The organism is Flavobacterium sp. DG2-3 (assembly GCF_030730925.1).
In the GTDB taxonomy this organism is placed as follows: Bacteria; Bacteroidota; Bacteroidia; order Flavobacteriales; family Flavobacteriaceae; genus Flavobacterium.
In genome coordinates this window covers 1-57,671 of sequence record NZ_JAVAMB010000024.1, presented here as the reverse complement: position 1 = coordinate 57,671, position 57,671 = coordinate 1, and the positions used below count along the sequence as shown (strand labels likewise).

Below are 57,671 nucleotides of genomic sequence, written 5' to 3'. Positions count from 1 at the left end.
TTGCAAGTGTATCGCATTCTCCGTTTCCATAATCTATAGTTGCTGTAGCGCCATTTTTAGTTATAGAAACAATTCCTTTAACTGCAAAAGATTTTCTGCAGGCTGCATTAAACTCTAAAGGAGTAGTAATTTCTGCCGAAAAAGTATCTCCGTTAGGAAAAGTTGTAGAACCGCTTCCGGTAACTACAAATACATTATCCTCCCAATCAAACCAAGTGTCATAACCAGAAGTCATTTCTTTTATCAAAGTTCCTTTTCTAGTATACACTTTTCCATCATCAAAAGTAATGGTTAAATCTATAGAAGCTGTAGAAACTGGGTGTGGTGTTACCAATAGGCTAGTTTCTTTAATAGTTCTTACGATGCTTTTACTTCCCTGAAGTTTTTTGCCATTATGATAAAACCCTTCAAAAGTGTAGCTGATCGTTTGTGTAGAAGAAGTAAAATCATTAGAAAAAGAAACAACCATTTTTCCTTTTACTGTATTTCCATTGTTAAGAGTACAGCCTTCAGCGCCAAAATCTACTGTTTTTGTCCAAGTATTATTGGTTAAAACGGTTGTAATTGTGGCACAGCTCGGAAGATAATTTTTTATTGGTCCGCTTGGTTTTGCATTCACATTAAGCTGAGAACTAAATTGGTCTTCAGCAATATTAGTAACATCCTCAACAGAGGCATCGATTTTAGAATTGGTTATAATTTCTTCGTTGGTAATCGCTGCGGCTGTTCCGTCATTTGTTTTTTCATCAGAATTACAGCTGATAAAAAAAGACATTGTAATACAAGTGCTAATTAATAAAAATTTTGTTTTCATAAATAAATAGTTTTTTGTTCTTCTTTTAGTTAATGAATTCAAATCAGTATTAGTTAGATCTATTTTTGGTGTTTTTTTTCAGGTTAGTGCATAAATTATTTAAATCCTAACCTAAAATACACAACGTATTTTTATTTAAAATAGTATATTTGGAGTCTAAATGAATATCACGTCTCAAATAAAGCAGCCTATTTTTAACGAGATGGAACTTTTCGAAAAAAAGTTTCATGAGTCGATGTCCTCTAAGGTTGCCTTACTAAACAGAATCACTTATTATATCGTAAACCGTAAGGGGAAACAAATGCGTCCGATGTTTGTTTTTCTTACTGCAAAAATGGTTTCTGGCGGTACGGTAAATGAAAGAACGTACCGTGGAGCTTCGGTTATCGAATTAATTCATACCGCAACTTTAGTACACGACGATGTGGTTGACGACAGTAATCGCCGCCGCGGATTTTTCTCTATCAATGCGCTTTGGAAAAATAAAATTGCCGTTCTGGTTGGAGATTATTTATTATCTAAAGGTTTGTTGCTTTCTATCGATAATGGCGATTTTGATTTATTGAGAATTATTTCTGTTGCCGTTCGCGAAATGAGCGAAGGAGAATTGCTTCAAATCGAAAAAGCAAGAAGATTGGATATTACCGAGGATGTGTATTACGAAATCATCCGTAAAAAAACTGCAACACTTATTGCTGCTTGTTGTGCGCTTGGCGCGAAAGCCGTAATCGAAGACGATATTCAGGTAGAAAACATGCGTAAATTCGGCGAACTGATCGGAATGGCTTTTCAAATAAAAGACGATTTATTCGACTACAGCGAAGAAGCAATCGGAAAACCAACCGGAATAGATATTAAAGAGCAAAAAATGACTTTGCCTTTAATTCATGTTTTAAATACTTGTACTCCGCAAGAAAAAAAGTGGCTGATAAACTCCATCAAAAACCACAACAAAGACAAAAAACGCGTAAAAGAAGTGATTGCCTTTGTAAAAAACAATAATGGTTTGGCTTACGCCGAAAATAAAATGGTCGAATTCCAGCAGGAAGCACTTTCTTTGCTTCAAAACTTCGAAGATTCAGAATACAAAGATGCTTTGACTTTGATGGTGAACTACGTTATTGAAAGAAAAAAATAGTCTCTTTAAATTAGATAATTAGAAAATTTGTCAATTAGATAATTGTTTTACTTTGTTGTAAATCAGTTGTCTATTTTTTATTTTGTTGGGATTTGGAATTTTTTTATTGAAATTTTTTTACAGTTGGTGCAACCATTTCAAATTGACAATCGTCTATGCTAATAGAAGTCTGTTTCTAAAACCAAAACCGAACCGCTTATTAATGAAAATTATTTCTTTACATCAAGAAGAAGCTAAAATCATAAAGCTTGCTGTCGAAAACAACCGTCAGGCGCAGCAGCAGATTTATGTCAAGTTTTCTTCAAAAATGTTAAGCGTGTGCCTTCAATATATAAAAGACATTCAGCTAGCAGAAGATGTAATGATTACGGCTTTCATGAAAGTGTTTACGAATTTAAAAAACTTCGAGCACAAAGGCAGTTTTGAAGGTTGGATTCGCCGAATTATGGTTAACGAATGCATTTCGTATTTACGAGTTCAGAAAAAAGTAAAATTTGCCGAAGATGAGTTTTTTGTAGAAGAAAGCTTTAACGAAATCGACAGCCAGTTTACTGTAGAACAAATTCAGTATTTAATTGATGCTTTGCCGGATGGGTATAAAATGGTTTTCAATTTATATGCTATAGAAGGGTACAAACATAATGAAATTGCCAAGATGTTAGGAATAAATGAAGGAACGTCAAAATCGCAATTATCGCACGCTAGAAAAATGCTCCAAACACAAATTACTATTTTAAAAAAACAAGATAATGGAACCGAATAATTTTGAAAAGGATTTCCGTGACAAACTAAACGAGCGCAAGATTGAACCAAGCAGCAAAGCCTGGGATCGATTGGATGCGATGCTGACCGTGGCTGAAGAGAAGGAGCCAATTAAACTTCATTCGAAAAAATCAAAAAGAAAATGGCTGTATATCGCGGCCAGCTTCATCGGATTTTTATTGGTTGGGACACTGTTTTTCAATCAGAATAAAAATGCAGTTAAAACGCCAGAAACGGTAGTTGTGGAAAAAGAAAACGAAACTGAAACTCAAAAAGAATCGGTAACAGAGCCTATTTTAAATACTATTGATTCAGCGAAAACGGAAACAGCAATTGCTGAAAAAACTTCGGAAGAAAGAGCAAACAAAAATGAAAAAAATAATTCCGAAGCTTCGGGACAAATTTCAGATAAAAACAATCAAAATGAATCAAATCAAATAGCGGAGTCTTCAATCATCATCAAAAACAATCAAGAAAAACAATCAACGACCAATCAAGCTTTAATTGCAGAAACTTCAAAAAATGAAAACGTAGATCAACTATTAGAAACGGCAGAAAATAAAATTCTGGCAGAAAATGCGTCTAAATCAAAATCTAAAGTAAAAATCAATTCTAACGATCTATTGGATCAGGTAGATGGGGAATTGGAGCTTTCTTTTAGAGAAAAACTGATTACCAAAATAAATAGAAGTTATCACACGGTTAAAGTTGCGGTAGAAAATCGAAACGTTAAAAAATAAGTATAATCATCAATCAATTAATTAAATCAATCAAAAAAGTAATCATGAAAAATTTTACCATTTATTTATTTCTCTTAGTTTTCCTATTTGTTACTAAAATGGTCGGACAAGAAACTTTTGAGAACAAAGCAAAAGAGATCGCAATTGCAATCGAGAAAATTACAAAAGAAGAAAAAGCAGAACTTAAAAAAGAAGTTGACGATGTTAACACACAATTAGTTGAAGGAACTATTTCTAAAGAAGAAGCAGACAAAAGAAAAAAAGAATTTGCAGAAAAGAGAGCGCGTAATATCGAAAACAGAGTTGCCGTTGAACAAGAAAAATTACAGGAACTTGTTCAGGAAAAAGTGGACGGGAAGTTAAATTATGAGAAAGCAAAAGGCGGAACAATATTAGTAATTGGCGGAAACAATGACTCCATCAGAGCGAATCAAACAGAAATAAAAATTCCTGCAATGAAAGTATACGACGGTCGGGATGATAAAATTAAAAGGGAATCTAAAAGAACAACTTCTCAATTTGTATTTGCAATGGGGTTGAATAGTACTATGGTAGACGGTAAACTTCAAGATTCGAATTACGACTTTATTGGGTCACATTTTTACGAATGGGGTTTGACATTTAATTCTAGAATTTTAAACGACAATAATTTATTGCATGCCAAATACGGTCTTTCATTAATGTATAATAATCTTCGTCCGACAGATAATCGCAGTTTTGTGGTAAACGGCCAACAAACAGATTTAGTTACCAATCCGATACATTTAAAAGAATCTCGTTTTAGAAATGTGTATTTAGTGGCTCCCGTACATTTAGAATTTGATTTTTCGAAAGATGGAAATCATGACGGGAAAACCTATTTTAGAACACACAAAGGATTTAGAATGGGGTTTGGAGGATATGCTGGAATCAATGTAAAATCGAAACAGATTTTAAAATTTGAAGACAATGACTATAAAACAACACAAAAAACAAAAGGCGATTATAATGTCAATAATTTTATTTATGGACTAAGTTCTTATGTGGGCTACAAAGAAATAAGCTTGTATTTGAAATATGATTTAAATCCAATATTTAAAAATAATACTGTTGATGAGAATAATATTTCTTTGGGTATTCGCTTCGATTTCAATTAAGAAAATTAAGTTTAGTTAGTAAAGAGCATCTCTATTTGGAGGTGCTTTTTTTGTTTGAAAATCATTTAAAATTCCACTAAGATTTACGTATTTTTGCTAGCTATCCACTTAAAAAAATAATTTAAATTTTGATTTCACAAAGCACCATAGATTCTGTTTTTGAAACTGCTCGAGTAGAGGAGGTTATCGGCGATTTTGTGAATTTGAAACGCGCAGGAAGTAACTTTAAAGGATTGAGTCCGTTTTCAGATGAGCGTTCGCCTTCGTTCATGGTATCGCCCGCAAAAGGAATTTGGAAAGACTTTAGTACAGGAAAAGGAGGAAATTCTGTTAAGTTTTTAATGGAACATTCGCAGTTTACCTATCCCGAAGCTATTCGATATTTAGCAAAAAAATATAATATCGAAATCGAAGAAACCGAACAAACGGAAGCGGAAAAAGCAAATACAGATCTTCGTGAAAGTATGTATCTGGTTTCGGAGTTTGCTTCTAAATATTTTCATGATGTCTTATTGAATTCTGAAGAAGGAAAAGCCATTGGTTTATCGTATTTTAAAGAAAGAGGTTTTACTAACGAAACCATTAAAAAGTTTAATTTAGGATATTCTCCAGAAACCTGGGATGCTTTGACAAAAGAAGCTTTAGGGAAAGGCTATAAATTAGAATTTCTAGAAAGTACCGGTTTAACAATTCCGAGAGAAGATCGTCCATTTGACCGATTTAAAGGACGCGTAATGTTCCCGATTCAAAGTATGTCGGGACGTGTTTTAGGTTTTGGAGGACGAATTTTAACCAATGATAAAAAAGCGGCAAAATACCTGAATTCGCCAGAAAGTGATATTTACCATAAAAGTAAAGTTCTTTACGGAATTTATCACGCTAAGCAATCCATTGCCAAACAAAACAATTGTTATTTGGTAGAAGGTTATACCGATGTAATTCAGTTTAATCAGGCTGGAATTGAAAATGTCGTAGCTTCTTCTGGAACCGCTTTAACGCCAGATCAAATTCGTCTGATTAATCGTCTGACGCGAAATATTACGGTGCTTTTTGATGGAGATGCGGCAGGTTTGCGAGCAGCAATTCGAGGAATCGATTTGATTCTAGAAGAAGGAATGAACGTTCGTGTATGTTCTTTCCCTCAGGGAGAAGATCCAGACAGTTTTGCCCGTGCCAATTCACACGACGAGTTAGTTGCTTATCTAGAAAACAACAGTAAAGATTTTATACAGTTTAAAGCTTCGATCTTAATGGATGAAGCCAAAAACGATCCGATAAAAAAAGCCGATCTGATTCGCGATATGGTTACGAGTATTTCTAAAATTCCAGATCGTATTCAGCGTGAGGTATACATTCAGGAATGTGCTCGAATTATGGATATTTCGGAGCAGGTTCTAACGAGTACTTTGGCGCAGCTAATTCAGAAAGATATCGCTGACGCGAATAAAAAGCAGAAACAGGAACAAAAACCTTTTGAAGTAGTTAGAAATCAGCCACAAGGGGGCACATTTTCAGGAGGAGATCCAGAAGATCCAAGAACAGGACCGCCAGATGATTATCCAGGCGATCCAGGATATTATACGCAAGAACAGGCTCAAAAAGTAGATATTTTATACAATTTTGAAAAGAAAGTCATTGAAATTTTACTATTGTACGGAAGTGTGGTAGAAAGTTTTGAAGATGTTTACTTGAAAGCCGATGAAGAAGGAAATGTAAAAGAAGTTTCGGAAAGAAGAGAATATAAAGTATTTCAAAAAATATATTTAAGTCTGCAGGAAGATGAAATAGAATTGTCGAATACCTTGTTTCAAAATATTTACAATAACATTATTGATTTCTATAATCAGAATGAAACTTTTAGTCTTGATAAATATTTAATGCATCTAGAGCCCGATTTTGCTCAGGAAGTAACCAATATTTTAATGGAAGACGAAAGATTAACCATTCACAATTGGGAAGGGCAGAATATTTTTCCAAAACAGAAAAGCGAAACGATCGAGCAGAATGTTTCTGAGACCATATTTGCTATGAGATGGTATTTGGTGTCTGGAATTATTGCAGAATTAAAGAATTCGCTTTTAACAAATCCGCAGGAAGACAATTCAGAAGTTTTGGGTATGGTGATCGATTATTCTAAATTACTGAATAACTTTTCAAAAAAATTAGGACGAGTAGTTGTTCCTTATCATAGTTAAAAAGAAAAAACTCTATCTATTTTGATTTATCAAATTAGATAGAGTTTTATAATTTTTTTCGATTCTCTTAAAAGGTTAAGATTTTCGACTTGTGATTAAATAATTTCTAAAGTCTTAGCTTTGTTTACTAAGTCAACTAAATTAGTAACATTCAATTTAGTCAATAATCTTAGTTTGTAAGTACTGATCGTTTTTTCGTTCAGATTTAAGATTTTAGAGATTTCGTTGTTTTTCTTACCATCACTTAAATAACGTAAAACCTCGATCTCACGGTTAGAAAGTTTTCTGTACAGACGCTCACTTTTGCTTTGTTTAGCAATAAGTGCCATGTTTTTACGTACTGTTTCGTTGATGATAATTTTTCCTTCGTGTACTTTAATAATAGAATGACCTAATGTTTCAAGTTTTTCTGTTTTGTGCACATACCCAGAAACTCCTGCCTTAATTGCATTTGGAGCATACATTTGCTCAGCAAGATCACTGAAAATAACAATTTTTGTTTTTGGGAAATTTTTCAAGATAGATTTAATCTCAAAGATACTTGAAAGTCCTTCTAACTCTAAATCTAAGATTAGAATATCGATTTCCTTCGTTTGAAGGATATCTCTAACCATTGAAAAATTGCCTACGTTGGCAACAATTGAAATTTGATCGTGGTCTTTGAAATAAGACTTAACGCCAAAGTGCGTCACAGGATGATTGTCTGCTAGACATACTTTAATCATAATTTTTACCTTTTTTAGAATTGTTCATGTTTTTGGAACGGTAAAATTAATAAATAAATTCTGTAATAACTCGCAGAGAATGTTAAAATGTATTATTTTAACGTTTTTGGGATCAAACAAACCGGAATTGGATCCATTTTATGCTTGTTGCTGGTGTTTAATCGTTTATAAATTTCAAAGACAGATTTTTCTCTCCCTTCGAAGTCAGATGCCGTCTTTCCTGACTCCGCGGCTAACATGGCCCATTCTAGTTCGTCATAACTTGCCCCTAATTGGTCTTCATCGGTACGATTGTCTCCAAATAATCCATCTGTAGGGGCAGCTGTTAAAATTGACTGCGGAATCTGTAAAAATTCTCCTAAAGCATATACATCAGATTTCATTAAATCAGCAATTGGACTTAAATCGACTCCGCCGTCTCCATATTTAGTGTAAAAACCTACACCAAAATCTTCTACTTTATTTCCAGTTCCGGCAACAAGCAAACCATGAATTCCTGCTAAATAATATAAAGAAGTCATTCTAATGCGGGCACGAGTATTAGCCAAAGCTAAATTTACTTTTGCTGCATCTTCAGTTGAAGGTACGGCACTTTTAAAAGATTCAAAAGTCTCTGTCAGATCAGTCTTAACATCAGAAACATTTGGGAAACGTTTTTTAAGTTGCTCAATATGTTCTCTTCCTCTAGAAACTTGGCTTTCTGCCTGATGAATTGGCATTTCTACACATAAAACTTTCAGTCCTGTTTGTGCGCATAAAGTTGAAGTTACTGCAGAATCTACACCTCCTGAGATTCCAATTACAAAACCGTTTACTTTTGCATTAGTAGCGTAATTTTTTAACCACTCTACAATGTGCGTATTTACTTTTTCTGTCTGAATTGTGCTTTTTTTAGCCATAATAGTTTAAGTTTTAAGATGCAGGGATGTATATTTGCAGAATTATTTTGAGTATGCAACTGCTTAAAATTCTGATAACACAAATCTAATTAAAATAAAATGAAAATTTATCGCTTTGCAGTGGTTCTATGCCTGTTTTTTTTGTCTTGTAATCAAAAGAGTAAGGTTGAAAAAGAAGTAGAAGAAATCCCTGTTGATATTAAAGTAGAACGATTTGATAAAGTGTTTTTTGAAACTAAACCGCAAGATCTGGCAAAAGTAAAAAAACAATATCCTTTTTTCTTTCCTGGTAACGACGATAATGTCTGGATTCAGAAAATGAATGATCCGATCTGGAGAGAAGTTTATGAAGAAGTTCAGAAAAAATATAGTAATTTCGAGCCTGTTCGCAAAGAGTTTAATGAACTTTTTCAGCATATAAAGTATTATTTTCCTAAAACTAAAATCCCGAAGGTAATTACCGTTATTGGAGAAATGGACTATAATGCAAAATCGATTTATGCTGACAGTCTTGTTGTGGTTGCTTTGGAATTGTATTTAGGAAAAGAGCATAAGTTTTATGAATTTCCAAATTATTTGAAAGAGAATTTTGAAGAAAGACAAATTATGCCCGATGTGGTTTCTAGTTTTTCTTATCGAAATATTCAGAATTCTATAGACAAGAGTTTAGTGTCTCAAATGATTTTTGAAGGGAAACAGCTTTATGCAAAAGATTTACTGCTTCCTGAATATACAGATGCTGAAAAAATGGGATATACGCCTGAGCAGATAAAATGGTGTCAAGAAAACGAAGCATACATGTGGCGTTATTTTATAGAAAATGAAATGCTCTACAGTGATGATCCGAAATTGAATGCGCGATTTATAGCTCCGGCACCTTTTTCCAAATTCTTTTTAGAAATAGATAACGATTCTCCAGGGCGAGTGGGAGCTTGGATTGGCTGGCAAATGGTACGTTCTTACATGAAAAATAATAGTGATGTTTCTTTGGCCGAATTATTTAAGTTACAGCCAAAAGAAATCTTCGAAAAATCAAAATATAAACCTAAGAAATAATGGCAAATATAAACTCAGAGATTAGATTTAATATAGAATTGGACGAAAACCGCGTTCCAGAAAAACTGACATGGAGTGCACAAGATGGTGGAGTTCAAGCCGAAGAGGCAAAAGCAATAATGTTGTCAATTTGGGACAGTAAAGCAAAAGAAACGATGCGTATTGATTTGTGGACCAAAGATATGCCGGTAGACGAAATGAAGATTTTCTTTCACCAGACTTTAGTGGCAATGTCAGATACTTTCAAACGTGCGACAGACGACGAAAAAATGTCTGATACCATGAAAGATTTTTGTGATTACTTCGCAGAAAAACTAGAACTTACGAAATAAACATAGGCTTAAATTTCAATACAAAAATTCCAAATTCCAATTAATATTGGGTTTGGGATTTTTTATTTTGTAAATTGTCTGAGCAAATCCAATTATATGCTGTTTCCTTTTCTAGTAAGTCTTATCGGATTGTTTTTTTTTACTGGTAAACAGTATTTTATTTTGCAAGACGCGAAAAAACAAAAACGCACATTATTATATACTAATAGTATATTTGATTGGTTTGTTTGTCAATGAATTGCTTTGTAACATTATTGGGTTTTATGCTCCAGGCTCTAATTTTTTTCTTTCGCATTATTACTTCATTTTTCAATTTATTATTTTAAGCATCTTTTTTCGAGGCTTATTTTCAAATGCTATTTTAAAGAAAGCAATTCTTTTTTTACTGATATTGGTTTTGATTCTGTTAGCAATTCAGTATTCTAGAACGCCGGAACTTTATTGGCAATTTAACTTATTTGAAATTGGCGTAACTTCGGCTTTATTGGTTTTATATGCTTTAATTTACTTGACACAAAATTTTGAGAACGTTAAATCCAATTACATGTATTTCTCTAACGGATTGATTATCTATTTAGTCAGCAGTTCGACTATTTTTTTAAGTGGTAATTCCGATTCCGTTATTTTTACAGAACCATTTTTACTGGACTTTTGGTTTTTTAACTCTTTATTTTATATCCTATATCAGTTTTTGATATTTAGAGAATGGAAAATTTTAAATAAGAAGTTTCGATAAAACAAAAATTCCAAACTCCATTTGATATTGGAATTTGGAATTTAAATTTTGGAATTTGAATTATTTTAATTCACAGATCTTTTTTCTAGATCTTTAAGAATACGTTTTAAAGCACCAATCATTAAAGCGTTCGAATTTTTGTACAACGTTACATTATCTAAAAGTTTATCCGATTTTTCGGTTTCCCACATTGACTGTTTATTTGCTTTATTGGTTATGCCGACAACATTTTGCGAATAAATGATCTGCTGTAAATTCAAATCATAAATCTCTAAAATGACCGAGGCTTCATTTTTCCCTGAAGAATAGTCGTCTTCATAAAGTTCGATAGAGCCTAAATCACTTTTGCTTTTATGTGTTGAAATATTAATGAAAAAGTCAAAACCAGTGCCTTCTTTTAGTTCTTTCAGCTTTACACTATTCGGATTTAAGTTGATTTTTCTTGGAACAAGTAATCCATTAACATCCTGTATATAAAATACTCGATCTCCTAACTTTTTTCTAAAGAATTTTAAAGTCTCGTCGGTTAATTTTTGTTTGGAGTTTTTGGGGCAGTCTAATTCATTTAGCAGCCATCTTCCAGAAGAGAAATCAACTCCGGTGCGTTGTCCGGTCATTAACATATAATGGGAAGACTGACAAGAGAAGAAAAGGAACAGAAAGGAAATGTAAAGAATAAAACGAATGGATTTAAAATTGTTCATTGATTGTTTTTGGTTTGCGCCAAATATAACATAAAAATATATTCCTTAAGATTTTTCTGTAAAATAAAAAATTCTAATCGGTATGATTGGAGTTTTTATATTCTAGAAAAAAGATTTACGGTTTTAATTTGACCCCATCGGGGGTCGTACCGCATCAGGAAATATTTTTGCTATAAACATTTGAATCCTTCGGATTCTGATTTATCAATTGTTAAAGCATAAAAAATCCCAAACTCCATTTTAAAATTGGAATTTGGGATTTTCAATATCGTATATTTTAATTTTAAAATTCTGAGTTGTTTTTAAAAACTTCCTGATTTACTTCGTCAATATAAGAAAGCAATTCTTCTTTTCCAATTGATTCTGTAGATGAGGTTACAAAATACTGTGGCATTTCGGCCCAATTGTTGGCAAACATTTGTTTTTTGTAAGCCGCAATATGCGAATCTATTTTTCCTTTGCTGATTTTATCTGCTTTTGTGAAAATTATGCAGAACGGAATTTCGCTTTCGCCCATATAAGACATAAACTCGATGTCTATATTTTGCGCTTCGTGGCGAATATCAATCAAAACAAAAGCGCAAACCAATTGTTCTCTTGTTTCAAAATAATCGGTAATAAATTGCTGAAAAACAGATTTTGTTTTCTTTGAAACTTTAGCATAACCGTAACCAGGTAAATCGACCAAAAACCAGTTGTTATTAATCTTAAAATGATTAATTAACTGTGTTTTTCCCGGTTTTCCAGAAGTTTTTGCTAAGTTTTTATTATTGGTAAGCATGTTAATCAACGATGACTTACCTACGTTTGATCTTCCAATAAAAGCATATTCTGGCAAAAAGTCCTTCGGACATTTTGATGCGTCAGAATTGCTGACAATAAATTCGGCGGTATTAATTTTCATATTCCTTCGCGTTTTAAAACCTCCTAAAAAAATAATTTTTGATGGCTATAATTTCTTTTCAGTAAGCCATTTTTCAAGAACTTCGTTAAATTCCTGAGGGTGTTCCATCATTGCTGCGTGTCCGCATTTGTCAATCCAGTACAAATCAGAATTCGGCAATAATTTATGAAATTCTTCTGCCACATTTGGAGGTGTTACAGAATCATTTTTACCCCAAATAATACAAGTGTCAACAGTCATTTTTGGCAAATCTTTAGCCATATTATGACGAATTGCGCTCTTTGCAATAGTTAGGGTTTTAATTAATTTGATGCGGTCGTTAGCAGTAGCGTACACTTCATCAATCAATTCTGGGGTTGCAATTTTTGGGTCATAAAATACATCTTCAGCTTTCTTTTTAATGTATTCATAATCTCCTCTTCTTGGGTAACTGTCTCCCATTGCGCTTTCGTAAAGACCAGAACTTCCAGTAATTACAAGGCCTGCAACTTTTTCAGGATACAGTTTTGTGTGATATAAAGCAATATGTCCTCCTAGAGAATTTCCTAGAAGAATAACTTTGTCAAACCCTTTAAAAGTGATAAAATCTTTTACGTATTTCGCAAAACTTTTTACGTTCGTTTTTAAAATGCTTTGGGTGTATATTGGCAAATCTGGGATAACAACTTTATATCCTTTTGTTGGGAAATATTGTGCTACACCATCAAAGTTACTTAGACCTCCCATTAAACCATGCAGAATAACGATCGGAGTTCCTTCTCCAGCTTCAAAATAGCTGTATTTGCCTTCTTTTTTATAGTGTTTGTCCATCTAATCTAATGCCAATTTCAATTTCGACAAATATAGGGTTAATTACACAAAAATGAATTTTTGACGCCATTTTTTAACTAGATAATTTGAGTAGAATATGTAAAACATTAAAAATCAGTAATTAAACGTGTTTTTGCTAAAATCTTCAAATGTTAAGAAAAGTGCATAATAATCAATTTTTTAAGAAAATTAGCCCATTATTTTTTCGAATGAATAACAGAATTAAAAATCTGTTAATTAATAGTTAAGGTATTGATTGAATGGGAATTATAGAAAGTGGTAGCAAAGTGGTTAAACTTATTAACAAAGTGGTATAAAGTGGTAAAATGTGGTAAAATTTTTTATATTTTTGCTGTATAACATGTTAACTAGTTTTTTTGAACACAATTGTTGGAACATATGAATGTAAAGTCGATGCTAAAGGAAGGCTAATGATGCCTGCACCTTTAAAAAAGCAATTGACGGCTTCTCTTCAAGACGGATTCGTTTTGAAGCGTTCTGTTTTTCAGCCGTGTTTAGAGTTGTATCCGATGGTAGAGTGGGATGCGATGATGAAAAAAATCAACAAGCTTAATCGCTTTGTAAAAAAGAACAACGATTTCATTAGAAGGTTTACTGCTGGTGTTAAAGTGGTTGAGGTTGATGCATTGGGGAGATTGCTTGTTCCAAAAGATTTGGTAACGTTTGCAAGTATTTCTAAAGATGTGGTTTTTTCATCTGCGGTTAATATTGTGGAGATTTGGGATAAAGATTTATACGAAAAATCAATAAGTGGCGAAGATATGGATTTTGCAGATTTAGCCGAAGAAGTAATGGGAAATATTAATGACGACGAAGATGGAATATCATAATCCGGTTTTGCTTCATCCAACAGTTGATGGTTTAGATATTAAACCAGACGGAGTGTATGTAGATGTTACGTTTGGAGGCGGTGGTCATTCAAAAGAGATTTTAAGAAGATTAGGGCCAAACGGAAGGCTGTTTGCATTTGACCAAGACGAAGATGCGCTTGCCAATGCATTGCCAGACGAAAGGTTTACCTTGATTAATGAAAACTTTAGATTCATAAAAAGATTTCTACGTTTTCACGGAGTAAAACAAGTTGACGGGATTTTAGCTGATTTAGGAGTTTCATCACATCAGTTTGATGTTCCAGAAAGAGGTTTCTCAACAAGATTTGATGCCGAGTTAGATATGCGGATGAGTCAAAAAAATGATTTAAATGCTTATCGGGTGGTTAACGAATATGAAGAACAGGATTTGCGTCGTGTTTTTTTTGATTATGGGGAGTTGAAGAACGCACCAGTTTTGGCAAGAACAATTGTGGAAGCGAGAAAAGATTATCCGATCAAAACTACAGACGAATTAAAAGAAGTTCTGAAAAAGTATTTACCAGAGAAAGTTCGAAACAAAATTCTGGCTCAGATTTATCAGGCAATCAGGATCGAGGTAAATCAGGAAATGGACGTTCTAAAAGAATTTATTGAGCAGTCTTTAGAAATTTTAAAACCAGGCGGAAGGTTTTCGGTAATCTCGTATCATTCCTTAGAAGATCGATTGGTAAAAAGATTCATTAAAAATGGAATGTTTGAAGGAGAGCCAGAAAGAGATTTTTACGGAAACTTTTCAGTCCCATTTAAAACTATCGGAAAACTGATTGTTCCAGACGACGAAGAAATTAAAATTAATAATAGAGCTAGAAGTGCCAAATTAAGAATTGCTGAAAAGATATAATATATATAGGTAGAAAATGAAAGGTGGAGTATTTAGCATATTAAAAGCAAGATTTCTGATTCATGAAGATGCAGTAAAAAACTGGAGATTCATTGTTTTTATAATTCTACTGGCTATTTTGATGATTGCCAATACACAGCGATACGAGCAGAAGGTTTTTGAAATTGCAAAATTAAATAATGAAGTAAAAGAATTGAGATCGGAATTTGTAGATCGACGTTCAGAATTGATGAAATTAAAAATGGAGTCAACTATTTCGGATAAAATGTTAGAAAAACAAATTTTTCCGTCGACAGTTCCTCCAGTAAAAATAGAAGTTAAAAAAGAAGAAGAAAAAAGTTTCTTTAAAAGAATATGGCAGTAGACGATAAACATATATCCTACAGAATTTACCTCGTAGCAGTTTTCATCTTTGTGATGGCAATTGCTATTGTCGTTAAATTAACCAATATTCAGTGGGTTGATGGAGATTATTACAGAAAACTGGCTAAACAGCGTACAGTAAGAAACTTTGTAATTCCTGCCAACAAAGGAAATATTTATTCTGCTGACGGAAGTTTATTGGCAACATCGATCCCGAATTATGAAATTCGTTTTGATGCAAAAGCGCCAAAAACAGAAACGTTTGAGAAATATGTAAAACAATTGTCAGATTCTCTTGATACTGTTTTAGATAAACCAAGCGGTTATTTTCAGAAAGAATTGCGAAAAGCGCGTGAGAATAAAAATCGTTATTATTTGATTGCCCGTAATTTAAGTTATACTGAATATGTGAAAATTAAAGGTTTTCCATTATTCAATTTAGGCGCTTTCAAAGGCGGAATTATTGTAGAACAGGAAACGGTTAGAAAACACCCAATCGGAAAAATTGCAGAAAGAACAATTGGTTACGACCGTATTGATCCTGCAACTGGAATAGAAGTAGGAAAAGGAATTGAATGGGCTTTTAAAAGTTACTTGAACGGAAAAGACGGTAAAATTTTAAAGCAAAAAATAGCAAAAGGCCAGTGGAAACCTATTCGTGATGTTAACGAAGTAGATCCAATTGACGGTTACGATGTGATTTCCACTATAGATGTTTTCATTCAAGATATCGCTCATCATGCTTTATTGAAGCAGCTAGAAGATTATGAGGCAGATCACGGTTGTGTGGTAGTAATGGAAACAGAAACGGGGCATGTAAAAGCAATTTCAAATTTAGGAAGAGCAGAGGATGGATCGTATTATGAAACTACTAATTACGCAATTGCGGAATCTCACGAACCGGGTTCGACTTTTAAATTAGTTGATTTAGTTGCGATTTTAGAAGATAAAGTAGCCGATACAAGTACCGTTTACGATAGCCATAATGGTGTAGTTAAATATTATGGAAGATCGGTGCGTGATTCGCATCATGGTGGTTACGGAAAAGTTTCACTAGCACGCGGATTCGAACTTTCGTCAAACACAGTAATGGTTCAGGCGGTTTATGATAATTACAAAAGTAATCCGTCAAAGTTTGTAAATCATATCAGAAGAATTGGTTTGGATAAACCGTTGGGATTGCATTTTAAAGGAGAAGGTAGACCGATTGTTCCGCATCCAGGAGATAAAATCTGGTCAGGAATTTCGCTTCCGTGGATGGCTTTTGGATATTCGGTTTCGGTTACGCCAATGCAGACTTTAGCTTTTTATAATTCAATCGCGAATAATGGTGTAATGGTAAGGCCGCAATTTGTTTCGGAGATTAAAGAGTGGAATAAGACCATAAAGAAGTTTGATACAGAAGTTATAAATCCAAGAGTTTGTTCGCCTGAAACGCTTAAAAAAGTAAAAGCAGTTTTAGCAAACGTGGTAAAAAAAGGAACGGCTTCTAAGTTGTATTCGAAAGATTTCTCGATGGCGGGAAAAACAGGAACAGCGATGGTTAATTATGGTAAAGCAGGAAGAGAAGGGATGTATTATGCTTCTTCTTTTGCAGGATATTTTCCAGCAGATCACCCCAAATATTCTTGTATTGTAGTGGTTCATAAGCCAAATACATCTAAGAATAATTATTACGGAGCAGACGTTGCAGGACCAGTTTTTAAAAGAATTGCGCAAAAGATTTTTACAGATGCGCCTTCGACAAATAAAATAAAAAAATTAGATACTAGAATTCCGAAGCAGGATGCTAGTTATGATAAATACACTGCAGAAGCAAATAAAAAAATCAATCAGATTCCGAATTTAAAAGGAATGCCCGGGATGGACGCAATTGCTTTACTCGAAAATTTAGGTTTGAAAGTAAAAGTAAATGGAATGGGGAAAGTCAAAAATCAATCGATTCAGGCTGGAACCAGTATTAGCAGAAACACAACAATTGTATTAGAATTATCGTGAAAGTATTAAAAGACATATTATATAAAGTAGCTATTGAGTCTGTAAAAGGTTCGACAGATGTTGCTATTCAGAAAATTGAATTTGATTCACGTAAAGTAGAAGCAAATGATGTTTTTGTAGCAATTCGCGGTTCGCTTTCAGATGGGCATGATTATATCGAAAAAGCAGTTCAGCTTGGAGCAAAAGCGATAATTTGTGATACGCTTCCGGCAAATACTGCAACTGATCTAACTTATATTCAGGTAAAAGACACCAATACGGCTTTAGCTTTTATGGCAGCTAATTATTTTGAAGATCCGTCTTCAAAACTAAAATTAGTTGGTGTAACAGGTACAAATGGTAAAACTACAATTGCTTCTTTGTTATTTCAGCTTTTTCAAAAAGCAGGTTTTAAAGTTGGTTTATTATCAACTGTAAAAATCGTAGTTGACGAAACAGAATATCCTGCAACGCATACAACGCCAGATTCTTTGACAATTAATCATTATTTAAATGAAATGGTCGAAGCTGGAGTTACACATTGTTTTATGGAAGTAAGTTCTCATGGTATTCACCAGAAACGTACAGAGGCTTTGCATTTTGTAGGCGGAATTTTTACGAATCTTTCTCACGATCATTTAGATTACCATCCAACATTTGCTGAATACAGAGATGTGAAAAAATCATTTTTTGATTCACTTCCAAAATCAGCTTTTGTTTTAACAAATATTGACGATAAGAATGGAGCTGTTATGCTTCAAAATACAGTTGCTAAAAAGTTGACTTACGCTTTAAAATCATACGCTGATTATAGAGCGCAGATTTTAGAAAGCCAATTGTCTGGTTTATTGTTAAAAGTAAATGACAATGAAGTTTGGGTAAAACTCATTGGTACTTTCAACGCATACAATGTTTTAGCGATTTATGGAACGGCAGTAGAGCTCGGAATTGATAGTCTTGAAGCGTTGCGTTTACTGTCTGATTTAGAAAGTGTTTCGGGTCGTTTTCAATATATTGTGTCCAACGAAAAGATTACCGCAGTAGTAGATTATGCACACACGCCAGATGCATTGGAAAATGTTTTGAAAACGATAAATGACATTCGCACCAAAAATGAACAGTTAATTACTGTTGTGGGCTGTGGAGGAAATCGCGATAAAACAAAACGTCCGATAATGGCAAAGATAGCTTCAGATTTAAGTGATAAAGCAGTTTTGACTTCAGATAATCCAAGAAACGAAGATCCAGAAGTTATTTTGGACGAAATGGAGCAAGGAGTTGGGCCTCAGAATTATAAAAAAATGTTGCGAATTACAGATAGAAAACAGGCAATTAAAACAGCTTGTCAGCTGGCTCAGCCTAACGATATCATCCTAATTGCAGGAAAAGGACACGAAACGTATCAGGAAGTAAATGGTGTTCGCCATCATTTTGATGATATGGAAACCGTAAAAGAGATTTTAGAGCAACTGAATAAATAATAAAAAGGAAATTCCAAAATTTAAAATCCAACTCACATTGGAATTTGGAATTTAAAATTTGGAATTTAAAAAAAAACAGAAAAATATGCTGTACTACTTATTCGAATATTTTGATAAAACATTGGACATTCCTGGAACAGGAGTTTTCCAGTACATCACATTTAGGTCAGCTTTGGCATTTATGCTTTCGTTGCTTTTGTCTACTATCTATGGTAAAAGAGTAATTAACTTTTTACGCCGTCAGCAAGTTGGAGAAACAGTGCGTGAGCTAGGTCTTGCGGGTCAGAACGAGAAAGCGGGTACGCCAACAATGGGTGGGCTTATCATCATTTTTGCGACTCTTTTGCCTGTTTTATTATTTGCTAGACTGCACAACATCTACATTGTTTTGCTGATTGTAACGACCTTATGGATGGGAACAATTGGTTTTGTTGACGATTATATCAAAATATTCAAAAAAGATAAGCAAGGTTTAAAAGGAATTTTTAAAGTTATTGGTCAAGTTGGTCTTGGAATCATCGTTGGTGCAGTGCTTTATTTTAATCCTGCAGTTACAGTAAGAACTGATACTGGTCGTGCAGATATTTTTAAGACCGCTACAAATTCAACAGTGATTATGCCCGCAGGTGTTGAAGAAAAATCTACGGCAACAACAATTCCTTTCGTAAAAAACAACGAATTTGATTATGCTGAAGTATTGTCTTTTATGGGCGATGGATATGAGAAATGGGCGTGGTTAATATTTATTCCAGTTGTAATTTTCATTATTACAGCAGTGTCAAATGGAGCGAATCTAACAGACGGAATTGATGGTCTCGCAGCCGGAACCTCTGCGATATCCGTCCTCGCGCTCGGAATATTTACGTTCGTTTCTGGTAATATCATTTTTTCGAACTATCTGAATATTATGTATATCCCAAATTCGGGAGAAATGACGGTCTTTATTTCTGCTTTTGTTGGAGCGCTTATCGGATTTCTTTGGTACAATTCTTATCCCGCATCGGTTTTTATGGGAGATACTGGAAGTTTGACTATTGGTGGAATTATCGCAGTATTGGCAATTGCAGTTCGTAAAGAAATATTAATTGTTTTGTTCTGCGGAATTTTCTTAGCAGAAAGTGCTTCAGTAATTATTCAGGTAACTTATTTTAAATATACGAAGAAGCGTTTTGGCGAAGGCCGAAGGATTTTCCTGATGTCGCCTTTGCATCATCATTATCAGAAAAAGGGATATCACGAAAGTAAAATCGTAACCCGTTTCTGGATTGTTGCCGTAATGTTAGCGATTTTATCAATCATAACCTTAAAATTAAGATAGAGCTCAATTAAAAATTAGAAATTAAAAATTAAAAATTTTTAAGAATGAAGGAGAATATTATTCAGGATAAATCATTTCAATTTGCAGTTAGAATTGTGAATTTATACAAATATTTATCTGAGAATAAAAAGGAGTTTGTGTTGAGTAAACAGGTTTTGAGATCTGGAACTTCAATTGGAGCAAATATCGAAGAATCAATTGGAGGGCGATCAGATAAAGAGTTCTTATTTAAGCTTGAGATTTCTTATAAACAAGCAAGAGAAACTATTTATTGGTTGAAATTATTAAAAGCTACAGATTATATTTCTGTAAGTGAATTTGAAAGTATACATATTGAAGCAGAAGAAATCTGTAAAATATTGGCGAAAATTATAATAACCTTAAAAGGGAAAGTCAATTAAGGTCTAATGTTAGATTTTTAATTTTTAATTCTCAATTTTTAATTGTGTAAAGTATGAGGTTAGTAGTTTTAGGAGGAGGAGAAAGCGGTGTAGGAACTGCGATCCTCGGAAAGAAACAAGGATATGAAGTTTTTGTTTCTGATTTCGGAAAAATAAAAGAGAGTTACAAAGAAGTTCTTATCATTAATAAAATTGCTTGGGAAGAAGAACAGCATACAGAAGATTTGATTCTGAATGCAGATGTGGTAATGAAGAGCCCAGGAATTCCAGAAAAGTCTCCGATAGTAAAAAAGTTGATTGCGGCGGGAGTAAAAGTGATTTCGGAAATTGAATTTGCGATTCCTTATACAGATGCAATGACGATTGGGATTACGGGAAGCAACGGTAAAACTACTACCACAATGCTGACACATCATTTGCTGAAATATGCAGGGTTGAATGTCGGATTGGGAGGGAATATCGGAAAGAGTTTCGCCTGGCAGGTAGCAGAAAATAAGTATGATGCCTACGTTTTGGAGTTGAGCAGTTTTCAATTGGACGGAATTATAAATTACAGGCCAGATATTGCAATTATAACCAATATAAGTCCGGACCATTTAGATCGATATGAATATAAATATGAAAATTATATCAATTCGAAGTTCCGAATAACAATGAACCAGACTGAAAGTGACTATCTCATTTACGATGCAGATGATGAAGCAAGTACAGAATGGTTAAAAAAGAACAAAACAAAAGCGAAATTAATTCCTTTTTCATTGACGAAAAAATTTGATGAAGGGGCTTCTATAAATAACAACAAAATGGAAATAAAGATCAACCAAGAAGAGTTTACAATGGATACAGAACACATTGCGTTAGAAGGAAAACATAATATGAAAAATGCAATGGCAGCAAGCTCTGTTGCGAAATTGATGCAAATTAGAAATGCAACAATCCGCGAAAGTTTATCTAATTTCCAAGGTGTTGAGCACCGTTTAGAAAAAGTATTAAAAATACAAAACGTTCAATATATCAACGATTCGAAAGCAACAAATGTAAACGCTACTTTCTTTGCTTTAGACAGTATGAATGTTCCAACCGTTTGGATTGTAGGAGGTGTAGACAAAGGAAATGATTACAACGAATTGATGTCATTAGTTCGCGAAAAAGTAAAAGCAATTATTTGTCTTGGTGTTGATAACCGTAAAATTATTGATGCTTTCGGAAACGTTGTGGATATTATGGTTGAAGTGAATAATATGAACGATGCAGTAAAAACTGCTCAAAGATTAACAGAAAAAGGTGATGCTGTTTTATTGTCTCCAGCTTGCGCAAGTTTCGATTTATTCGAAAACTACGAAGACAGAGGAAAACAATTCAAACAAGCGGTGCATAATTTATAATTTTAGATTTTAGAGTTCAGATTTTAGATTATTTCTAAGCTTTGAACTCAAAATAAGTTCTTTTGGGTATGACGACGAATGAAATGAAGATGAGAACTAAGAAGTTTTCTTTGATGATAATTGATTTAGCTGAAAAGCTGCCGAATACAAATGTAATCAGATCAATTACAAGTCAAATAGTAAGAAGCGGAACATCAGTCGGAGCAAATTATCGGGCAGTATGCAGAGCGAGAAGTGATAAAGAATTTGTTGCTAAAATGAATATAGTTTTGGAAGAAGCTGACGAAACTTTATTCTGGATTGAAATTATAAAAGAAAAAATGTGGCTTGCCAAAGAAGAATTGGAAATCGCTTTGAAAGAAGCAAACGAATTAACAGCAATTTTTGTAAGCAGTCTAAAGACAGTAAATAACAGAATCAATAAATAAAAAAATCAAAACCGAAGGTTTAAAATAATCTAAAATCTAAAATCAGAAATCTAAAATATGAAAGAACTAGTAAACAAATTAAAAGGAGATAGAGTAATATGGTCATTCGTGGCTTTATTGGCTTTGTTTTCGTTTATGCCTGTTTTTAGTGCGAGTAGTAATTTGGCTTATATCGGGCATGGTACGGGGAATACTTTAGGGTATTTGGTAAAACATTTGGCCCATATCTGTATTGGTTTTCTAATCATTTATTGGGTACATCGAGTGCCATATCATTATTTTAGAGCGATTTCTAAAATTGCACTTCCAGTGGTTTGGATTTTATTGGTCTATACACTTTTAAAAGGAACTGTAATTGCGGGAGCAAATGCGAGCCGTTGGATTCAGGTTCCTTTTATCGGAATCACATTCCAAACTTCGACATTGGCATCCATTGTTTTGTTTATTTATGTGGCGCGTTATTTATCCAAAACTAAAGAAGAAAATGAGCCTTTTCAGACTTCATTAATTCAGCTTTGGGTTCCAGTATTTATAACATTGGCCTTGATATTACCAGCGAACTTTTCGACTACAGCGTTGATTTTTTCAATGGTTTTAATGCTAACATTTATTGGAAAATATCCATTAAAATATCTTGCGTTTATTGTGGGTTCAGGAATTGCTATGCTGGCATTTTTCCTTTTGGTAGCAAAAGCTTTTCCAGATTCAAGATTTTTCAGCAGGGTTTCAACTTGGGAAAGTCGTATTATGAACTTTACGACAGATAAACCAGATGAAGATGATTATCAGATTGAAAAAGCAAAAATTGCCATTGCCTCAGGAAAATTAGGCGGATTGGGTCCAGGAAAAAGTGTGCAGAAGAACTTTTTACCGCAATCTTCTTCCGATTTTATTTATGCCATTATTGTAGAAGAATATGGTTTGGTTGGTGGCGTAGCGATAGTAGTTTTGTATTTATTGCTTCTATTCCGATTTGTAGTTGCTTCTCATAAAGCGCCTACTTTATTCGGGAAATTAGTCGTCGTCGGGGTCGGGTTTCCGATGATATTCCAAGCAATGATTAATATGGCGGTTGCAGTAGAGTTATTGCCCGTTACAGGACAAACGCTTCCATTGATAAGTAGTGGAGGAAGTTCCATCTGGATGACTTGCCTTGGACTTGGAATTATCATTAGCGTGACTAAAAAAGAGGATGAAATCGCTGAAGAAAAATTAGAAAAAGAAAAGCGAAAAGAAGCTTTACAGCGATTGATTGATAAAGAATTGGCAGAAGATGATGTGATTCCTCAAGAGATATATGATGAAGAGCCAGCTTATTCGATAGAAGATAATTCAAGAAACCCAATGAATGCGGTTTTAAACAAATAATTAAAAAGAGAATAAATTTTAAAACGTTGTAATTTTTGAAAGAGATGACAAAGTATAAATTCATACTTAGCGGAGGAGGAACAGGAGGGCATATCTATCCTGCGATTGCAATTGCAAACGAATTAAAATTACAATTTCCTGATGCGGAATTTCTTTTTGTAGGCGCCAAAGATAAAATGGAAATGCAGAAAGTGCCACAAGCAGGTTATGAAATAAAAGGTCTTTGGATTGCAGGTTTACAGCGAAAACTGACTTTACAGAATATGATGTTTCCTCTTAAACTGGCAAGCAGTTTATTGGAATCAAAAAGAATAATTAAAAAGTTTAAGCCAAATGCAGTAATCGGAACGGGAGGTTTTGCTAGCGGACCTTTGTTGCAAGCGGCTGGTTCTGCAGGAATTCCAACAGTGGTTCAAGAGCAGAATTCTTATCCTGGAATTACAAACAAATTGTTGAGCAAAAAAGCAAATGCAATTTGTGTGGCGTATCAAAATTTAGAGCGCTTTTTTCCAAAAGAGAAAATCGTTTTAACGGGAAATCCAGTGCGTCAGGATTTAATTGACATTGAAAGTAAACGTGAAGAAGCAATTGCATTCTACGGTTTAGATCCGAATAAAAAAACATTATTGGTTCTTGGAGGAAGTTTGGGAGCGAGAAGAATCAATCAGCTAGTAGAAAAAGAACTGCAAAATTTTCTTTCTCAAGACGTACAGGTAATCTGGCAATGCGGGAAATTATATTTTGAAGACTATAAAAAATACAATCAGCCAAATGTAAAAGTGGTCGATTTTATTGAAAGAATGGATTTTGTTTACGCAGCTGCAGATATCATAATTTCACGGGCAGGAGCTTCTTCAGTGTCAGAATTGTGCATTGTTGGAAAACCAGTGATTTTTATTCCGTCGCCTAATGTAGCTGAGGATCACCAGACTAAAAATGCGCAAGCAATTGTTGATGAAAAAGGCGCGATTTTGTTGAAAGAATCTGAGCTTGATAGTCAGTTTAGCATTGTTTTTGAAGCGCTGCTGAAAGATTCTGGAAAACAGAAACAATTAAGCGATAATATAAAAAAACTAGCTCGTCCAGATGCTACAAAGCAAATTGTAGAGCAGATAAAAAAGTTGTTATAATATAATTTTTAAGGAAAATTATACAACATCAAAAATAAATTTGAACGCTATTTTAGGCAATTTAGGTCTTTTGGTAGCGAAAAAACATAAAGGTTTAATAGCTAGTTTTTTACTAAAATAAAGAATTGGTAAAGATCTGAAAAACAACATTTAAAAATGAATTTAAATCAAATACAAAACGTTTATTTTATTGGTATCGGTGGTATCGGAATGAGTGCCTTAGCTCGTTATTTCAAGTTTATTGGAAAACAAGTTTCAGGCTACGATAAAACACCTTCGATGCTAACTAATGAATTGATTGAAAGTGGTATCGATATTCATTTTGAAGATAATATCAGTTTAATTCCAACTGATTATTATGTGGAGAATACATTGGTGATTTACACGCCAGCGGTTCCTAAGACACATTCAGAATGGAATTATTTTATCGAAAGACATTATGAGGTTAAAAAACGTGCTGAAGTTCTTGGAATTATAAGTAAAGATACTTTCTGTTTTGCAGTTGCAGGAACACACGGAAAAACCACAACGTCAAGTATTTTGGGGCATATTCTGTTCCAAAGTGGTGCAGACGTTACGGCTTTTATTGGCGGAATTGTAGAAAATTACAATTCAAATCTTATCGGAAGCGGTAAAACGGTAACGGTTGTAGAAGCAGATGAATTTGACAGATCATTTTTGCATTTGCGTCCAGATATTGCTTGTGTAACTTCTATGGATGCAGATCATTTGGATATCTATGGAACTAGCGATGCAATTCAAGATTCATTTAGAGAATTTGCTTCAAAAGTAGAAGATAAAAATAATCTCTTTATAACCAAAGAATTGCCTTTAGATGGTGTTCAATGTGCTATAAATGAAGATGCTGTATATAAGGCGTATAATGTTCGAATCGAAGATGGGGCTTATGTTTTTGATGTGCAGACGCCATCAGAAATTATAAAAGATCTGCGTTTTGGATTGCCTGGAAAGCACAATTTAATGAATGGATTGATGGCTATTGCAATGGCTAAAACCTATGGCACCCCAACCGATTCTATTGCAAAAGCCATTGCTTCATTCAGCGGAATAAGAAGACGTTTTTCGTATCAGATTAAGACTGAAAAATTAGTATATATTGATGATTATGCACATCATCCAACAGAAATAAATGCTGTTCATCAAGCAGTTAGAGAATTGTATCCAGGACGTAAAGTTTTGGCGATTTTCCAACCGCATTTGTTTAGCAGAACAAGAGATTTTGTTGACGGATTTGCTGAAAGCTTATCGCAGTTTGATGAAGTGTTTTTGATGGATATTTACCCAGCAAGAGAGCTTCCGATGGAAGGTGTGACTTCTGAGTGGCTTTTGGGTAAAATGACTAATGCGAACAAAAAAATTGTTGCAAAAGAAGATTTATTAGGGGCAATTAAAGCCAGTGATGCACCTATTATTGTAACAATTGGAGCTGGTGATCTGGGAGAGATGGTTCCGTCAATTAAAAAGATTTTAAATGAAAGTATTTAATTGGGCAAATATTAGATTAGTACTTATTTTCGGACTGGTTTTGTTTCTATATTCTTTCGCTCAACATCGAAATGGAGATCGAAAACTGAAAAAATCTATGGTCGTTTTTGTAGGAGAAAATACGCTTTTTGTGAAGCCAGAAACGGTTAATAAATTGTTGATAGAAAATAAAAGAGACGCTTCCAGTATTAGAAAAGATGAACTAGATTTGAATAAGATAGAGAAAACCCTTGATACGCAAGACATGATTGAGAAGTCAAATGTTTTTGTAAGTATCGATGGAGTTCTAAAAGCAGTAGTAAAACAGAAGACGCCCATAGCAAGAGTTTATGACGGCGGCGCTTCTTTTTATATTGACTATGAGGGGGATAAAATGCCTTTATCAGACAATTTCACTGCGCGAGTTCCTCTTGTTTCAGGGGCAATAAATGAAAAAAATAACGAAGATTTAGCAGCTTTATTTCGCACAATTTATGACGATGCGTTTTTGAAAAAAAACATCATTGCTATAGAGATTATGCCGAATGGAAGCTTAAAAATGTTTAATCGTAACTATGATTACTTCATAGATTTTGGAAGAACGATGAATGTTGATAAGAAATTTAGAAACTATAAAGCGTTTTTTCAAAAAGCAGTTTTAGATAGTTCGTTATACAAATACAAAAAAATTGACCTTAGGTTTACGGAACAAGTAGTTTGCACTAAATAATAGAAAATGGAAAAAGATAACATTGCAGTAGGTCTAGATATTGGAACAACCAAAATCGTTGCCATGATCGGCAAAAAAAATGAATATGGTAAGTTGGAGATTTTGGGCATTGGTAAATCCAAAAGTTTGGGTGTTGCCAGAGGAGTAGTAAACAACATTACGCAGACGATTCAGTCTATACAGCAGGCTATAATCGAAGCAGAAAATAATTCTGGATATAAAATTAAAGATGTGGTTGTGGGTATTGCCGGACAGCACATCAGAAGTATTCAGCATACAGATTACATCAGCAGAAATAATCCGGAAGAAGTAATCGGCGAAAAAGATATTCAGCTTTTAATCGATCAGGTTAATAAACTGGCTATGCTTCCAGGAGAAGAAATTATTCACGTTTTGCCACAAGAATTTAAAATCGACGGGCAATCTGAAATCAAAGAACCAATTGGTATGTATGGTGGAAGATTGGAGTCTAGTTTTCACGTTGTGGTAGGGCAAGCGTCTTCAATCAGAAACGTGGGAAGATGTATTCAGAGTTCAGGAATTGAATTGTCTGGATTAACGTTAGAACCATTAGCTTCTGCAGATGCTGTTTTAAGTCAGGAAGAAAAAGAAGCTGGTGTTGCGCTTATCGATATTGGAGGCGGAACAACAGATTTGGCTATTTTCAAAGATGGTATCATTCGCCATACTGCCGTAATTCCGTTTGGAGGAAATGTAATTACAGACGATATTAAAGAAGGCTGTTCGATTATCGAAAAACAGGCTGAACTTTTAAAAGTAAAATTCGGATCGGCTTGGCCAGGAGAAAATAAAGATAACGAGATTGTTTCGATTCCAGGTTTAAGAGGAAGAGAACCAAAAGAAATTTCGCTTAAAAACTTATCTAAAATTATCCATGCAAGAGTAGTGGAAATTGTAGAGCAGGTTTTTGCAGAAATCAAAGCATACGGACACGAAGATCCTCGTAAAAAACTAATCGCAGGAATTGTTTTAACAGGTGGTGGCGCACAGCTGCAGCACATTAAACAATTGGTCGAATATATTACAGGAATGGATACTAGAATTGGTTATCCAAACGAGCATTTGGCAGGTAACTCTAGTGAAGAAATCTCTAGTCCGTTATTTGCAACTGCAGTAGGATTAGTAATGAACAGTATCGAAAACAGTTCGCAAAGTGCTGTTAGAATGGAATTGGTTCAGGAACAGCCAAAAGTGGTTTATAGAACGGCTCCGCCAGTGCAGCGATACGAAGTTGAAGAAAACTACGTTGAGAAAGTAGAAACTATTGAAGATACTCGAGAAGCGGTAAGCCAAAAGGTATCTAACGAATCTACAGAAACAAAAATAAGAAGATCATTTTTTGATCGATATGTCGACAAAATCAAAGAATTTTTAGACAACGCAGAATAAATTAGAATAAAAAGAGAAGGATTACTTTCTGGCCCCAAGTCATGAAGTAAAAAATGTACTTAATAAGAATTTCAAAAAACCAAAAAGATGATGAGCAACTCAGAATTTGGAAGTATTTCATTTGATTTACCAAAAAATCAATCAAATGTAATCAAAGTAATAGGTGTAGGTGGAGGCGGAAGTAACGCAATTAACCACATGTTCAAACAAGGTATTAAAGGCGTAGATTTTATCGTTTGTAATACCGATTCGCAAGCGCTTCAAAATAGTTCAGTACCTAATAAGATTCAGTTAGGAGTTAATTTAACAGAAGGATTAGGAGCGGGAGCAAACCCAGACGTTGGACAGCAGTCGGCTATCGAAAGTATTTCAGATATTGAAAAAATGTTGGATAGAAATACTAAGATGGTATTTATTACAGCTGGTATGGGTGGAGGAACTGGAACTGGTGCAGCTCCGGTAATTGCTCAATTGGCTAAAGAAAGAGAAATATTAACTGTTGGTATCGTGACTATTCCGTTTCAATTTGAAGGGAAAGTGCGTCAGGAACAGGCAATTCTTGGAATCGAGAAATTGCGTAAGCAAGTCGATTCTTTAATTGTAATCAACAACAATAAATTAAGAGAAGTATACGGAAATCTTGGTTTTAAAGCAGGATTCTCTAAAGCGGATGAAGTTTTGGCAACAGCCTCTAGAGGTATTGCTGAAGTAATTACGCACCACTATACTCAAAATATCGATTTACGTGATGCAAAAACTGTTTTGTCAAACAGTGGAACTGCGATCATGGGATCGTCTGTAGCAGAAGGTGAAAACAGAGCAAAAGAAGCGATTGTTTCTGCTTTAGATTCTCCGTTGTTAAACGACAATAAAATTACGGGTGCCAAAAACGTATTGTTGCTTATCGTTTCTGGAGCTCACGAGATTACTCTTGACGAAATTGGAGAAATCAACGATCATATTCAAGCAGAAGCTGGTTACAATGCCAATATCATTATGGGAGTTGGTGAAGACGAAACTCTTGGTGAAGCTATTGCTGTAACTATTATTGCTACAGGTTTTGATGTAGAACAGCAAAACGAAATTGTAAATACAGAACCAAAGAAAATCATTCATACGTTAGAAGATGAGCAAAGAAGTGTTCATAATTTAACTAACAGACCACTTACATCTTTTGATTTAACAACGGATACTCCTACTGCAAAAGTAGAAGATAAAGTTGTTTTCGAATTGGTAGATGAAGATGAAACATTTACACCGACACCAACTCAAGCTATAACTCAAACTCCGGTACAAGCTGTTGCTCCAGCTATCAATCAGGAAGAGTTAGTGGTAATGTCTGAGTTTATCAAAAACTTAGATGTAACTTTCGAAATTGTTTCGCCAATTACAGATATCGATTTTACAATTTCAGCTCCTGAAACACCAATTCAGCAAATACAGCAGCCGCCAGTTCAGCAGCAAAGAGTTTTTGAAAGAGAAGAACAAACAACTTTCTCTTTTGATCTTCCTTTGTTCAAACAAGAGCCTGTAAAAAGAGAGCCAGTTGTTGAAGATAATAGAGTGTTGTTTGAATTGACCAATGAAACTCGCGAAATTAAAGTAAACGATCCAGTACAATTTGTGCCAGTAACTGAAGTTTCAGACAACGGCATCATCAAATATTCTCTAGAAGAATATATGGAAGTTGAAAATGATTTATTGGCTTCTAAACCAGTTGAAAAAGTAGTTGAAGAAACTATTCCAGAGGAATTAAACATCACATTGAAGCCAAGAGTTGATTTTGCTAGCCAGCCAGATTTCTCTACAACTTCTGAAGTTTCTCCTTTAGAATTGACTATCGAAGAAACATTGCGTTTAAGAGCTGAAGAAAGAAGAAAGAAACTAAAAGAATTTAACTATAAATTCCATAATAATGTTTCTAGAATTGACGAGTTAGAAAAAGAACCTGCTTATAAAAGATTAGGAATAGATTTGTCTAATTCGCAATCTAACAATACAAATTCTAGAATTTCTGTTGGAACAGACAGTAATAACGATTTGCAATTACGTTCAAACAATTCATTTTTGCACGACAACGTAGATTAATTTTAGAATCATAATATTGGGTAACCCGAAAATTGGATTTAATTTTCGGGTTATTTTTTTTATCTTCGCACAGAATTTCAAAATTTGACTTATTTACTAAACTTTTTAAGTTAATTCTTTTGTCAGTTCGAGCCCTTCGGCTTCGCTCAGGATAAACAAGTCGAGAACAAATTTCAAAATAACATATCAATTAATGGGCTTTGGCTTATTTTAAATAAAACATAAACATGAGTTTACAAACACAAATCATGGACGAAATTAAAAACGCCATGAAAGCAAAAGATACTGTAGCTTTAGAAGCATTAAGAGCTGTGAAATCAGAATTATTATTGGCTTCAACTGCTTCAGGATCTAAAGAAGATTTATCTGAAGAAGAAGAGATTAAATTACTTCAGAGATTGGTTAAAACTCGTAAAGAAAGCGCAAGAATCTTTACAGAGCAAAACCGTCCAGATTTAGCTGAACCAGAATTGGCTCAAGTTGCTGTAATCGAGAAGTTTTTACCAGCTCAATTAAGCGAAGAAGAAGTAGAAGCTGTAATCGCAAAAATCATTGCTGAAACAGGAGCTTCTGGAATTGCTTCAATGGGTAAAGTAATGGGATTAGCATCTGCTCAATTAGGCGGAACTGCTGAAGGGAAAACCATTTCGACAATCGTTAAAAAACTGTTGTCTTAAATAATTTTAGATTTTAGAGTTCAGATTTTAGATTAAATCTGAACTCTAAAATCATAAAATCTAAAATATAAACTGACCTCGTAGTTCAACTGGATAGAATATCAGATTTCGGCTCTGAGGGTTGGGGGTTCGAACCCCTCCGGGGTCACTATAAAAACTAAAAGCCTGCAAAGTGTATATTTTGCAGGCTTTTTTTGATTCAAAAATTATTATCTAATTTTTATAATTTTTACAACATCAGTGTTTACGGCAAATTTTGGTTCGAACTCCGTCAAGTCTCTAAAATTCTGGAGTAACTTTTTATTTGCATATTGAAAACAAAGTTATTAAGTTCACTTTATCATATTAGCTTTTACAAGATTGACTTGTCGTGTAAATTGACTTTATTTTTCAATAAAAATTAAATGTAAAAGAGTTTTCTAAAAAAAACTTGACAGATTGCTACAATTTATATATTTGAATTTCTAAAAAAAAAATGACAGAGCAAAGTAAATATATAGAAATAGGAAGGGGTGCGGAACTCATACCAATGGAATATTGGCATCAATATGTACTTGGTATTGACCTGACGGAAGAATTAAATTTTCTGGTTGTCAGTGAAGTTGGTAAAAATGAAATTATATACCAGAAGCGAATTTCACTCTTCGAAATTCAGAATCCAGAATGGAGTAAACTTTTAGAAATTTCTAAAACCAAAGCTTTTATTGATAAACTAATTGAAATTAGCTCTGACAAAAGAATGGTGTTAAACGAATTGAATAAAATTTCAAAAAGTATTTACGATACTATGTTATTATTAAATGGAAATTGGATTTCAGAGAATAAATATAGTGGTTTAAACTACAATTCAAATTTTAGCAATTGGATTGACGCTATTGAAATAAAAGGTCATCTAAAATTTACTTTGGATTTGCAAATTGATAACAAAAGAAATTGTCATGTAGAAATCCCCGTAAATTACTTAAGTGGGGGTGATGGTTATTTTTCAATAAAAATGGGAAGGTTTGAATTATCAAAGAATCAAATTTTGATCTGGCAAAACGATACTTTTCCAAGTAATATTAAATACGAATTATCTGAAAATGAATTGATTTTAGACCTGTTCGAACATCAAATTAAGTTCATTAGAATATAACATCAAATTAGTTTAGAGCCGGCACATGAAAACAAAATCACTCAATATTAATGGCTATTAGATATTTTTAATGAATCTAAAAAGTATATGATATTAGTCAAACGTAGGCATACTTAACAGGGCTAGTTCAATGATGAAAATGTCTTGGTATAATGACATACAAGCCATGAACCTACTCACAGCACAACAGATAAATTAAAGATGAGTTTCATTCAAAATCTTTAAATCTTCCGCTAATTGGTTCGAATTCTGTACCGTCAAGGTCACTATATATTTTAAGAGCCTGAGAATGTAGATTCTCAGGCTTTTTTTTAGCTGTTATGAGTAGGTAGTTTTTATTCTAGATTTTTCCAACCTGAAACATTTTTAGATCTTAATTGAAGTAAAGCATATAAAAGTATTACTCCTGCTAATCCAAAAAGAGATGTAATTATTTCTACCCCAACATATAAATTAAGCAGAAAGGTTAAAATACTAATTGTGAAAGTTCCCCAAAAAGCCCATTTTTTCCATTTAAAAAGAAAAAATGTAAACAACAAATCTAGTATTGTAAAGATGACATAAAAATAATTTAATTTTTCGCTAAGATCGATTAAATCATTATTCGGGTTTGAATCTAAAATTGTTTTCAAAGTATAGAAATCGGCTATTAGAAATATTGAGAGTAAAATGGTAAGTATTATATTTCTTTTTTTAGAATTTTCTATATCGTTTTGATTTATAGTAATCATTTATTTCTGTTTTCTGTTTGATTATTCCTCAAAGTATAAGTTACCAGATTTTTGATGTTCTCATGCTTATTATTATACTTTTCATTCTCCAATTCAAAGTTCAATTTTTTTAATATTGATACGGAATTAACATTGTCAGAAGACGGAAAAGCAGTTATTATTTTTGCTTTTATTTTTTCAAAGGTATATTCAATAATTTTTTTGATTGCTTCGGTCATTATGCCTTTACCTTGAAATTCACTCAACATTTCATATCCTATTTCTACAATTTCATTTTCAATATCAAAATTCCATAAACAAATTGAACCAATTAGATCGTTATTTCCTTTTTCCGTTATAACCCAATAAATGCATTCATTTTTCGCTACTAAATTTTGTATTTTAATGATGTATTCTTCTGCTTTTTTTAAGTTTGATGAATTCTCTCTTCCAACAAAAGCATTTACCATGGCATCAGAATGTAATTTATGAATTAAAACAACATCAGTGTTTTCAATATTTCTTAATAGTAATCTTTCAGTAATTAGTTTAGGAAAATCTTTAAAATTCAATTCCATTCTATAATTTTTTTGGATTATTTTTTATGATAAATTTTGGCTTTTGCCTTAGATTAATTGGTGTAAATCTTTGAGAGCATGAGAATAGTAACGTCAAATGTGGTATATATGTCTGACGTCAAAGTTTTTATTTTCAACAATAGAATTTTATTTCATAAATCACCAAACAGACTTAAATCAAACAATAGCATTTCCAGTCTTAACTTCTCCATCTCGTATGTAATTGGCTAAAATTACTCCGGTTGAAGTAATGGTACTATCTGTCAAAATAAAAGATGACGGATTTGCATTATCATCAAAAAGCTTTTTTCCTTTTCCTAGCAATAGAGGATGAATTTTTAATCGAAGTTCGTCAACCAAATCATTTTTTAATAAAAGATGAATAAGTTGGCTGCTTCCCCAAACGTGAATGTCTTTGCCTTCAGAATTTTTAAGCTTCTTTATTTCATCTAGGCTTTCGATAAAAATAGAATTTTTCCAATCTGATTTTTCTCGGGTTTTAGAAAGAACATATTTGTTTCCATCATTAATACTCGGCCAAAATTCGGCATGGTCAGGCCAGTAATTTTCCCAAATTTCAAATGTTTTTCTTCCCAAAAGATAATCTGCGGGCTGCAATTCTTTCTGTACAGCCTTATCATAGGTTTCATCACCATACGGCACAGTCCATCCTCCAAATTTGAAACCTTGAGATCGGTCTTCTTCAGGTCCTCCAGGAGCTTGCATTACTCCATCTAATGACAACATCGATAAAACAATTATTTTTCTCATATCATAAAGGATTTAGTAGTTGTTTTTATAACTTCAATGTGACGAAATTCGAATCTTATTTTATCTACTTTTTAGAATTTCTAATGATGTAATAAACTGAAAATACAAACACCACAATATAGATAACTGCCAATGCAGGATTTTCAAATTTTAAACTTTGAAAATCAAATTGCTTAAATAAGACTACGCCCAAAATGATTGCGATAATCCAAAAAACAAATGTAATCGGTTTTTTATTTTCCATGATTTTAGTATTAATAGTTAATTAAAAATTTCGATTTAGTTATTTACACTTTATCCTGTTCTGCTCTTAAAACATCAATAATATTCTCGTTCTTAAAGTTTTCCATAAACAAATGAACCAAAGGAGCAGTAGCACTTTTCGGATGTTTTTTTAGAAAACGGTTAAACTCCTGAATGTTCTCTGGATAAATGTAGCTTTCTTCTGTTGCTCGTTCTCTAGTTGGCGTATTATCCTGACCTATTAGATAATCCATTTGATAATTTTTGTATTCTTCTTTTACAGATGGATTTAATTTCGAATTCGGATATTTAGCCATAAAATTTTCCCAAGAAATTATTCTGTCGCCCAAATCTTTAAAAGATATAGCAAGTCCCGCATCTGCAGAATAGAGCGTTTTGTTTTCTTCACTCTTTAATTGCAAATAGTCCTTATAATCGTCTGTCACATAATCTTTAAAAATCTTGTAATAGAAATCGGGTAGGGGCTCAATTTCAACATATCCTTCTCCAATTTCCCAATAGCGCAATTGATGTTTAGAAAGGTTTTCCCCTAAAAGCTCTACTGCTTTTTTGTCGGCTTCGTCTTCATTATAAAATTTCTCTAATATTCCAGTTTCTTTTCCAGCTATTTGCTGTAATAAATTGCCGTTTTGTTCAAAATATTTTTCATATAAAGCGTTGGCAGCTTCTTTATTAGGCAATGATTTTAATTGAAGCACCACTTCATTTTTCCTTTTAGTAAATAATTGAAGCAAGTCAGAATCTGATGATGCTGTTTGTACAGAATTTTGAACTTTAGTACTGTCTTTCTTTACTTCTGTTTTGTCGGCAAGACTTTTATTCTCCGTTTGTTTGCACGAAGAAAGTAAAACTAGAGCCGTAATTGTAATAATGGATTTTCTCATTTATAGATTAAATTTATAAGCTGCTTCAAAATGTTTTTAAAATAATAAAGGACAAAAAAGATAAAAATCTTCGTTTGTCCTTATTTTATACTGCTGACTTTAAAGAAAGTTAAAACGAAGTTCGTTTAAATTCTTTCATTCCTTCAAATTCTTTATATTCTTGATATAGATCAATTCCAAGAATGCTCCATCTTTTAGTTCCTCCAACATGATACTGAAAAACACCTTTCTTTTCTGTTTTATTGATATCGATGTATAATGTCGACCATTCTGTTCCACTAAGAAAACCAGTTCTTCTAATTAATGCTGAACGCACATTTTCGCCATCAGTAATTGCGTTCAATTTAAATTTGCTGCACACATCATCTTCAAGAATAATGTCTGAAATAAACGTGTCACGATTTGAAGACTGCGTTTTTGTCTCTCTGTTTTCAAATTCAAATTTTTTATCTTTTTCTTCATTGTTCGGTCTCGTAACAAAAGATAAAGCAAAAAAAGAAAAAAGAATTGCAACAGGTAAGCCCACTTTTTGACGAATTTCTGCTGCTTTTTTTGCAGAAAAAACAAAGAGCCCTAAAAACAATGTAACGTTTAGTATTCCCCAGATTAACTGTATCATAAATTTAGTTTTGGTAAATCAAAAATACATTTTTATTTTAAAAAATAAGAGAATCCTTATTTTAATTGTTCGTCAAGACTGGGCAAAATATTTTTGGAATGAAACCATTTATTTCTTCGAAAACAAATTCTCAACAACCCAAGCTGGGCCAATTAATAAAAACTGAAGATCTTTTAAGAAAGAAGGCTTTTTACCTTCAATATTATGACCGTAAAATTGTCCGATCCAAGCCAACGCAAAAACGCCAAGCGAGAAAACCCATAACGGAACAAATTGCGAGATGTAATAATTGACAATTAAACAGAGAATAGAAAAAATAGCAATTTTAATAGCCATCGAAATGGATAAACGTATGTAGAAAATAAGAACAAAAAGCAAAACGAGAAAAGCCCAGTTTTCAATTATAGGAGCGTTTAATTGAAGTGTATTTGAAATTATCGCACTCGGAATACTCATAAGTAAACCAACGATCGAAAAGTAAATTGCAGGAACACAAATATAATGTATCGCTTTGTTTTTGGGGTTCTGATGACTTACGGCATATTCTGCAAACCATTGGTCTAATGTTCTCATTTTTTGTGGTTTTAAGGTTAGTTGCGTAAATCTAATAAAATTTCTTTTAGGTTTTACCGTGCTGTATTTTCATTATTTCATCAACAATAGAAATCGCTTTTTCGAGTGTAATTCCGTTTTCCTGATCTATTGTTAGCGGGTGATTTTCCTCAATCATTTTTATTTCAGGAATTAAATCCAAGCCTTGTTCAATTGCCATTGATTTTAATGACAAAGTTTCGCCATAAGTGGGAACATTGGTCTGCATCCAGCCAAAATAAGGTTCCTGATTTACTCGGTTTGGATCTTCCCATAAATCCATTCGCAGACAGAAATTATCTTCGCTTATGGTAGTCCATACATTAAAAACCAAATCTTCGTGGTAATCTATAATCGGAATCGTTAATCTGCCACGATGAAAAAAATGTTCTTCATCGATATAACACCAACTTCCGCCGTATTCAATTCTTTGTTCTCTTTCTTCTGGGGGAATGGTAAAATAATAAGCAGGAAATTGACTGCCAAAGCACAATGGTATTTGGTCAAAAACTTCTCCGCAGCAAGAACATTTGTAAGTATACATTATTTAATATTTTAAAGAATTGGCTTTCTGACTGTACTGAAAAACGTTGTCCCATAATTCGTCAATGGCAACAAGTGCGTCATCAAGCGGGACAACATTCCATTTTCCATCAGTTTCTGTTCCTAATCCAATGCTTTTTAGTTTTAATAAAGCATCGTTTACATCAAAATCCAAATCGGTATTTAATTTTGTTTTAAACCAAGATTCTATTTGATGGTCTAGCTCGTCGGCGGTTAAAGATTTTTCACTTTCGTGTAAAAAAGTATAAGCCAGAATGGTTTCTTTTAAAGCTTCTTCTTCAGAAGAATTTAGAAGAGAATAAAACGCACCACTGTTGTTTCCGACATTCTTAAAATACAAACTGTCTGAAAGCGTTTTAGAATAGCGAATTTTTTTGTTTATGAAATTATTGTACTGGCGAAAGCAGTACGCTCCTAAGATTCCCAACGCAATTAAACCTTGATTTAAGGAAGTTTTACTGTTTAATAAATCGATGGTTTCGCCAGTTTGATACGCTTCATACATATTAATCAAAGCCGGAATCACTTTGGCACTTAATAACGAAAGTCCACCAAAAACACCGGGAACCCAAAGCAATAATTTGTCTTTTAAAGACATTCTCGGAATGGCATTTGGAAAAACCGTTTCGAGATCGTTTTTAGGAACGCGCTTAAAAATTTTCAAAGCGATAGAACCTGGATCGATTGGCATTTTTCCTAATTTGACTTTCTTCTGCTTAAAATAATCGGCTTCGCTGTAATTCAGGTAAATCAGAACTCGGTCGTAATATTCAATCTCGACTTCTTTGGTCCAGAAAAAGTATTTTTTGACTTTTTCTTTTGCTTTATGATGCCCGCGCGCGTAAAGTTCGTAATCTTTAAAAGCATTAAAATCGATAGAAAGATGCAGTCCGACCAAATCAGATTCATGGAAGGCTTCGTTTAAAGCTTCTTGGTTGATTCTGTAATAATTGCCACGTTCTAAAACTTTCAGCAAAGTTTCCTTAAAAACAGGAAAATCGCTTTTATTGATAAACTGCTCGCGTTCTTTTTCGCTTAAATCTGGATCGTAGAGCGCGTAATGCTGTTTTAGATTTCGATTAAGATTAAAAGATTCGTAATGATAATAGTGTTCGATAATTTCGAACAGCTTCTTAAAATCAGTAACCTTTTTAGGATTCTCAGCAAAAGCAGCAATTTGCTGTTCCAGTAAAAATTCTTTGTTAAACGGAATATAATGTTCTCTAGTCATTTGGACTTTTATTTCGTGGCTTTTATGAGAAGCAAAAATACTCTTTGAAATTTGATTTTAGAAAAGTTTTTTTAACCGCTAAGCACGCAAAGTTCGCTAAGAATTTTTTATGCGAGGCTTGATCAAGCTGAAAAAGTTCGCAAAGCTTTGTGATAAAATAGTTTCCCGCAGATTTTGCAGATTAAGCAGATAAAAATAAAATCTGTTAGATCTGCTAAATCTGCGAGAGAAAAACTTTGCGAACTTTGCGTAATTCTTTGCGTGCTTAGCGGTTAGAGAAAATACAAAAGTTCGCAAAGCTTTGTGGTAAAATGGTTTCTCGCAGATTTTGCAGATTAAGCAGATAAAATAAAATCTGTTAGATCTGCTAAATCTGCGAGAGAAAACTTAGCGTTCTTAGCGGTTAGAAAAAATGTAAAAGTTCATTATCGACAAAGCTTTGCGAACTTAATATCTAGATATCGCTCGCGCTCCAAACAGAAATACCTTAGCGTGCTTTGCGTTAAAAAAAAGCGGTCAGACCATAAAAAAAAGTGAAATTTCCAATCGGTACCAGCGACTTGAAATTCCACTTTCTGTTCCAAAAAAAAGTGACAAAAAATTAAGAAGTTCTCAACAAGAAAACTTTTTAGAAACAAAAATTATTCACTACAATATTACCACTAAATAAAATGGTGGCTATAGGTGTTTTTACCTGTTTTTGTAGATGGCTGAAGAATTTTAGTAGTCGATTTGCAAATGCTATTGTAATACCGTTTTCTTTAATTCGATTACGCCTTGAATGTATTTTATTAATTCTTGCCTAGTTACAGCAAAAGAAGCTTTTTCGGCTTCGGACTCTAAGTACAAATTGGCAATACTTTCTGCATCTAGATTTTGAGTGAAGTGATGATGTTCAGCGTATTGTATAAGATGATCTACAAAAAGTTCGCGTTGCTTTCCTTTTTCAACAGTTTCGTGATCGCCTTCTTTTATTTTTTCGATTACAGATTCTGGCAAATCGATGGTGAGGTACATACAGTCGACAGCGACTTTAGAAAGCAATTCTTTGGGGACTCTTCCCGTTGCATCGCAATAGGCGCATGGTGCAGGAACCCATTTTAATTGTCGGTTTAAACGGCGAATATCATCCCAATCAACAAATCTTTTTCCAAGACATCTGGGGCATTTTATATTAGATCTTCTAAAGAAATTAAAAAGGGTCATTGGGTTTAATGGCTTAGTGGTTTGGTTAAGCGGCGAATTTAAATAATTAAGTAGGAAAAATTGCTTAGTTCGTCGTTTTTTTTAAGAAAAGAATTAACAAAATCGTGAATTTGGATAGTTTGAGAGAGGTCTAAACGTAGAAAAAATGGTTTCTGATAAACAAAATCTCTGATGACTAAAATGAAATATTTTTTGTTTATACTAAAATTTGATATGGATATTAAATAAGAATGTTCTTAAAAATATACAAAAAATCTCACTTTATTTCCTGTAAATTTGATAGAAATTTATTTAGAAAATTAATCTTGATATGGAATATATAAAAACTTCAAAGCTTCAAAACTTCATTCGAATATTTTTGGGATTGTTTATGATAACAGCTGCTATCGGACATTTTACTTTTCAGAGAACCGATTTTCAAGCGCAGGTTCCCAATTGGGTTCCTATGGACAAAGATTTGGTTGTGATACTTTCTGGCATTGTAGAAATTATTTTAGGTTTGGCAATGGTATTTTTAACCAAATACAAAGTGAAAGTTGGAATTGTTTTGGCACTATTTTACGTTTTAGTTTTCCCTGGAAATATAGCACAATACCTAAATGGAACTTCTGCTTTCGGACTCGACACCGATCAAGCGCGTTTAATACGATTGTTTTTTCAGCCTGTTTTAATTTTTCTGGCTTTATGGTCAACTGGGGCTATTGGTTATTTGAGAAAGAAAGTTTGACATTATAAATTGTAAGAAAATATCTTATTTTTTTATTCTTTGTACTGCTTTAATTTTGTACGTTTGCCAACGACAAAATACCGTTGGATAAAACTTAGAGACTTTTAAAAGTTTACATAAGCGGATCCCTCGCCATGATGAGTAGTTTAAACCGAAAGGCTAGTAAATCTATCCTTAATACGGGTATTTTGTCACATCTAAAGCGGGGGATTCGTGCGTTTAAATATTTTCGATATGACAAGAGAAAATCAAAAAACACACCGTGACGTGATGCGTTCAGTAGCCATTTTTATTTCAAATTTAAGTTTTGAAGGCGATTTTAAAAACCAACCAATGTATTTACAAGAAATCTTCGAGTTATTGCTCGATACCGAATTTGGAAACGATCGCATTTTAAGACAGAAAATGCTAAGTTGTCTGCAAACAAGCAGAGATTTAGTAAAGGTTTTATCTCAGTTTACAGATAAGCAAATTCAAAAAGCCTGTGATAATGTGACTATGGTTAAGGCTGTTTAGATTCTTAATTATTAAAAATTTAAGCTCCGTTTTATTGCGGAGCTTTTTGTTTTTATAAATTGAAAACTTATCCTTTGGCTGGCCCGTGCGGAGGAATCAAAAAGTTTATAAGAGGAATTTTGTCCAATAGATATCAATTTCAGAAGCAAAATCTGCAAAAACTATATTCTTGCCTACTTTATCATAGATGAATATGCTTTTTCTATAATCTCCTCTAAAAAGATTTTTTTCGGTAGAAATACAATAGTACCAAATACAGTTTATTCCATTGTAGGGTTTCATTTCCGATCTTTCAATTATTCTTATTAGATCGTTTGTTTTATTGTTTGCATAGTTTTTTAATATGATTTCTGATTCAGTTATTATAATTTTTGTTTCGTGTGTTCCATCTACAATATTAGATTCTTTCTTTATAAAAGAATGGGACTTTAATTCTTGTCCATTGGAAAAATTGTAAATGCATATTAAAAATATTGTAATAATTTTTTTCATTTGGATATATAGTTTTGCTAGCATTTAGTCGCAACATTAACGTATGGGATCAGAAGATTCTATTTTAATTGAGAAATATCAATTAGATGAATCTCAAAGTTTTTAAAAGCTCTAATTTCTTTTACAGTTTGAACTAATGAAAATTTAGCAATATTTGATTGACTCAATTCTATTTTTTCAATAGCATCTTTATCTTTATATGCTTTATTTCTATAGGCCATTACAAAATTTATTTTTAGCTCTTTATCTGCAATCTTTTTGTATAGTTCTATTCCATTTAGTTTTTTGTTTGGATTATAACTATTATAATATTCTATCGTCTTTAAAAAATAAGTACTTCCATTTATATTATTTAAATCATTCCACAGCCTTTGAGATGATAATGTAACTTGATTAGCCAAACTACGCATGTGAGTGTTAAAACCATCTTTTACATGTATAAAATAAACATCATCATCGTCCAGATATAATATGTCACATAATTCAATGTTTTCTTTAATCCTTTTATCAAAAATGAAGTGTTTATTGCTAGTATGTTCATTATTATAAAAATCTTCATCACCATTTTTCCATGGTTTTAATATGTTTTTTTTTAATTCATATAATTTATAATCGCTAATAGCTTCTTGTTGAATTTGTTGTAAAAAAAGATCGTCTAAATGAAACCATTGATTATCAACTCTAAAATATTTTTTAGAATTATGTGTGACTTCTGAGACAATATGATTATAGAAAGGATCGTAAGTAACTTCTTTATCATCAATCATTCCTATTATTGATAATTCAAATAATTTTTGCTGGATACTAAATCTATTATTTATATCTTCTGTGTTTTCAAAAATATATTTTGTGGCATTGTAATAAAGATTCGTTCTTCCAATAATTACAGAGTCATTTTGAACTCTCTTTTTATTAAAATGAAGTCTGTATTTATTACACTCATAAAATTTTTCAATTTTTTTATAATTAACAATTTCAATAATATCTGAATTTAAGCTACTTAATCTATCTGGAGTGTTATGTAATATTACATCATCTACAATTTTTCCTTTTAAAATATTATCCAAATCGGTTAGAAGATTTGCATCTTTGATTCTGTTGAATAAGCTTAATTGAGTATAATTAGTTTTATCTTGCGAAATCGTGTAAATATCTGTAATTAATAGCTTTAATTCTTCGAAGTTCAATTTTTTTCTCAAACTAAAATATGATCCGATTTCCATTAATGAACTATCATTTGTTAGATTATATTTTTTAAATATTCCTTTTTTTAAATCATCTCTAATTACAATTTTTAGTTTTTTTGGAATTTCAGAATATACAAGAGAATCCTTTATAGATTGAAAATTATTATAAGTATTTGATCTTTGAGATAAATTTCCTGTTACGCCTCTAGTGTTTACAACTATTGAAATATCATCATTAGGGCTTGCAAAGTGTTGATAGAACTCTAAACCGAAATAATCATCTATATATTTTTTTATTACATTAATTCCGCTCCCACCAATAACACAGTAAATATCAGACTTGTAAATTATAAATAAGACAAAAGAAAATTCTACTAAATCAAAATTTTGATCTTTAATCAATTCGTCTGGTAAAAATAGTTTCCAATAATTTTGATCCTTTAATTGATTATAACAATATGTATAAAATATAAAATCGTCATCTTCGAATTTTTCTAAATTAGGTTTAACTAATGACAAGTCTTCATTATTGGCGTGTATATGTTTTTTATGGTTTTCTCTAATAATTTCTATTATTTCCTCATTGAATTTATTTTTAAAATCAAAATAAAGTTTGTTGATTTTGAATATTTTAAGGTTGAATTTTATGTTTTTTAAGCTCATTTTTTTTGTTTTATTTGTAAACAAAGATGAATAATAAAAAGTATTCGGATTTACGGAAATCCATAATCCAACAAATTTATTTCCAAACAATTATACCAATAAATAAAAACTCAACACCAAGTATTTCTACGCATTTTGCAAACCATCAAAAAACAAAAAAGCCCAACTTAAAAAGTTGAGCTTTCCAAAAATTATCTAATTATCTAATTGACAAATTATCTCAATTAGACAAATAATCTCAATTACCGAACAGGTAAATTATTTAATAAAATCTGATATTTCCTTCCCACAGGAATCATTTCGTTATTGCACATCGTTAATGTTTTTGAAGTGACACTTGCTATTTTTTCTGTATTTACAATATACGAACGATGTACTTGAACGAAATTTGCAGAATCAATTTCTGAGGTAATACTCGAGAGCGAACCGTAAATAATATGCGGTAAATTGAGTTTGGTGCTGTACAGTTTCATGTAGTTGCCAAGGCTTTCGATATAGAGAATATCGCAAAGAGGCATATCTATATTTTGTCCGTTTAAGCGGTACGAAAAGATTTTAGCGTTGGTTGGAGTTTCTTTTTTCAGACTGTTTCCAGAAAAATAGGTTTTGGCTTTTTCTATCGCTTTGGCAAATTTATCGGGAGAAATCGGTTTTAAAAGATAATCGATCGCATCATTTTGATAAGCCGAAAGCGCATAATCAGAATAAGCGGTTGTGACAATCGTGAGCGGTCGGTTGGGCTGAAGTTCCATTAATTCTACACCCGAAATTACGGGCATATTAATGTCGAGAAAAATAATATCGTATTGGTTTTCGTTGAGCAATTTTATGGCTTCCATACCATTAAAAGCACTGCCAGAATGTTCTAGTTCGTCAAATTTGGAGATATGCGAAATCAGGGCTTTATGCGCCGGCGATTCGTCATCAATTATCAGACAGCGGTAGGTAAGTGCCATATACTCAGTTTTACGATAAACATTTTTTTTTCTTTTTTACAGCTCAAGCTATGTCTTAAACCGTACACTTCCAAACGTCTTTTTAGGTTTTCAATTCCGATTCCTGTGCTCGAAAGCCTTGATTCTGTATCGAGGCAATTGTTTTTTAAAGTAAAGCACAAACTTCGGCAACTTACTTTCAAATCCAGATTAATAAAAGGTTCAGTTGTCTCGGCAGAAAACTTTACCGCATTTTCTACCAAAGGCAAAAAGAACAAAGGCGGAATCTCAATTTGTTCGTGAACGCCTTCAATATTTTGTGTTACGTTCAGTCTTTCATTTCTAAAGGTGTAATATTCAATATATTTTTTGATAAACGCAATTTCTTCCTGCATTAAAACATAATCTTTTTTAGAAGCTTCAATCTGATAACGCAACATATCCGAAAGATTCAAAATTCGGTCGGGAACTTTGTCGGGTTCAGCCAAAGCTTCTCCGTAAAGGTTGTTCATAGCATTCAATAAAAAATGCGGATTCAGCTGCTGTTTTAAAAACGAAAGTTCAGATTTAAAATTCATAATATCTTTATCAACCTGACTCATTTTTTTGGTGATAACGATATGCAGAAAATAAAAGAAACAGCCGTTTATGATAAGCGATACAATTTGAAGGGTTTTTAAATTTCCTAATCCGACAAGCGGGAAAAACCAATTCATAAAAAAGTAAAAACCAGTCCAATAGATCGCGAGAAGCGTAAAAAAGATTTTAAACTTTTTATGAAATAAAAACGGATTGATAATGCAGATGTTGAAAACCGTAATCCAGACAATACAAGGAAAATAGCCAACAGCAATTTTGCTGAGAATATAAGACCAGCTGTGCCCTTCGAGTTTTATTTCGTCATAAATACAGGCCAAAATGACCAAATAAACTAGTGTATTTACAATTAAGTTTCGTAGAAAAAAATTCTGGTAGATTTTTGCAATTGTCATAGCGGCAAAAATAATATAATCGCATAGTTTGTAAGCATTTATCAAGAATAATTTATACCAACGCCATTCGTATAAATCATACGCCATTGGTATAAAAGTACTGTTATAATAGTGGTTTGTGATTTATTTTTGAACTAGCTTTTTAATAAAATAATAAAAATGTACCAGTTTAAAGAATTACAAGAAGCAGAGAGGATTGTGGAAATTTTTAAAACAAATATCCAGAAAGAATCGGATCGAGATTATGTTATAGCGGTTATGCAAAATCAGTTTCCTGAGTATCAAATTAATTTTGATCTGGAAGACTGCGATAAAATATTAAGAGTTGAAGGTGTTGATTTGCAATATGATACTGTTATGAATAAGGTCTGCGGTTTAGGTTATACTTGCGAACGCTTGGAATAATTTTATGCCTTTTGGTTTAAATCAGGTGTAAATACGCTACCGTATTTGTATTATTTGTAAGTATTTTGTGTAATATTGTAACTTCAAAACTAAAAACAGAAATGATAGATTTCATTCTTTCCATTATTCTTCTTCTTCTCGAACAGTTAAGCTAAACAGCTGTTTATTCCTTTAGAGGTTTCTTCCGCTTTTTATCATATAAAAGGTTTGTTCTTTTTTGCGTATTATTTTTCTAATTTTGCGCCATGAAAAAAAAGTTCCAACTCTTCGATTTTAGCCAAAAAGTCAATTATAAAAACGAAATTTTAGCAGGTTTAACTGTGGCAATGACCATGATTCCAGAATCGCTGTCGTTTGCTATTTTAGCAGGATTCCCGCCTTTGGTTGGATTGTATGCCGCTTTTATCGCCGGATTGGTTACGGCTATTTTTGGAGGAAGACCTGGAATGATTTCTGGTGGGGCAGGCGCAACGGTGATTGTTTTAATTGCCCTGATGAAGTCGCACGGAATAGAATATGTTTTTGCTGCCGTCGCACTTGGCGGTGTTGTCCAGATCTGCATCGGACTTTTTAAACTGGGTAAATTTATTAGACTTGTTCCACAGCCCGTTATGTTCGGTTTTGTAAACGGTTTGGCAGTTGTGATTTTTATGTCGCAATTGGAGCAGTTTAAAACAATTGTAAATGGTCAGGTTTCTTGGCTTCAGGGAACTCCGTTATACATTATGTTAGGATTGGTCGCTTTAACTATTGCGATCGTTTTAATTTTCCCAAAGATTACAAAAGCCGTTCCCGCTTCTTTGGTTGCTATTATGGTGGTTTTTGCTTTGGTAATTGTTTTTAATATCGAAACCAAAACGGTTGAAGATATCGCTTCGGTTCAAGGCGGATTTCCTCCATTTCATATTCCAAATATTCCATTTTCTTTCGAAACTTTTAAAATCATATTTCCGTATTCGGTAATTGTTGCTGCGGTTGGTTTGACTGAAGGTTTGCTTACGCTAAATCTAGTCGACGAAATCACAGGAACACGTGGAAACAGTAACAGAGAATGTATTGCACAAGGAAGTTCGAATATTTTAAATGGCTTTTTCTACGGAATGGGTGGCTGTCCAATGATTGCACAGACTTTAGTAAATCTGGGAGCGGGTTCTAGAGCTAGACTTGCCGGAATTATTGGTGCTTTAACGATTTTGATGATTATTCTTTTTGGAGCTCCTGTAATTGGAAAATTGCCAATGGCAGCTTTGGTTGGTGTAATGATGATGGTGGCGATAACAACTTTTGAATGGGCAAGTTTCAGGATTATTAATAAAATGCCACGACATGATATTTTTGTTGGTATTCTAGTCGCTTTAGTTACAATTGTATTGCATAATCTGGCTTTGGCAGTTTTAATTGGTGTAATTATCTCAGCTTTGGTTTTTGCTTGGGAAAGTGCCAAAAGAATTCGCGCAAGACATTACATCGACGAAAACGGAATAAAGCATTATGAAATTTTTGGACCATTATTCTTTGGTTCAACGACTACTTTTATGGAGAAATTTGATATTCATAACGATCCGAATCATATTATAATCGATTTTAAAGAAAGCCGTATTTCTGATATGTCAGCCATAGAAGCTTTAAATAATCTGACGAAAAAATACAATGAGCTTAATAAAAAAGTGGAGCTAAAACATTTAAGCGAAGACTGCAGGCAATTGCTGAAAAATGCTGATGCGGTTATTAAAGTAAATGTGATTGAAGATCCGACTTACAAAGTGGTTTCTTAAATTAATTAGATAATTTGAAAATGTGTCAATTAGATAATACACCATGTATATCTGTAGAGACGCACCGTAGTGCGTCTAACGCAACGTAACCCCAATATTGATATACACAACGTGTACGCATAAATAAACCCGACAGGTTTTTAAAACCTGTCGGGTTTATTGTTTTATATTTTTTGTCAGGCTGAGCGGAGTCGAAGCCCATGTGCCAATTGGAGCGCCCTTCGACTTCGCTCAGGGTGACATAGCATTTCGTTTCTTCTGTGCGGTTACGTTGCGTAGACGCACTGCAGTGCGTCTCTACAGATATGCTTTATGAAAATTATCTAATTATCAAATTGCCACATTATCTAATTATCTCAGCATTGCCTCAACATCACTCAATTTGCCATCGATCTCACCAATTTGAAGACCAAGAATATGAGCTATTAAAGGATAAACAGAAACATTCTGAAATATTTTTACTCTTTTATTTACTTTAAATGCAGGGCCTTTTGCGTAAAAAATAGCGTGCATATCTTTTTCGTTATTATCGTATCCGTGAGTTCCGCCTTTTATATGAGTGCTTTCTTTGGTGACTAAACTCCATCCTTTTTCTGCTTCAATAACAAAATCATGTACACGCGGATTCGTTCCGTAATGCAATCTTTTTGGAACTTCTGTAGATTTCCAGAATTTGATATGCTGTACTTTTTTTAAAGCATTAGCAATCGAATCCTGATAGCCCGCTTTTGCCTGTAAACTCATAATCGGATTAATTACATCTTTGTAACCTAGCCATTCAGGTTTCAAATAGTCTAAAACGGCTACTTTTTTATCATTGCTAATATTTGCCATTCCGTGATCTGAAACGATGATTAAATTGATTTGTTTTCCGATAGGCAATTGATATAATCTTCTCGATATTTCGCCCATTATAGAATCCATTTTGATTACCGTCTTTTTAGTTTCAGGAGAAAGCGGACCAAAATTATGACCTGTATGATCGGGTTCGTCAAAATATAACGTAACCAAATGGGGTCTTTGTTTTTCTGGGAGTTGCAGCCATTTCATAACCGTATCAATTCTCGCTCCGTATGGAATTTTACCATCATAATTTTTGAAATAACTCGGATTTCTTTTGTCAATATCAGAACCAGGCCAAAAGAAAGAAGCTGTTTTTACACCTTGTTCTTCAGCTAGATTCCAAATCGGATTTCCTCCATAAAATCTAGAATCGTTTTTTGCCTTGCTTGATAAGGAGAAAGATTCGTTTAAAGAAGCATCATAAAAAACATTATTGATGATTCCGTGATGATCTGGATAAAGTCCCGTTACAATCGAATAATGATTTGGAAAAGTTTTACTAGGGTAAGACGGTTTCATCGATTTGGCATGAACACCTTCTTTTTCAATCTGCTTTAAATTCGGAAGGTCGAATTGCTTGCCATAATCCCAACGAAAACCATCCATTGAAATTAAAACAACATAATTGTCTTTATTTTGAGCTTGTAAAATGAAAGAAAATATGAAGAAGATAAAGGAAAGGAGTGGAGTGAAATGTTTTTTCATTTTAAAAATTTATTGCTTTGCAAAGTTATCCATTATAGATTTTTTAAAGAAAAAGGGAATGTTAAATAAAAAAGTTAGCCACGAATTGCTTCGCCTGTTCGCTGTCGCTCGAGTCACGAATTATTTTTTCAAATCTTTGTGTTTAAAAATAGTTGTCATTAATTGCACAAATGCTTTAAGTGAAAAAATTTGCCGCAGATAAAAGAGATTCTCACAGATTAGAAAAAATAATTTGCGCAAATTTGTGTAATTTGTGGTAAAAAAAAACCTTTTAATCTGTGTAATCTGTGGCAAATAAAAATATACATATAGATTAGAAAAAAATAATTCGTGAATTTGTGGCTAAAAAAAAGCGCCAGATAAAAATCCAGCGCTTTTAAGTTTTAAGAAGAGAACGAATTACATCATTCCTGGCATACCGCCACCCATTGGCATTCCGCCTCCGGCATTTTCTTCTTTAATATCAATTAATGCACATTCTGTAGTTAAGATCATTCCAGAAACAGATGCAGCATTTTCAAGAGCCACACGAGTTACTTTTTTAGGATCGATAATTCCTGCAGTAAGCATATCTACATATTCGTCAGTTTTTGCATTGTATCCAAAATCACCTGAACCTTCAGAAACTTTAGCCACAACCACAGAACCTTCAAGACCAGCGTTTTCAACGATAGTTCTTAACGGAGATTCAACAGCACGAGAAACGATTTGGATTCCTGTAGCCTCGTCAGCGTTATCTGCTTTTAAGTCAGCTAAAGCAAGTTTAGCTCTTAATAGCGCCACACCACCACCAGCAACGATTCCTTCTTCTACAGCAGCACGAGTTGCGTGAAGAGCATCATCTACTCTGTCTTTTTTCTCTTTCATTTCAACTTCAGAAGCAGCACCAACGTAAAGAACTGCAACACCTCCAGCTAATTTAGCTAGACGCTCTTGTAATTTTTCTTTATCGTAATCAGATGTAGTAGTTTCCATCTGACCTTTAATTTGGTTCACACGGTTTTTGATGATATCTGCCTCACCAGCACCACTTACGATAGTTGTATTGTCTTTATCGATAGAAACTCTTTTTGCGTTTCCTAACATTTCGATAGTTGTATTTTCTAAAGTATAACCTCTTTCTTCAGAAATTACAGTTCCGCCAGTTAAGATTGCGATATCTTCTAACATAGCTTTTCTTCTGTCTCCGAAACCTGGAGCTTTTACAGCAGCAATTTTAAGAGCACCTCTTAATTTGTTTACTACTAATGTAGAAAGCGCTTCACCATCAACATCTTCAGCGATAATCAATAATGGTTTTCCTGATTGAGCAACTGGCTCTAAAACTGGAAGTAATTCTTTAAGAGAAGAAACTTTTTTGTCGTATAATAAGATGTATGGAGAGTCTAATTCAACTTCCATTTTCTCTGGATTTGTTACGAAGTAAGGAGAAAGATATCCTCTGTCAAACTGCATACCTTCAACAACGTCAACGAAAGTGTCAGTTCCTTTAGCTTCTTCAACAGTGATAACACCTTCTTTTCCAACTTTAGCGAAAGCTGTAGCGATTAATTCACCAATAACTTCGTCGTTGTTAGCAGAGATAGAAGCAATTTGTTTGATTTTGTCTGAGTCACTTCCAACCACTTTAGCTTGTTTAGCTAAGTCAGCCACGATAGTTTCAACAGCTTTGTCGATACCACGTTTCAAGTCCATTGGATTTGCTCCAGCAGCAACGTTTTTCAAACCTTCTTTTACGATAGCTTGAGCTAAAACTGTAGCCGTTGTAGTACCGTCTCCAGCTAAATCATTGGTTTTAGAAGCAACTTCTTTTACCATTTGCGCACCCATATTTTCTAATGCGTCTTTTAATTCGATTTCTTTTGCAACAGAAACACCATCTTTAGTAACCGTTGGTCCACCAAATGATTTTCCGATAATTACGTTACGACCTTTTGGTCCAAGAGTTACTTTTACAGCATTTGCTAATGCATCAACACCACGTTTTAAACCGTCACGTGCTTCAATATCAAATTTTATATCTTTTGCCATTTTAATTTTTGTTTAAAGTTTGATTTGTTTCAAGTTAAAGGAAGTTTTTAATCTCCGTACTTAATACAATATTTTTTAGATAATCGCTAAAATATCATCCTCGCGCATGATTAAATAATCAGTGCCTTCCAGTTTTAATTCTGTTCCTGCGTATTTGCCATAAAGAACAGTGTCTCCAACTTTTACAGTCATTGTATGATCTTTAGTTCCGTTTCCTACTGCAACTACAGTTCCTTTTTGTGGTTTCTCTTTGGCAGTATCTGGAATAAAAATACCTGAGGCAGTTTTAGTTTCAGCTGCAACAGGCTCAATAAGTACGCGGTCTGAAAGCGGTTTAATGTTTAAAGCCATGATTTTATATTATTATAAGTTATACGTTTTTTTTCTTGTTCTATAAACTTTCAGAAACTATGCCATGCTACAAAAACTGACATTATTTCTTAAAAAAAATGCCAGCTTTGACAGGCTGGCATTAGATTTTTATATCGAGCTAAAATTATTTAGTCGCTGGTGCTGCTGGAGCAGGAGTAGTTCCTTGTGCTGGAGCTGCAGGTGCATTTACAGGAGCTTCAGTTTTGTCAATGATTTTAGATTCAGTATCGCTTAAAGATCCAGAGAAGCTTAAGCTTGAAAGTAAAATTAGCACAATTAAAACAGTAGCCAAAGTCCAAGTACTTTTATCTAAAAAGTCAGTTGTTTTTTGTACTCCACCTAACATCTGCGTTCCGCTGATAGTAGAAGACAATCCGCCTCCTTTAGGGTTTTGTACCATGATAACTACGATCAATAGAAAACAAACTATTGTAATTAAAACTAAAAAAATTGAAAATGTGCTCATTACTTAATTATTGTTATTGTTATTTTGTTGTAAAATCTTTATATCCGATATGCGGTCTGCAAAGAAAGTAATTTTTTCTGGATATTTCAAAATTAATATTTCATATGCCTGAATTGCTTTTGTATATTTCTTTTGTTCCAGATAAACTCTAGCCAAAGTCTCGGTCATTAGGTATGAATTGTCTTCAGAATTGCTTTCAATTTGTACCGCTGGAGCATTGCTGTTAGGTTTTATTGGAGAAATTTTCGGGTTGGTTTCGATAAATTTATCGATAATTTCGGCCTTTTTTTGTCTTTCTTCTTCCTGTTTTGCTTTTTCAGCAGCTTCTTTTTCTGCTCTTTCCTCTGGCGAAAGATCATTTGAACGGTCAATAGGTTCTGTTCTAGATAATTGCAGCCATTCTTGGAATGAATGTTTTTCATTTAAAGAAAAATCCAAAGGTTTTCCAATTTCTAAATGTTCAGCAGCTGTTCTAGCAGGTTCATTTTCTTCTTCTTCCTCGATTATTTCTTCAATCGGTTCTTCATTTTCCTCTTGAATTTCTTGAATTTCTTCTTCTTCATCCTCAGTTTCAACTGCAGCTTCTTCAATCGCTACTTTTGGTTCTTCAGGAGCTTTTGTTTCAGATTCTCTAATAGAAGAAAGAATAGATCGTTCAACAGTATTCATTTTGAATTCAGGAATAATCATTTCTTCAATAACACTGTCATCTTCCTCTTCTTCAGCCGAATTTAAAACAGGCTCTTCTATAATAGGATCCGCTTTTGCTTCTTCTGTTTTTTCAGATTGTTCAGCAGTTGCAGCTTCAGCTTCTTTAATAGAACTTAAAATAGAGTTTTCGACGCGCTCATTTTTAGGTTCTTCAATTTTTATAGGCTCTGGTACAGAAGGTGTTTCAGAAACTTTGATAGAACTTAAAATAGAATTTTCTATACGATCAATTTTAGGCTCTTCAATTGGTGTAGATTCTGTCAACGGAGCTGTTTCTGTTTCCTCGACTTCCTCTACAATATTGTGTTCAATAGAATCCGTTTTCTGTCCTGCTTCTTCTATGGCAGGTTTTTCAAAAGTTACCGATTGCGCTTCTTTTATGGCTTTAAAAATAGATAAATCTATTTCTGGAAGCGGTTTAAGCTCTTCTTCTTTTATTGCAGGTTTCTCAAAAGTTATTGTCTGAGCTTCTTTTATTGCCAAGAATATAGACGGATCTATTTCTGGCATTTTTCTAGGCTCTTCGGCAATTACCGGTTCTTCCGTTTTTATCGGTTCTTCAACTTTTACCGATTCATCAGCTTTTGCAACTTCTTCAACTTTTATAGATTCTTCAGTTTTTACAGATTCTTCAGTTATTACAGATTCTGCAATTGAAGGTTTTTCAATAGGAGATATTTGAACTTCTTTGATTGGCTCTGAAATAGGCTGTTCTTCAATGTCAGCTTTTATTTCAATAGCTTTCTGAATTTGTTCTGGCGAAATTATTTCGCTGTCAAAAACAGTAATCTCCAAAAGATCTCTCAGTTTTTGTTCGTAGAAATCATTCTGAATAGAAGTAAAAGCCTCAGAAGTTATAAAATCAAATAAAACAGAACGGTCAGAAGTATACGCAGCCGTAACCTTCAAAGCATAATTATACTTAAAACTGTTTTGGTTATAAAGTCCCTTTAGTCGCAATGCGCGTGCACTTTGAAAATACGGAAATTCATTCAAAACACTGCCTAATGCATCCGCTTGCTTTTCTGTAATAGCATCGGGTTTGTTCATTAAGTAGGTATAATCGCTAACGTTCATTTTTTGGTTTTAATTGTTTTAATTATTTATTAATAGTTTGTTTTACTTGTTTATTTAAGCAAGCAAACTTACCATTTAGCCAATGATTCATTAAAGATATCTTGGGTAATTCTTTCAAAAATAACCCTTATAGCTTCGCTCAAAACTGATCCAGTCGGTAATTCTTGTCCTGGAAAGTCATAATAAAACTCAAATGATTTTTCAAAATCATCAGTTTCTTTCTTTTTATTTGCGAATCTTACCTGAACACGAATTGACAAACGGTTTTGTGCCGCTCCCGCAGTTCCGTCTGTTGATACAGCCGTTGCAGTCATTGGAGTAATGCGGTAGTCTGTAATTTCACCTTCGTAAGTTAATTCGCCTCCAGTGCTTACCAAGTTTAAATTGGTCTGGTTCATGATCAAATCTTGTAAAGTCAAGGTGAAAGTTCTGTCGATTCCAGGCTCAACTAGATCTGCATTATTCTGAAAGAAGTTAACTTGAAATGTTTTAGCATCGATTGGTTTTGCTCCTGTAAAGTTGTAAACTCCACAGCCACTCAACATAAAAAGGCTTAATAAGGCGAAAAGAGAATATATTTTTTTCATAATTTTTTTAGTCAAATTCCAATGTTCACCATTATAGTGAAATATCAAATTCCAAATTTCGCCAAATATACTAATTTGGACTCGAGCGATAGCGAACAGGCGAAGCAATTTGGAATTTATTTTTGGAGTTTATTATATTTTGAAGATCCAATCTTAGAATTTGGAATTTAAAAGATTGGAATTTGTTTTTTAAAGGTCGAATTGTTTGATTTTACGGTATAAAGTTCTTTCAGAAATTCCTAATTCGTCTGCTGCAGCCTTACGTTTTCCTTTGTTTTTCTCTAATGATTTTTTGATCATTTCGATTTCTTTCTGTTCCAAACGTAAAATTTCCTCTTCTTCGATTGTTTCTGCATCTAGATAATTATTGTTATCTTGTATACGATAATTGTCTTCACGAACAGCAGGTGTTGCCATAACAGCAGTTCTAGGCTCTTCTTCAAAATCTATTTCGCTGTCATTTTGCTGATTTCCGTATATTTTCTGAATTAGATTCGGATTAATATCCTGTACTTTTGAACTTCCGTTTTTCATTAATTCCAAAGTCAGTTTTTTCAAATCGTTCAGATCGCTTCTCATATCAAAAAGCACTTTATACAAAATATCTCTTTCCGTACTAAAATCGCTTTCTTTTTTGCTGTCGCTAATAACTGAAGGCAGATTACTTCCTTCGGCTGGCAAATACGATTGTAAAGTAGCAAGGGTGATATCACGATTGGTTTCTAAAACAGAAATTTGTTCCGCCACATTTCGAAGCTGACGAATGTTTCCGCTCCATCTGAATTTTTGCAAAAGCTGCACTGCATCGTCATCCAGTCTTAAAGGCGGCATTTTATATTTATGAGCAAAATCCGCAACAAATTTTCTAAACAATAAATGAATATCATCATTTCTTTCGCGCAAAGGTGGTAGCGTGATTTCGACCGTACTTAAACGATAGTACAAATCTTCACGGAATTTCCCTTTTTCAATTGCATTAAATAAATTCACATTGGTTGCAGCCACAATACGAACGTTTGTTTTTTGAACCTGAGACGAACCTACTTTAATAAATTCACCGTTTTCAAGTACACGTAACAAACGAACTTGAGTTGTTAGAGGTAATTCTCCAACTTCATCAAGAAAAATTGTTCCGCCGTCGGCTACTTCAAAATAACCTTCACGCGTGCTTGTTGCGCCTGTAAAAGCGCCTTTTTCGTGTCCAAAAAGTTCACTGTCAATTGTTCCCTCAGGAATTGCACCGCAGTTTACGGCAATATATTTACCATGCTTTCTGTGCGAAAGCGAATGTATAATTCTTGGAATATTTTCTTTACCAACACCACTTTCCCCAGTCACCATAACCGAAATATCAGTAGGAGCAACCTGAATGGCTTTTTCGATGGCACGATTTAATTTCGGATCATTTCCGATAATCTCAAATCGCTGTTTTATTGCTTGAACTGTTTCCATATGTTTTGTTTCAAGTTTTGTTTGTTTTAGGTTTTTCTATGCCTAAAACTTTGGCTTATATTTTTTTCTTTTGCCACTGATTTTTCTAATGAAAAAAAGATTGTATTAAATTAACCACAAATTACACAAATTATCGCAAATTTTGTTTTATGAATTTATTAATCGTTTATGGATTAATGATTTGTTTTGAAAATTTGCAATAATTCAAACTGGAGTATCTGCCAGTTTCATATAATTTAAGGTCTGTGCAAGATGATCATTACAAATTTCCTTTACAGATTTCACTTCCAAGATTATGTCATCATAAACTATGAAATCGGCATAAAATTTATGAGGCAGTATAACCCCTTTGTATTCAATTGCAAATTCCTTTTCTCTTTGGTACGGAATCCCATGATTTTTGAATTCAATTTCTAAAGCATCTTTGTATACAATTTCAAGTAAACCAGGACCTAATAATCTATGTACTTCCATACAGATGCCTACAATTTTGTAGTTCTCATCTTTTTTATAATAATATTCGGCAACGTTATTCATGAAGCATTAATTTGTGAAAATTTGTGAAATTTGCGGTTAAACCTAATTCATTTCAGAATATCCCACAGCTTCACCTTTTAAAGTTCCACTAGTACAGCTTGTGATTTTTACGTTTACGAAATCTCCAATTTTATAATTCTCTTTCGGGAAAACCACCGTAATACTTTGAGAGTTTCTTCCAGAGAATTCGTCTTTTGATTTTTTAGAAACTTTCTCCACTAAAACTTCAACCGTTTTTCCAACAAATTCCTCGCTTCTAAACCAAGCATGTTTTTGCTGTAGATCCACAATTTCCTGTAACCTTCTCGCTTTAGTTTCTTCTTCGACATCATCTTCCATTTTTCTTCCAGCCAAAGTCCCAGGACGCTCAGAATACGAATACATATAACCGAAATTATATTTTACATATTCCATTAAACTCATTGTATCTTGGTGATCTTCTTCAGTTTCTGTTGGAAAACCAGCAATCATATCTTGCGAAATCGAAGCATCTGGAACAATCGCTCTAATTTTATCAATCAAAGCCATATATTCTTCACGAGAATGCAGACGATTCATTTCTTTCAAAATTCGGTTACTTCCAGACTGAACTGGTAAGTGAATATGTTTACAGATATTCGGATATTTAGCAATAACATGTAAAATGCTTTCGTGCATGTCCTGCGGATTCGAAGTCGAAAATCGAATACGCATTTTAGGAAAACCAGCCGCAACCATTTCTAATAATTGATCAAAATCTACAGCCGTTGCTTTCTGCATTTCAGAAGCGTTTACAAAATCCTTTTTCAAACCGCCACCGTACCAAAGGTAACTGTCAACGTTCTGACCTAAAAGTGTAACTTCTTTATAGCCTTTATTCCATAAATCTTGAATCTCAGTCATAATACTTTGAGGTTCACGACTGCGCTCACGTCCGCGTGTAAAAGGAACAACGCAGAACGTACACATATTATCACATCCACGCGTAATCGATACCAATGCCGTGATTCCGTTACTCATCAAACGAACAGGTGAAATATCTCCGTAAGTTTCTTCTTTTGATAAAATGACATTGATCGCGTCACGTCCTTCTTCAACTTCAGCCAATAAATTCGGAAGATCTTTATAAGCGTCTGGTCCCACAACAAGGTCAACAATCTTTTCTTCTTCCAAAAACTGACTTTTCAAACGCTCTGCCATACAGCCCAAAACGCCCACTTTCATTTTCGGATTCGTACGTTTTACCGCGTTGTATTTTTCCAGACGTTTACGAATAGTCTGTTCTGCTTTGTCACGGATAGAGCAAGTGTTTACCAAAACCAAATCGGCTTCCTCTAAAACCGAAGTTGTATTGTAACCGCCGTCAGATAAAATCGAAGCTACGACTTCACTGTCCGAAAAATTCATCGCACAGCCGTAACTTTCTATAAAGAGTTTTTTAGTATTCTCAGGTTTATTTTCCAAAACAAGACTTTCGCCCTGTTTACTTTCTTCAATAATCTTTTCCATTGTAAAAATTCAAAGTGCAAAGATAGGGCAAAAGCTATAAAATATGACAAGATGGCAGAAAAGAATTTTAGATTTCTGATTTTAGATTTTAGAATAGAAATTCCAATTTTTGAAATCCCAAATTCCAAAAAAAGAGCGCAGCGATTTTTTTGGAAAAATCTAAAATCTAAAATCTAAAATCTAAAATCTAAAATCTAAAATCTAAAATCTAAAATCTAAAATCTAAAATCT

The 57,671-nt window shown here is 33.4% G+C and carries 57 protein-coding genes and 1 tRNA gene (1 of these 58 running past the window's edge); 29 read left to right on the top strand and 29 right to left on the bottom strand.

The features are described 5' to 3' along the window. Positions 1–814 carry the 5' portion of a hypothetical protein gene (locus tag Q9Q97_RS21460; RefSeq protein WP_306160890.1) on the bottom strand. The gene continues 47 nt to the left of window position 1, outside the view, so 814 of the gene's 861 nt are visible here — the first part of the coding sequence; its start codon is at positions 812–814; its stop codon lies off the left edge, out of view. A 160-nt stretch (positions 815–974) separates the two neighbouring features. Here Q9Q97_RS21460 and Q9Q97_RS21455 point away from each other — a divergent pair, with 160 nt between their 5' ends. The 5 genes from Q9Q97_RS21455 to dnaG all read left to right on the top strand — a co-directional run bounded on the left by Q9Q97_RS21455 (position 975) and on the right by dnaG (position 6,785). Next, the gene (locus tag Q9Q97_RS21455; RefSeq protein ID WP_306160888.1) at positions 975–1,952 is read left to right on the top strand and encodes a polyprenyl synthetase family protein; all 978 of its coding nucleotides are present in this window, start codon (positions 975–977) and stop codon (positions 1,950–1,952) included. Positions 1,953–2,154: 202 nt separating this feature from the next. Next, positions 2,155–2,715: an RNA polymerase sigma factor gene (locus Q9Q97_RS21450; protein ID WP_306160886.1), complete on the top strand. Its 561-nt coding sequence runs from the start codon at positions 2,155–2,157 to the stop codon at positions 2,713–2,715. Next, entirely contained in the window at positions 2,702–3,454 is a 753-nt protein-coding gene (locus Q9Q97_RS21445) for a hypothetical protein (RefSeq protein WP_306160884.1), read from the top strand. Before Q9Q97_RS21450 ends, Q9Q97_RS21445 begins: the two co-directional genes overlap by 14 nt. 44 nt (positions 3,455–3,498) lie before the next feature. Next, positions 3,499–4,590, top strand: coding sequence for a hypothetical protein (locus Q9Q97_RS21440; RefSeq protein WP_306160882.1), 1,092 nt, complete (start codon positions 3,499–3,501; stop codon positions 4,588–4,590). A 128-nt stretch (positions 4,591–4,718) separates the two neighbouring features. Continuing rightward, on the top strand, positions 4,719–6,785 hold the full coding sequence (gene dnaG / locus Q9Q97_RS21435) for a DNA primase (RefSeq protein ID WP_306160880.1): 2,067 nt from the start codon (positions 4,719–4,721) through the stop codon (positions 6,783–6,785). 95 nt (positions 6,786–6,880) lie between these two features. Here dnaG and Q9Q97_RS21430 read toward each other — a convergent pair whose 3' ends face one another. Further along, positions 6,881–7,510, bottom strand: coding sequence for a response regulator transcription factor (locus tag Q9Q97_RS21430; RefSeq protein WP_008467169.1), 630 nt, complete (start codon positions 7,508–7,510; stop codon positions 6,881–6,883). Positions 7,511–7,602: 92 nt separating this feature from the next. Continuing rightward, positions 7,603–8,409, bottom strand: coding sequence for an NAD(+) synthase (gene nadE, locus Q9Q97_RS21425; protein WP_306160878.1), 807 nt, complete (start codon positions 8,407–8,409; stop codon positions 7,603–7,605). Positions 8,410–8,508: 99 nt separating this feature from the next. Here nadE and gldB point away from each other — a divergent pair, with 99 nt between their 5' ends. Further along, positions 8,509–9,465 (top strand): gliding motility lipoprotein GldB, encoded by a 957-nt coding sequence (gene gldB / locus Q9Q97_RS21420; protein ID WP_306160877.1) that lies wholly within the window; start codon positions 8,509–8,511, stop codon positions 9,463–9,465. After that, positions 9,465–9,797, top strand: a complete 333-nt coding sequence (gldC, locus tag Q9Q97_RS21415) for a gliding motility protein GldC (protein ID WP_164515351.1) — start codon at positions 9,465–9,467, stop codon at positions 9,795–9,797. The genes gldB and gldC overlap by 1 nt, the downstream gene beginning before the upstream one ends. An 801-nt stretch (positions 9,798–10,598) precedes the next feature. On the opposite strand, the gene Q9Q97_RS21410 is transcribed toward gldC, so the two are convergent. From Q9Q97_RS21410 to Q9Q97_RS21400, 3 genes are all read right to left on the bottom strand, one after another. Continuing rightward, positions 10,599–11,237 carry a hypothetical protein gene (locus Q9Q97_RS21410; RefSeq protein ID WP_306160873.1) on the bottom strand — a complete coding sequence of 213 codons (639 nt, stop codon included), beginning with the start codon at positions 11,235–11,237 and terminating at the stop codon, positions 10,599–10,601. Positions 11,238–11,520: 283 nt separating this feature from the next. Further along, the gene (gene yihA, locus Q9Q97_RS21405) at positions 11,521–12,141 is read right to left on the bottom strand and encodes a ribosome biogenesis GTP-binding protein YihA/YsxC (protein WP_306160871.1); all 621 of its coding nucleotides are present in this window, start codon (positions 12,139–12,141) and stop codon (positions 11,521–11,523) included. Between the two features lie 45 nt (positions 12,142–12,186). Beyond that, positions 12,187–12,951 carry an alpha/beta fold hydrolase gene (locus tag Q9Q97_RS21400; RefSeq protein ID WP_306160869.1) on the bottom strand — a complete coding sequence of 255 codons (765 nt, stop codon included), beginning with the start codon at positions 12,949–12,951 and terminating at the stop codon, positions 12,187–12,189. A gap of 377 nt (positions 12,952–13,328) precedes the next feature. Here Q9Q97_RS21400 and Q9Q97_RS21395 point away from each other — a divergent pair, with 377 nt between their 5' ends. From Q9Q97_RS21395 to Q9Q97_RS21310, 18 genes are all read left to right on the top strand, one after another. Next, positions 13,329–13,802, top strand: coding sequence for a division/cell wall cluster transcriptional repressor MraZ (locus Q9Q97_RS21395; protein ID WP_035691746.1), 474 nt, complete (start codon positions 13,329–13,331; stop codon positions 13,800–13,802). Continuing rightward, positions 13,777–14,685, top strand: a complete 909-nt coding sequence (rsmH, locus tag Q9Q97_RS21390; RefSeq protein WP_306160867.1) for a 16S rRNA (cytosine(1402)-N(4))-methyltransferase RsmH — start codon at positions 13,777–13,779, stop codon at positions 14,683–14,685. The genes Q9Q97_RS21395 and rsmH overlap by 26 nt, the downstream gene beginning before the upstream one ends. Positions 14,686–14,701: 16 nt before the next feature. After that, entirely contained in the window at positions 14,702–15,049 is a 348-nt protein-coding gene (locus tag Q9Q97_RS21385) for an FtsL-like putative cell division protein (RefSeq protein WP_306160865.1), read from the top strand. After that, positions 15,040–17,046, top strand: a complete 2,007-nt coding sequence (locus Q9Q97_RS21380) for a penicillin-binding protein (protein ID WP_306160863.1) — start codon at positions 15,040–15,042, stop codon at positions 17,044–17,046. The genes Q9Q97_RS21385 and Q9Q97_RS21380 overlap by 10 nt, the downstream gene beginning before the upstream one ends. Beyond that, positions 17,043–18,506: a UDP-N-acetylmuramoyl-L-alanyl-D-glutamate--2,6-diaminopimelate ligase gene (locus Q9Q97_RS21375; RefSeq protein ID WP_306160861.1), complete on the top strand. Its 1,464-nt coding sequence runs from the start codon at positions 17,043–17,045 to the stop codon at positions 18,504–18,506. The genes Q9Q97_RS21380 and Q9Q97_RS21375 overlap by 4 nt, the downstream gene beginning before the upstream one ends. A gap of 85 nt (positions 18,507–18,591) precedes the next feature. Next, positions 18,592–19,824, top strand: coding sequence for a phospho-N-acetylmuramoyl-pentapeptide-transferase (mraY, locus tag Q9Q97_RS21370; RefSeq protein ID WP_306160859.1), 1,233 nt, complete (start codon positions 18,592–18,594; stop codon positions 19,822–19,824). Between the two features lie 44 nt (positions 19,825–19,868). Further along, positions 19,869–20,225 (top strand): four helix bundle protein, encoded by a 357-nt coding sequence (locus Q9Q97_RS21365; RefSeq protein ID WP_306160857.1) that lies wholly within the window; start codon positions 19,869–19,871, stop codon positions 20,223–20,225. Positions 20,226–20,278: 53 nt separating this feature from the next. After that, positions 20,279–21,610, top strand: a complete 1,332-nt coding sequence (gene murD / locus Q9Q97_RS21360; protein ID WP_306160856.1) for a UDP-N-acetylmuramoyl-L-alanine--D-glutamate ligase — start codon at positions 20,279–20,281, stop codon at positions 21,608–21,610. Positions 21,611–21,678: 68 nt separating this feature from the next. Then, the gene (locus tag Q9Q97_RS21355) at positions 21,679–22,038 is read left to right on the top strand and encodes a four helix bundle protein (protein WP_125723591.1); all 360 of its coding nucleotides are present in this window, start codon (positions 21,679–21,681) and stop codon (positions 22,036–22,038) included. Positions 22,039–22,095: 57 nt separating this feature from the next. Further along, positions 22,096–23,406, top strand: a complete 1,311-nt coding sequence (locus tag Q9Q97_RS21350; RefSeq protein ID WP_306160853.1) for an FtsW/RodA/SpoVE family cell cycle protein — start codon at positions 22,096–22,098, stop codon at positions 23,404–23,406. Between the two features lie 44 nt (positions 23,407–23,450). Continuing rightward, positions 23,451–24,536: an undecaprenyldiphospho-muramoylpentapeptide beta-N-acetylglucosaminyltransferase gene (gene murG, locus Q9Q97_RS21345; RefSeq protein ID WP_306160851.1), complete on the top strand. Its 1,086-nt coding sequence runs from the start codon at positions 23,451–23,453 to the stop codon at positions 24,534–24,536. A gap of 156 nt (positions 24,537–24,692) precedes the next feature. Beyond that, entirely contained in the window at positions 24,693–26,042 is a 1,350-nt protein-coding gene (gene murC, locus Q9Q97_RS21340; RefSeq protein WP_306160849.1) for a UDP-N-acetylmuramate--L-alanine ligase, read from the top strand. After that, on the top strand, positions 26,029–26,751 hold the full coding sequence (locus Q9Q97_RS21335; protein ID WP_306160847.1) for a cell division protein FtsQ/DivIB: 723 nt from the start codon (positions 26,029–26,031) through the stop codon (positions 26,749–26,751). Before murC ends, Q9Q97_RS21335 begins: the two co-directional genes overlap by 14 nt. A 6-nt stretch (positions 26,752–26,757) precedes the next feature. Continuing rightward, positions 26,758–28,161 (top strand): cell division protein FtsA, encoded by a 1,404-nt coding sequence (gene ftsA / locus Q9Q97_RS21330; protein WP_306160846.1) that lies wholly within the window; start codon positions 26,758–26,760, stop codon positions 28,159–28,161. An 87-nt stretch (positions 28,162–28,248) separates the two neighbouring features. After that, the gene (gene ftsZ, locus Q9Q97_RS21325; protein WP_306160844.1) at positions 28,249–30,249 is read left to right on the top strand and encodes a cell division protein FtsZ; all 2,001 of its coding nucleotides are present in this window, start codon (positions 28,249–28,251) and stop codon (positions 30,247–30,249) included. Between the two features lie 227 nt (positions 30,250–30,476). Then, positions 30,477–30,926 carry a GatB/YqeY domain-containing protein gene (locus Q9Q97_RS21320; protein WP_306160842.1) on the top strand — a complete coding sequence of 150 codons (450 nt, stop codon included), beginning with the start codon at positions 30,477–30,479 and terminating at the stop codon, positions 30,924–30,926. A 74-nt stretch (positions 30,927–31,000) separates the two neighbouring features. Beyond that, positions 31,001–31,074, top strand: a tRNA-Arg gene (locus tag Q9Q97_RS21315). 327 nt (positions 31,075–31,401) lie between these two features. Beyond that, a complete protein-coding gene (locus Q9Q97_RS21310; RefSeq protein WP_306160841.1) occupies positions 31,402–32,061 on the top strand; it encodes a hypothetical protein in 660 nt (219 codons plus the stop codon). Positions 32,062–32,396: 335 nt separating this feature from the next. Here the strand turns inward: Q9Q97_RS21310 and Q9Q97_RS21305 are convergent, their stop codons facing one another. The 10 genes from Q9Q97_RS21305 to Q9Q97_RS21260 form a co-directional block, all read right to left on the bottom strand. Then, complete coding sequence (locus Q9Q97_RS21305) at positions 32,397–32,792, bottom strand: hypothetical protein (RefSeq protein WP_306160839.1); 396 nt, start codon at positions 32,790–32,792, stop codon at positions 32,397–32,399. Then, complete coding sequence (locus tag Q9Q97_RS21300) at positions 32,789–33,349, bottom strand: GNAT family N-acetyltransferase (RefSeq protein ID WP_306160837.1); 561 nt, start codon at positions 33,347–33,349, stop codon at positions 32,789–32,791. The genes Q9Q97_RS21305 and Q9Q97_RS21300 overlap by 4 nt, the downstream gene beginning before the upstream one ends. Before the next feature lie 177 nt (positions 33,350–33,526). Then, a complete protein-coding gene (locus tag Q9Q97_RS21295; protein ID WP_306160835.1) occupies positions 33,527–34,120 on the bottom strand; it encodes a dihydrofolate reductase family protein in 594 nt (197 codons plus the stop codon). 64 nt (positions 34,121–34,184) lie between these two features. After that, positions 34,185–34,364 (bottom strand): hypothetical protein, encoded by a 180-nt coding sequence (locus Q9Q97_RS21290; protein ID WP_306160833.1) that lies wholly within the window; start codon positions 34,362–34,364, stop codon positions 34,185–34,187. 43 nt (positions 34,365–34,407) lie between these two features. Beyond that, positions 34,408–35,268 carry a hypothetical protein gene (locus Q9Q97_RS21285; RefSeq protein ID WP_306160831.1) on the bottom strand — a complete coding sequence of 287 codons (861 nt, stop codon included), beginning with the start codon at positions 35,266–35,268 and terminating at the stop codon, positions 34,408–34,410. A gap of 109 nt (positions 35,269–35,377) precedes the next feature. Then, entirely contained in the window at positions 35,378–35,887 is a 510-nt protein-coding gene (locus Q9Q97_RS21280; RefSeq protein ID WP_306160829.1) for a hypothetical protein, read from the bottom strand. A 108-nt stretch (positions 35,888–35,995) separates the two neighbouring features. After that, entirely contained in the window at positions 35,996–36,460 is a 465-nt protein-coding gene (locus tag Q9Q97_RS21275) for a DUF962 domain-containing protein (RefSeq protein ID WP_306160827.1), read from the bottom strand. 46 nt (positions 36,461–36,506) lie between these two features. After that, positions 36,507–37,022: a DUF2199 domain-containing protein gene (locus tag Q9Q97_RS21270; protein ID WP_306160825.1), complete on the bottom strand. Its 516-nt coding sequence runs from the start codon at positions 37,020–37,022 to the stop codon at positions 36,507–36,509. Positions 37,023–37,025: 3 nt separating this feature from the next. After that, the gene (locus tag Q9Q97_RS21265) at positions 37,026–38,273 is read right to left on the bottom strand and encodes a TMEM143 family protein (RefSeq protein ID WP_306160824.1); all 1,248 of its coding nucleotides are present in this window, start codon (positions 38,271–38,273) and stop codon (positions 37,026–37,028) included. 741 nt (positions 38,274–39,014) lie between these two features. After that, positions 39,015–39,479, bottom strand: a complete 465-nt coding sequence (locus tag Q9Q97_RS21260; protein ID WP_306160822.1) for a hypothetical protein — start codon at positions 39,477–39,479, stop codon at positions 39,015–39,017. A gap of 310 nt (positions 39,480–39,789) precedes the next feature. On the opposite strand from Q9Q97_RS21260, the gene Q9Q97_RS21255 reads away from it, so the two are divergent. Both Q9Q97_RS21255 and Q9Q97_RS21250 read left to right on the top strand, forming a co-directional pair. Beyond that, complete coding sequence (locus tag Q9Q97_RS21255; RefSeq protein WP_306160820.1) at positions 39,790–40,206, top strand: hypothetical protein; 417 nt, start codon at positions 39,790–39,792, stop codon at positions 40,204–40,206. Positions 40,207–40,440: 234 nt separating this feature from the next. Continuing rightward, entirely contained in the window at positions 40,441–40,722 is a 282-nt protein-coding gene (locus tag Q9Q97_RS21250) for a hypothetical protein (RefSeq protein ID WP_306160818.1), read from the top strand. Between the two features lie 105 nt (positions 40,723–40,827). Here the strand turns inward: Q9Q97_RS21250 and Q9Q97_RS21245 are convergent, their stop codons facing one another. The 4 genes from Q9Q97_RS21245 to Q9Q97_RS21230 all read right to left on the bottom strand — a co-directional run bounded on the left by Q9Q97_RS21245 (position 40,828) and on the right by Q9Q97_RS21230 (position 45,078). Next, the gene (locus Q9Q97_RS21245; RefSeq protein ID WP_306160816.1) at positions 40,828–41,214 is read right to left on the bottom strand and encodes a hypothetical protein; all 387 of its coding nucleotides are present in this window, start codon (positions 41,212–41,214) and stop codon (positions 40,828–40,830) included. A 59-nt stretch (positions 41,215–41,273) separates the two neighbouring features. Further along, a complete protein-coding gene (locus tag Q9Q97_RS21240; RefSeq protein WP_306160815.1) occupies positions 41,274–43,064 on the bottom strand; it encodes a DUF6119 family protein in 1,791 nt (596 codons plus the stop codon). A gap of 242 nt (positions 43,065–43,306) precedes the next feature. After that, positions 43,307–44,020 carry a LytTR family DNA-binding domain-containing protein gene (locus Q9Q97_RS21235; protein WP_306160813.1) on the bottom strand — a complete coding sequence of 238 codons (714 nt, stop codon included), beginning with the start codon at positions 44,018–44,020 and terminating at the stop codon, positions 43,307–43,309. Next, positions 43,996–45,078 carry a sensor histidine kinase gene (locus Q9Q97_RS21230; protein ID WP_306160812.1) on the bottom strand — a complete coding sequence of 361 codons (1,083 nt, stop codon included), beginning with the start codon at positions 45,076–45,078 and terminating at the stop codon, positions 43,996–43,998. Before Q9Q97_RS21230 ends, Q9Q97_RS21235 begins: the two co-directional genes overlap by 25 nt. A 72-nt stretch (positions 45,079–45,150) precedes the next feature. On the opposite strand from Q9Q97_RS21230, the gene Q9Q97_RS21225 reads away from it, so the two are divergent. Next, complete coding sequence (locus tag Q9Q97_RS21225; protein WP_306160810.1) at positions 45,151–45,396, top strand: hypothetical protein; 246 nt, start codon at positions 45,151–45,153, stop codon at positions 45,394–45,396. A 245-nt stretch (positions 45,397–45,641) separates the two neighbouring features. Continuing rightward, complete coding sequence (locus tag Q9Q97_RS21220) at positions 45,642–47,171, top strand: SulP family inorganic anion transporter (protein WP_306160808.1); 1,530 nt, start codon at positions 45,642–45,644, stop codon at positions 47,169–47,171. Between the two features lie 351 nt (positions 47,172–47,522). On the opposite strand, the gene Q9Q97_RS21215 is transcribed toward Q9Q97_RS21220, so the two are convergent. The 9 genes from Q9Q97_RS21215 to miaB all read right to left on the bottom strand — a co-directional run bounded on the left by Q9Q97_RS21215 (position 47,523) and on the right by miaB (position 57,440). Beyond that, on the bottom strand, positions 47,523–48,719 hold the full coding sequence (locus Q9Q97_RS21215; protein ID WP_306160806.1) for an ectonucleotide pyrophosphatase/phosphodiesterase: 1,197 nt from the start codon (positions 48,717–48,719) through the stop codon (positions 47,523–47,525). Positions 48,720–49,118: 399 nt separating this feature from the next. Continuing rightward, on the bottom strand, positions 49,119–50,750 hold the full coding sequence (groL, locus tag Q9Q97_RS21210) for a chaperonin GroEL (RefSeq protein WP_177210785.1): 1,632 nt from the start codon (positions 50,748–50,750) through the stop codon (positions 49,119–49,121). Between the two features lie 75 nt (positions 50,751–50,825). Beyond that, positions 50,826–51,101, bottom strand: coding sequence for a co-chaperone GroES (gene groES, locus Q9Q97_RS21205; protein ID WP_008467105.1), 276 nt, complete (start codon positions 51,099–51,101; stop codon positions 50,826–50,828). A gap of 145 nt (positions 51,102–51,246) precedes the next feature. Beyond that, entirely contained in the window at positions 51,247–51,588 is a 342-nt protein-coding gene (secG, locus tag Q9Q97_RS21200) for a preprotein translocase subunit SecG (protein ID WP_306160804.1), read from the bottom strand. 3 nt (positions 51,589–51,591) lie between these two features. Beyond that, positions 51,592–53,376 carry a tetratricopeptide repeat protein gene (locus Q9Q97_RS21195; RefSeq protein WP_306160802.1) on the bottom strand — a complete coding sequence of 595 codons (1,785 nt, stop codon included), beginning with the start codon at positions 53,374–53,376 and terminating at the stop codon, positions 51,592–51,594. A gap of 68 nt (positions 53,377–53,444) precedes the next feature. After that, positions 53,445–53,963, bottom strand: a complete 519-nt coding sequence (locus Q9Q97_RS21190) for an LptE family protein (RefSeq protein ID WP_306160800.1) — start codon at positions 53,961–53,963, stop codon at positions 53,445–53,447. Positions 53,964–54,152: 189 nt separating this feature from the next. Continuing rightward, positions 54,153–55,415 carry a sigma-54-dependent Fis family transcriptional regulator gene (locus Q9Q97_RS21185; RefSeq protein ID WP_306160798.1) on the bottom strand — a complete coding sequence of 421 codons (1,263 nt, stop codon included), beginning with the start codon at positions 55,413–55,415 and terminating at the stop codon, positions 54,153–54,155. Between the two features lie 204 nt (positions 55,416–55,619). Continuing rightward, on the bottom strand, positions 55,620–55,952 hold the full coding sequence (locus Q9Q97_RS21180; RefSeq protein WP_306160795.1) for a GxxExxY protein: 333 nt from the start codon (positions 55,950–55,952) through the stop codon (positions 55,620–55,622). 42 nt (positions 55,953–55,994) lie between these two features. Continuing rightward, positions 55,995–57,440 carry a tRNA (N6-isopentenyl adenosine(37)-C2)-methylthiotransferase MiaB gene (miaB, locus tag Q9Q97_RS21175; protein ID WP_306160793.1) on the bottom strand — a complete coding sequence of 482 codons (1,446 nt, stop codon included), beginning with the start codon at positions 57,438–57,440 and terminating at the stop codon, positions 55,995–55,997. Between the last annotated feature and the right edge of the window lie 231 nt (positions 57,441–57,671).

Coding starts and splice junctions, on each gene's coding strand:
- Q9Q97_RS21455 (WP_306160888.1), top strand. CDS start 975: ATGAATATCACGTCTCAAATAAAGCAGCCTATTTTTAACGAGATGGAA.
- Q9Q97_RS21450 (WP_306160886.1), top strand. CDS start 2,155: ATGAAAATTATTTCTTTACATCAAGAAGAAGCTAAAATCATAAAGCTT.
- Q9Q97_RS21445 (WP_306160884.1), top strand. CDS start 2,702: ATGGAACCGAATAATTTTGAAAAGGATTTCCGTGACAAACTAAACGAG.
- Q9Q97_RS21440 (WP_306160882.1), top strand. CDS start 3,499: ATGAAAAATTTTACCATTTATTTATTTCTCTTAGTTTTCCTATTTGTT.
- Q9Q97_RS21430 (WP_008467169.1), bottom strand. CDS start 7,510: ATGATTAAAGTATGTCTAGCAGACAATCATCCTGTGACGCACTTTGGC.
- nadE (WP_306160878.1), bottom strand. CDS start 8,409: ATGGCTAAAAAAAGCACAATTCAGACAGAAAAAGTAAATACGCACATT.
- gldB (WP_306160877.1), top strand. CDS start 8,509: ATGAAAATTTATCGCTTTGCAGTGGTTCTATGCCTGTTTTTTTTGTCT.
- gldC (WP_164515351.1), top strand. CDS start 9,465: ATGGCAAATATAAACTCAGAGATTAGATTTAATATAGAATTGGACGAA.
- Q9Q97_RS21410 (WP_306160873.1), bottom strand. CDS start 11,237: ATGAACAATTTTAAATCCATTCGTTTTATTCTTTACATTTCCTTTCTG.
- yihA (WP_306160871.1), bottom strand. CDS start 12,141: ATGAAAATTAATACCGCCGAATTTATTGTCAGCAATTCTGACGCATCA.
- Q9Q97_RS21400 (WP_306160869.1), bottom strand. CDS start 12,951: ATGGACAAACACTATAAAAAAGAAGGCAAATACAGCTATTTTGAAGCT.
- rsmH (WP_306160867.1), top strand. CDS start 13,777: ATGACGACGAAGATGGAATATCATAATCCGGTTTTGCTTCATCCAACA.
- Q9Q97_RS21385 (WP_306160865.1), top strand. CDS start 14,702: ATGAAAGGTGGAGTATTTAGCATATTAAAAGCAAGATTTCTGATTCAT.
- Q9Q97_RS21380 (WP_306160863.1), top strand. CDS start 15,040: ATGGCAGTAGACGATAAACATATATCCTACAGAATTTACCTCGTAGCA.
- mraY (WP_306160859.1), top strand. CDS start 18,592: ATGCTGTACTACTTATTCGAATATTTTGATAAAACATTGGACATTCCT.
- Q9Q97_RS21365 (WP_306160857.1), top strand. CDS start 19,869: ATGAAGGAGAATATTATTCAGGATAAATCATTTCAATTTGCAGTTAGA.
- murD (WP_306160856.1), top strand. CDS start 20,279: ATGAGGTTAGTAGTTTTAGGAGGAGGAGAAAGCGGTGTAGGAACTGCG.
- Q9Q97_RS21355 (WP_125723591.1), top strand. CDS start 21,679: ATGACGACGAATGAAATGAAGATGAGAACTAAGAAGTTTTCTTTGATG.
- Q9Q97_RS21350 (WP_306160853.1), top strand. CDS start 22,096: ATGAAAGAACTAGTAAACAAATTAAAAGGAGATAGAGTAATATGGTCA.
- murG (WP_306160851.1), top strand. CDS start 23,451: ATGACAAAGTATAAATTCATACTTAGCGGAGGAGGAACAGGAGGGCAT.
- murC (WP_306160849.1), top strand. CDS start 24,693: ATGAATTTAAATCAAATACAAAACGTTTATTTTATTGGTATCGGTGGT.
- Q9Q97_RS21335 (WP_306160847.1), top strand. CDS start 26,029: ATGAAAGTATTTAATTGGGCAAATATTAGATTAGTACTTATTTTCGGA.
- ftsA (WP_306160846.1), top strand. CDS start 26,758: ATGGAAAAAGATAACATTGCAGTAGGTCTAGATATTGGAACAACCAAA.
- ftsZ (WP_306160844.1), top strand. CDS start 28,249: ATGATGAGCAACTCAGAATTTGGAAGTATTTCATTTGATTTACCAAAA.
- Q9Q97_RS21320 (WP_306160842.1), top strand. CDS start 30,477: ATGAGTTTACAAACACAAATCATGGACGAAATTAAAAACGCCATGAAA.
- Q9Q97_RS21310 (WP_306160841.1), top strand. CDS start 31,402: ATGACAGAGCAAAGTAAATATATAGAAATAGGAAGGGGTGCGGAACTC.
- Q9Q97_RS21305 (WP_306160839.1), bottom strand. CDS start 32,792: ATGATTACTATAAATCAAAACGATATAGAAAATTCTAAAAAAAGAAAT.
- Q9Q97_RS21300 (WP_306160837.1), bottom strand. CDS start 33,349: ATGGAATTGAATTTTAAAGATTTTCCTAAACTAATTACTGAAAGATTA.
- Q9Q97_RS21295 (WP_306160835.1), bottom strand. CDS start 34,120: ATGAGAAAAATAATTGTTTTATCGATGTTGTCATTAGATGGAGTAATG.
- Q9Q97_RS21290 (WP_306160833.1), bottom strand. CDS start 34,364: ATGGAAAATAAAAAACCGATTACATTTGTTTTTTGGATTATCGCAATC.
- Q9Q97_RS21285 (WP_306160831.1), bottom strand. CDS start 35,268: ATGAGAAAATCCATTATTACAATTACGGCTCTAGTTTTACTTTCTTCG.
- Q9Q97_RS21280 (WP_306160829.1), bottom strand. CDS start 35,887: ATGATACAGTTAATCTGGGGAATACTAAACGTTACATTGTTTTTAGGG.
- Q9Q97_RS21275 (WP_306160827.1), bottom strand. CDS start 36,460: ATGAGAACATTAGACCAATGGTTTGCAGAATATGCCGTAAGTCATCAG.
- Q9Q97_RS21270 (WP_306160825.1), bottom strand. CDS start 37,022: ATGTATACTTACAAATGTTCTTGCTGCGGAGAAGTTTTTGACCAAATA.
- Q9Q97_RS21265 (WP_306160824.1), bottom strand. CDS start 38,273: ATGACTAGAGAACATTATATTCCGTTTAACAAAGAATTTTTACTGGAA.
- Q9Q97_RS21260 (WP_306160822.1), bottom strand. CDS start 39,479: ATGACCCTTTTTAATTTCTTTAGAAGATCTAATATAAAATGCCCCAGA.
- Q9Q97_RS21255 (WP_306160820.1), top strand. CDS start 39,790: ATGGAATATATAAAAACTTCAAAGCTTCAAAACTTCATTCGAATATTT.
- Q9Q97_RS21250 (WP_306160818.1), top strand. CDS start 40,441: ATGACAAGAGAAAATCAAAAAACACACCGTGACGTGATGCGTTCAGTA.
- Q9Q97_RS21245 (WP_306160816.1), bottom strand. CDS start 41,214: ATGAAAAAAATTATTACAATATTTTTAATATGCATTTACAATTTTTCC.
- Q9Q97_RS21240 (WP_306160815.1), bottom strand. CDS start 43,064: ATGAGCTTAAAAAACATAAAATTCAACCTTAAAATATTCAAAATCAAC.
- Q9Q97_RS21235 (WP_306160813.1), bottom strand. CDS start 44,020: ATGGCACTTACCTACCGCTGTCTGATAATTGATGACGAATCGCCGGCG.
- Q9Q97_RS21230 (WP_306160812.1), bottom strand. CDS start 45,078: ATGGCGTATGATTTATACGAATGGCGTTGGTATAAATTATTCTTGATA.
- Q9Q97_RS21225 (WP_306160810.1), top strand. CDS start 45,151: ATGTACCAGTTTAAAGAATTACAAGAAGCAGAGAGGATTGTGGAAATT.
- Q9Q97_RS21220 (WP_306160808.1), top strand. CDS start 45,642: ATGAAAAAAAAGTTCCAACTCTTCGATTTTAGCCAAAAAGTCAATTAT.
- Q9Q97_RS21215 (WP_306160806.1), bottom strand. CDS start 48,719: ATGAAAAAACATTTCACTCCACTCCTTTCCTTTATCTTCTTCATATTT.
- groL (WP_177210785.1), bottom strand. CDS start 50,750: ATGGCAAAAGATATAAAATTTGATATTGAAGCACGTGACGGTTTAAAA.
- groES (WP_008467105.1), bottom strand. CDS start 51,101: ATGGCTTTAAACATTAAACCGCTTTCAGACCGCGTACTTATTGAGCCT.
- secG (WP_306160804.1), bottom strand. CDS start 51,588: ATGAGCACATTTTCAATTTTTTTAGTTTTAATTACAATAGTTTGTTTT.
- Q9Q97_RS21195 (WP_306160802.1), bottom strand. CDS start 53,376: ATGAACGTTAGCGATTATACCTACTTAATGAACAAACCCGATGCTATT.
- Q9Q97_RS21190 (WP_306160800.1), bottom strand. CDS start 53,963: ATGAAAAAAATATATTCTCTTTTCGCCTTATTAAGCCTTTTTATGTTG.
- Q9Q97_RS21185 (WP_306160798.1), bottom strand. CDS start 55,415: ATGGAAACAGTTCAAGCAATAAAACAGCGATTTGAGATTATCGGAAAT.
- Q9Q97_RS21180 (WP_306160795.1), bottom strand. CDS start 55,952: ATGAATAACGTTGCCGAATATTATTATAAAAAAGATGAGAACTACAAA.
- miaB (WP_306160793.1), bottom strand. CDS start 57,440: ATGGAAAAGATTATTGAAGAAAGTAAACAGGGCGAAAGTCTTGTTTTG.